Annotated in this window: 47 protein-coding genes and 1 tRNA gene (1 of these 48 running past the window's edge); 23 read left to right on the plus strand and 25 right to left on the minus strand. The window is 47.7% G+C overall.

Annotated features, from left to right (window positions below; all coding sequences use genetic code 11):
• Positions 1–124: 124 nt before the first annotated feature.
• The 3 genes from QZ327_RS14390 to QZ327_RS03415 all read right to left on the minus strand — a co-directional run bounded on the left by QZ327_RS14390 (position 125) and on the right by QZ327_RS03415 (position 6,789).
• Entirely contained in the window at positions 125–2,683 is a 2,559-nt protein-coding gene (locus QZ327_RS14390) for a DUF6250 domain-containing protein (RefSeq protein WP_366143337.1), read from the minus strand.
• A 58-nt stretch (positions 2,684–2,741) separates the two neighbouring features.
• Positions 2,742–5,372: a DUF4962 domain-containing protein gene (locus tag QZ327_RS03410; RefSeq protein ID WP_294617131.1), complete on the minus strand. Its 2,631-nt coding sequence runs from the start codon at positions 5,370–5,372 to the stop codon at positions 2,742–2,744.
• 70 nt (positions 5,373–5,442) lie between these two features.
• Positions 5,443–6,789, minus strand: coding sequence for a sulfatase-like hydrolase/transferase (locus tag QZ327_RS03415; protein WP_294617233.1), 1,347 nt, complete (start codon positions 6,787–6,789; stop codon positions 5,443–5,445).
• 393 nt (positions 6,790–7,182) lie between these two features.
• Here QZ327_RS03415 and QZ327_RS03420 point away from each other — a divergent pair, with 393 nt between their 5' ends.
• Complete coding sequence (locus QZ327_RS03420) at positions 7,183–9,393, plus strand: DNA topoisomerase 3 (RefSeq protein ID WP_294617133.1); 2,211 nt, start codon at positions 7,183–7,185, stop codon at positions 9,391–9,393.
• Between the two features lie 141 nt (positions 9,394–9,534).
• On the opposite strand, the gene QZ327_RS03425 is transcribed toward QZ327_RS03420, so the two are convergent.
• Together QZ327_RS03425 and aroC are read right to left on the minus strand one after the other, a co-directional pair.
• Positions 9,535–10,890 carry a dipeptidase gene (locus tag QZ327_RS03425; RefSeq protein WP_294617135.1) on the minus strand — a complete coding sequence of 452 codons (1,356 nt, stop codon included), beginning with the start codon at positions 10,888–10,890 and terminating at the stop codon, positions 9,535–9,537.
• A 33-nt stretch (positions 10,891–10,923) separates the two neighbouring features.
• Positions 10,924–12,000 (minus strand): chorismate synthase, encoded by a 1,077-nt coding sequence (aroC, locus tag QZ327_RS03430; protein ID WP_294617137.1) that lies wholly within the window; start codon positions 11,998–12,000, stop codon positions 10,924–10,926.
• A gap of 367 nt (positions 12,001–12,367) precedes the next feature.
• Here aroC and QZ327_RS03435 point away from each other — a divergent pair, with 367 nt between their 5' ends.
• The gene (locus tag QZ327_RS03435) at positions 12,368–13,894 is read left to right on the plus strand and encodes a PCMD domain-containing protein (protein ID WP_294617139.1); all 1,527 of its coding nucleotides are present in this window, start codon (positions 12,368–12,370) and stop codon (positions 13,892–13,894) included.
• Between the two features lie 127 nt (positions 13,895–14,021).
• Here QZ327_RS03435 and QZ327_RS03440 read toward each other — a convergent pair whose 3' ends face one another.
• From QZ327_RS03440 to QZ327_RS03455, 4 genes are all read right to left on the minus strand, one after another.
• Positions 14,022–14,210, minus strand: coding sequence for a hypothetical protein (locus QZ327_RS03440; RefSeq protein WP_294617140.1), 189 nt, complete (start codon positions 14,208–14,210; stop codon positions 14,022–14,024).
• 15 nt (positions 14,211–14,225) lie between these two features.
• Positions 14,226–14,393 (minus strand): hypothetical protein, encoded by a 168-nt coding sequence (locus QZ327_RS03445; RefSeq protein WP_294617141.1) that lies wholly within the window; start codon positions 14,391–14,393, stop codon positions 14,226–14,228.
• A gap of 231 nt (positions 14,394–14,624) precedes the next feature.
• Positions 14,625–15,410 (minus strand): porin family protein, encoded by a 786-nt coding sequence (locus QZ327_RS03450; RefSeq protein ID WP_294617142.1) that lies wholly within the window; start codon positions 15,408–15,410, stop codon positions 14,625–14,627.
• 9 nt (positions 15,411–15,419) lie between these two features.
• The gene (locus tag QZ327_RS03455) at positions 15,420–16,553 is read right to left on the minus strand and encodes a PCMD domain-containing protein (protein WP_294617144.1); all 1,134 of its coding nucleotides are present in this window, start codon (positions 16,551–16,553) and stop codon (positions 15,420–15,422) included.
• 170 nt (positions 16,554–16,723) lie between these two features.
• Here QZ327_RS03455 and QZ327_RS03460 point away from each other — a divergent pair, with 170 nt between their 5' ends.
• The gene (locus QZ327_RS03460; protein WP_294617145.1) at positions 16,724–18,004 is read left to right on the plus strand and encodes a serine dehydratase subunit alpha family protein; all 1,281 of its coding nucleotides are present in this window, start codon (positions 16,724–16,726) and stop codon (positions 18,002–18,004) included.
• A gap of 250 nt (positions 18,005–18,254) precedes the next feature.
• Positions 18,255–21,011, plus strand: a complete 2,757-nt coding sequence (locus QZ327_RS03465) for a TonB-dependent receptor (protein WP_294617147.1) — start codon at positions 18,255–18,257, stop codon at positions 21,009–21,011.
• 104 nt (positions 21,012–21,115) lie between these two features.
• On the opposite strand, the gene QZ327_RS03470 is transcribed toward QZ327_RS03465, so the two are convergent.
• Positions 21,116–21,691 (minus strand): FKBP-type peptidyl-prolyl cis-trans isomerase, encoded by a 576-nt coding sequence (locus tag QZ327_RS03470; protein ID WP_294617149.1) that lies wholly within the window; start codon positions 21,689–21,691, stop codon positions 21,116–21,118.
• Between the two features lie 442 nt (positions 21,692–22,133).
• On the opposite strand from QZ327_RS03470, the gene ilvD reads away from it, so the two are divergent.
• The 5 genes from ilvD (at position 22,134) to ilvC (ending at position 28,204) form a co-directional block, all read left to right on the plus strand.
• On the plus strand, positions 22,134–23,936 hold the full coding sequence (gene ilvD, locus QZ327_RS03475) for a dihydroxy-acid dehydratase (protein ID WP_294617151.1): 1,803 nt from the start codon (positions 22,134–22,136) through the stop codon (positions 23,934–23,936).
• Between the two features lie 47 nt (positions 23,937–23,983).
• Positions 23,984–25,678 carry a biosynthetic-type acetolactate synthase large subunit gene (ilvB, locus tag QZ327_RS03480; protein ID WP_294617153.1) on the plus strand — a complete coding sequence of 565 codons (1,695 nt, stop codon included), beginning with the start codon at positions 23,984–23,986 and terminating at the stop codon, positions 25,676–25,678.
• A 119-nt stretch (positions 25,679–25,797) separates the two neighbouring features.
• Positions 25,798–26,361 (plus strand): acetolactate synthase small subunit, encoded by a 564-nt coding sequence (gene ilvN / locus QZ327_RS03485; RefSeq protein WP_294617154.1) that lies wholly within the window; start codon positions 25,798–25,800, stop codon positions 26,359–26,361.
• The gene (locus QZ327_RS03490; RefSeq protein ID WP_294617155.1) at positions 26,361–27,110 is read left to right on the plus strand and encodes an acyl-ACP thioesterase domain-containing protein; all 750 of its coding nucleotides are present in this window, start codon (positions 26,361–26,363) and stop codon (positions 27,108–27,110) included. Before ilvN ends, QZ327_RS03490 begins: the two co-directional genes overlap by 1 nt.
• 50 nt (positions 27,111–27,160) lie before the next feature.
• Positions 27,161–28,204, plus strand: a complete 1,044-nt coding sequence (gene ilvC, locus QZ327_RS03495) for a ketol-acid reductoisomerase (RefSeq protein WP_294617157.1) — start codon at positions 27,161–27,163, stop codon at positions 28,202–28,204.
• 120 nt (positions 28,205–28,324) lie between these two features.
• On the opposite strand, the gene QZ327_RS03500 is transcribed toward ilvC, so the two are convergent.
• A complete protein-coding gene (locus QZ327_RS03500) occupies positions 28,325–30,223 on the minus strand; it encodes an AAA domain-containing protein (RefSeq protein WP_294617158.1) in 1,899 nt (632 codons plus the stop codon).
• A 196-nt stretch (positions 30,224–30,419) separates the two neighbouring features.
• On the opposite strand from QZ327_RS03500, the gene QZ327_RS03505 reads away from it, so the two are divergent.
• The 3 genes from QZ327_RS03505 to QZ327_RS03515 all read left to right on the plus strand — a co-directional run bounded on the left by QZ327_RS03505 (position 30,420) and on the right by QZ327_RS03515 (position 33,366).
• A complete protein-coding gene (locus QZ327_RS03505) occupies positions 30,420–31,190 on the plus strand; it encodes a DUF1295 domain-containing protein (protein WP_294617160.1) in 771 nt (256 codons plus the stop codon).
• 76 nt (positions 31,191–31,266) lie between these two features.
• Positions 31,267–32,517, plus strand: a complete 1,251-nt coding sequence (locus QZ327_RS03510) for an NADH:flavin oxidoreductase (protein WP_294617161.1) — start codon at positions 31,267–31,269, stop codon at positions 32,515–32,517.
• Positions 32,518–32,526: 9 nt separating this feature from the next.
• Positions 32,527–33,366, plus strand: a complete 840-nt coding sequence (locus QZ327_RS03515) for an SDR family oxidoreductase (protein WP_294617162.1) — start codon at positions 32,527–32,529, stop codon at positions 33,364–33,366.
• Between the two features lie 87 nt (positions 33,367–33,453).
• Here QZ327_RS03515 and pfkA read toward each other — a convergent pair whose 3' ends face one another.
• The 3 genes from pfkA to cmk all read right to left on the minus strand — a co-directional run bounded on the left by pfkA (position 33,454) and on the right by cmk (position 36,064).
• Positions 33,454–34,434, minus strand: coding sequence for a 6-phosphofructokinase (gene pfkA, locus QZ327_RS03520; protein WP_294617163.1), 981 nt, complete (start codon positions 34,432–34,434; stop codon positions 33,454–33,456).
• 66 nt (positions 34,435–34,500) lie between these two features.
• Positions 34,501–35,364, minus strand: a complete 864-nt coding sequence (locus tag QZ327_RS03525; RefSeq protein WP_294617164.1) for a 4-hydroxy-3-methylbut-2-enyl diphosphate reductase — start codon at positions 35,362–35,364, stop codon at positions 34,501–34,503.
• A 10-nt stretch (positions 35,365–35,374) separates the two neighbouring features.
• Complete coding sequence (cmk, locus tag QZ327_RS03530) at positions 35,375–36,064, minus strand: (d)CMP kinase (protein ID WP_294617166.1); 690 nt, start codon at positions 36,062–36,064, stop codon at positions 35,375–35,377.
• Between the two features lie 257 nt (positions 36,065–36,321).
• On the opposite strand from cmk, the gene QZ327_RS03535 reads away from it, so the two are divergent.
• The 9 genes from QZ327_RS03535 (at position 36,322) to QZ327_RS03575 (ending at position 42,290) form a co-directional block, all read left to right on the plus strand.
• Positions 36,322–37,008 carry an energy transducer TonB gene (locus QZ327_RS03535; RefSeq protein WP_294617167.1) on the plus strand — a complete coding sequence of 229 codons (687 nt, stop codon included), beginning with the start codon at positions 36,322–36,324 and terminating at the stop codon, positions 37,006–37,008.
• A gap of 83 nt (positions 37,009–37,091) precedes the next feature.
• A complete protein-coding gene (locus QZ327_RS03540) occupies positions 37,092–38,066 on the plus strand; it encodes a polyprenyl synthetase family protein (RefSeq protein ID WP_294617168.1) in 975 nt (324 codons plus the stop codon).
• Positions 38,067–38,083: 17 nt separating this feature from the next.
• Complete coding sequence (locus QZ327_RS03545; RefSeq protein WP_294617170.1) at positions 38,084–38,794, plus strand: hypothetical protein; 711 nt, start codon at positions 38,084–38,086, stop codon at positions 38,792–38,794.
• Positions 38,794–39,573 (plus strand): TatD family hydrolase, encoded by a 780-nt coding sequence (locus tag QZ327_RS03550; RefSeq protein ID WP_294617234.1) that lies wholly within the window; start codon positions 38,794–38,796, stop codon positions 39,571–39,573. Before QZ327_RS03545 ends, QZ327_RS03550 begins: the two co-directional genes overlap by 1 nt.
• Positions 39,574–39,735: 162 nt before the next feature.
• A tRNA-Ser gene (locus QZ327_RS03555) sits at positions 39,736–39,823 on the plus strand.
• A gap of 79 nt (positions 39,824–39,902) precedes the next feature.
• Positions 39,903–40,709, plus strand: coding sequence for a MotA/TolQ/ExbB proton channel family protein (locus tag QZ327_RS03560; RefSeq protein ID WP_294617172.1), 807 nt, complete (start codon positions 39,903–39,905; stop codon positions 40,707–40,709).
• 5 nt (positions 40,710–40,714) lie between these two features.
• Positions 40,715–41,188, plus strand: coding sequence for a hypothetical protein (locus QZ327_RS03565; RefSeq protein WP_294617173.1), 474 nt, complete (start codon positions 40,715–40,717; stop codon positions 41,186–41,188).
• A 47-nt stretch (positions 41,189–41,235) separates the two neighbouring features.
• Complete coding sequence (locus QZ327_RS03570; protein WP_294617175.1) at positions 41,236–41,826, plus strand: biopolymer transporter ExbD; 591 nt, start codon at positions 41,236–41,238, stop codon at positions 41,824–41,826.
• Positions 41,826–42,290 carry a biopolymer transporter ExbD gene (locus QZ327_RS03575; RefSeq protein WP_294617177.1) on the plus strand — a complete coding sequence of 155 codons (465 nt, stop codon included), beginning with the start codon at positions 41,826–41,828 and terminating at the stop codon, positions 42,288–42,290. The genes QZ327_RS03570 and QZ327_RS03575 overlap by 1 nt, the downstream gene beginning before the upstream one ends.
• Before the next feature lie 243 nt (positions 42,291–42,533).
• Here the strand turns inward: QZ327_RS03575 and QZ327_RS03580 are convergent, their stop codons facing one another.
• The gene (locus tag QZ327_RS03580; protein ID WP_294617179.1) at positions 42,534–43,067 is read right to left on the minus strand and encodes a GNAT family N-acetyltransferase; all 534 of its coding nucleotides are present in this window, start codon (positions 43,065–43,067) and stop codon (positions 42,534–42,536) included.
• Between the two features lie 28 nt (positions 43,068–43,095).
• Positions 43,096–44,373: an IgA Peptidase M64 gene (locus QZ327_RS03585; RefSeq protein ID WP_294617180.1), complete on the minus strand. Its 1,278-nt coding sequence runs from the start codon at positions 44,371–44,373 to the stop codon at positions 43,096–43,098.
• Between the two features lie 137 nt (positions 44,374–44,510).
• On the opposite strand from QZ327_RS03585, the gene QZ327_RS03590 reads away from it, so the two are divergent.
• Complete coding sequence (locus tag QZ327_RS03590) at positions 44,511–44,984, plus strand: Lrp/AsnC ligand binding domain-containing protein (RefSeq protein ID WP_294617182.1); 474 nt, start codon at positions 44,511–44,513, stop codon at positions 44,982–44,984.
• Between the two features lie 12 nt (positions 44,985–44,996).
• On the opposite strand, the gene QZ327_RS03595 is transcribed toward QZ327_RS03590, so the two are convergent.
• From QZ327_RS03595 to QZ327_RS03620, 6 genes are all read right to left on the minus strand, one after another.
• The gene (locus QZ327_RS03595; protein ID WP_294617184.1) at positions 44,997–45,485 is read right to left on the minus strand and encodes a dihydrofolate reductase; all 489 of its coding nucleotides are present in this window, start codon (positions 45,483–45,485) and stop codon (positions 44,997–44,999) included.
• Between the two features lie 51 nt (positions 45,486–45,536).
• Positions 45,537–46,331, minus strand: coding sequence for a thymidylate synthase (locus QZ327_RS03600; protein WP_294617186.1), 795 nt, complete (start codon positions 46,329–46,331; stop codon positions 45,537–45,539).
• Between the two features lie 156 nt (positions 46,332–46,487).
• Entirely contained in the window at positions 46,488–47,708 is a 1,221-nt protein-coding gene (cls, locus tag QZ327_RS03605) for a cardiolipin synthase (RefSeq protein WP_294617236.1), read from the minus strand.
• Between the two features lie 979 nt (positions 47,709–48,687).
• On the minus strand, positions 48,688–49,014 hold the full coding sequence (locus QZ327_RS03610; protein ID WP_294617187.1) for a DUF5056 domain-containing protein: 327 nt from the start codon (positions 49,012–49,014) through the stop codon (positions 48,688–48,690).
• Positions 48,998–49,546 (minus strand): sigma-70 family RNA polymerase sigma factor, encoded by a 549-nt coding sequence (locus QZ327_RS03615; protein WP_294617188.1) that lies wholly within the window; start codon positions 49,544–49,546, stop codon positions 48,998–49,000. Before QZ327_RS03615 ends, QZ327_RS03610 begins: the two co-directional genes overlap by 17 nt.
• A complete protein-coding gene (locus tag QZ327_RS03620; RefSeq protein WP_294617190.1) occupies positions 49,543–50,262 on the minus strand; it encodes a DUF6249 domain-containing protein in 720 nt (239 codons plus the stop codon). The genes QZ327_RS03615 and QZ327_RS03620 overlap by 4 nt, the downstream gene beginning before the upstream one ends.
• A gap of 152 nt (positions 50,263–50,414) precedes the next feature.
• Between QZ327_RS03620 and QZ327_RS03625 the strand changes: the two genes are divergently transcribed.
• On the plus strand, positions 50,415–51,893 hold the full coding sequence (locus tag QZ327_RS03625) for an rRNA cytosine-C5-methyltransferase (RefSeq protein WP_294617192.1): 1,479 nt from the start codon (positions 50,415–50,417) through the stop codon (positions 51,891–51,893).
• A gap of 6 nt (positions 51,894–51,899) precedes the next feature.
• Here the strand turns inward: QZ327_RS03625 and QZ327_RS03630 are convergent, their stop codons facing one another.
• The 3 genes from QZ327_RS03630 to QZ327_RS03640 all read right to left on the minus strand — a co-directional run.
• Positions 51,900–53,129: a TolC family protein gene (locus QZ327_RS03630; RefSeq protein ID WP_294617194.1), complete on the minus strand. Its 1,230-nt coding sequence runs from the start codon at positions 53,127–53,129 to the stop codon at positions 51,900–51,902.
• A gap of 60 nt (positions 53,130–53,189) precedes the next feature.
• Positions 53,190–56,342 carry an efflux RND transporter permease subunit gene (locus tag QZ327_RS03635; RefSeq protein ID WP_294617196.1) on the minus strand — a complete coding sequence of 1,051 codons (3,153 nt, stop codon included), beginning with the start codon at positions 56,340–56,342 and terminating at the stop codon, positions 53,190–53,192.
• A 73-nt stretch (positions 56,343–56,415) separates the two neighbouring features.
• A protein-coding gene (locus tag QZ327_RS03640) for an efflux RND transporter periplasmic adaptor subunit (RefSeq protein WP_294617198.1) crosses the window boundary here: on the minus strand, positions 56,416–57,671 show its 3' portion. Its footprint extends 49 nt past the window's final position; 1,256 of the gene's 1,305 nt are visible here — the last part of the coding sequence; its start codon lies beyond the right edge, outside the window; it ends in the stop codon at positions 56,416–56,418.

The raw sequence follows: 57,671 nt of genomic DNA on the forward strand, positions 1-57,671 counted from the left end.
TTAAGGTTAACAAAGGTTGGAGTACAGCGGTACTCCTTTTTTTATGCCCGTACGCCATGTAAGGGCAGAGCCGTCAGAGGGAAGAGAACGTAAAGACGCTCCCCCCTGAAACTCTGTTTTTTTCTTACCGTCTCTTTATCACCAATTTGCTTTCACCGGTAGCCTGCCGCGGCAGGATTGTAAAACGGATGCGCGTAAGCTTTCCCTGCTTCCACGAATGGATTAATTTTGGGTCGGTCAGTTCGATGATGTCTGTCTCGGGAGAGAGGAGTGCTTTATCGTATTCCAATCCGAATTTGCCGGCTTCGCCGGCAAGCGTGATGTTCTTGTTGCCGTCAATCTCTACCTCACAGCAGGTCATCAGATGCAGTTCGCTTGGTTTGTTGCAGGCGGACAACTCCCATTTGTCGGTGATTATGAACTCCTTTTTTCTGCGTAATGTATAGTTGCGGATCCAGCTTTTCACGTTTGCTTCCTGCGGATAGGCAGGGGCTATGTCCACCTGATAGGATACTGTGCGGGCTGTGGCGTTGTACTGCTGGTTGTGTGCGGCAAACTCCCTGCCGTGTTTCTGTGCCGTTCCGTTGATAAGCGGCAGGTTATGATAATCGGATTGCATGGTCCATATCGTGTACCGCTCCGGTCCGAAAGTCTGCCGGGTGTATGTGCCTACGCCTGCGTCTATGAGCACCGGCAGGGCATCGTAATAGAGGATGCACGAACCCGCATCATTGTGGTTGTGGCTCTCCTGATTGTGCCCGCCTTTGGCTGCGAAGAAGAATCCGGTGCTTTTGCCCGCTTCGTCGCGTGCCGTGCAAATCTGTGTATCCTTGAACCAATAACTGCCGGTCAGCGGTTCCGCAGGCGGGCAGTCGATAATCTCTTTGTACATGAAAAGCTCGTCCAATGCGGAAGCGAAATAACCGTTTGTCCCGTTCTTGAAACTGTTGTTCTGCCTTGCCATGAACGAGGCGAACCTCATCATGGCAGGGTCTCCTATCAGCTTGCCGTATTGGTAGAGGATGCCGGGGCTCGGGCTGACTTGGGGAGCCGAGTCGGCAAAGTTCACGAAGTAGTTGCCGCCGATGTGCACCCGGTAAATGTATTGCGCCATGTTGCGCAGGCGGGGAGAACCGAATATGTCCACCTTGTTTCCCGTCACCTTGGCAAGCAGGTCCAGAAACTTCAGGGCATAGCCGGACGCCCCGCTCCAGTAGGTAGGACCTTCGTCGCAAGCCCCGTCCTCGTGATACATGCTGAAAAAGTAGTCGGTAGACCGCATCAGCTTCCATACCCCCTGCCGCACGCGCTCCGGGTCTTTCTCTATCAGCATCAGGGCTTGCAGTACGTTATAGTTTATCCACGGGTTCCAGTTGTTCACCTGCTTGCCGCCAAATCCCATCCACCAGTAATCGTCCCGTGCAAAGTAGGGGTCGATAAGGTTCCTGTTGACTTCCTCTACAATCCGCTGGTTTATCAGCGGGCTTACCTTGTCGAACTCCTCTTTCAGGAAATAGTAGGTCCATGCCATCTGTGCGCCGATGTCTCCCACCACCAGTTCGATGGTCGGCTCGTTCCTGTCGGGCAGCCCGGAGCGGTCTTGCTGGAAACTGAGGTGAGCGGAGTGTATCCAAGAGGTTTCGCACAAGAACCATACGCCGTCTATGATGGCATCCATGAACCGCCCTTCACCCTCCGCCAGTTCGGCGATGGTCAGCGCCTGCAAGGCTTTGTGGTTGGCGCGTCCGGTGCGTATCTCGCCGGTGCGCTTGAAGGCAAGGTAGTCCGAAGCGAGGTCGGGTTTCCACACATGTTTCAGGGCACGTTCTCCGTTCCCGATGATAATCTTCCTCATTTCCGGGTCTATGTTGTTCTTCCAGGACTCCCGGTCGGCATAGGCGGGATAGTCCACCCAGCTTTGCCGATGGCGGATGGCGGCTCCCAACTCTTCGTACGAAACGGTTTGCTCGAGCAGGCGTCTTCCCGCCACGTGGGCGGCGGCGCTCTTCAGGTCCTTCACCCGGAAATCTGTAAATAAGGTATGGTTTTCCAGCAGGCGGAGCCCGAAGTGCCCGTCCCCTTCGCGCTCCCTGACGGGCAACCGGAAGAGTTCTTCACCGTTGATGCGATAAGTGGTGATGCCTTTTTCCACGCGAATCTGAATGTCATACCATGTATCGGGCAGTAATAAATGCGCCTTGTCCGTGTACTCCTTGATTACGGGGCGCGCCACGTCATCGCCCGTATCCGCCGTTTTGGCAAAGTACCGGCGGAAGCGTGTGGTGGAGTTATGGTTTCCGCCATATCCCACATAAAACAGGCTCAGGGTTTTGTAACGTTGGAAGATGCCGTTTCTCCAGCCACTGCGTGCGAAGAGGTTGCCGGGATGCTCCGGGTCGTTGGCTGCCCAAAAGCAGTTTAAGTCGCTAAGACGGTCGTATCTTCCGCCCTGCATCGGCATCTTCACGCGGTAACTGATTTCATAGTCGCCCGTAAGCCGCCGGTTGTACCATAAAGTAAGCCCTTGGGGGGCGGTAATCTCCAATGTGTCGCCTGCCACAAGGATTTCCGCCTTGCCGGAGTGGTCTTCTATGGTCCAGTTCTTCAAGGCGGTTTGCGCCTGCGCCATCAGGGGAAGCAACATGAATATGCTTCCTGAAATGAGTCTGTGAAGGATGTTCATAAACATTGTTTTATTGCTGTCGGTATATTGGTTGGATATGACTGATATAAACTATATCCTATATTTCCACTTCCGGCACTTCGTCTCTCAACTCCGTCTTTTTGCCGTTGTCGCGTATCACCGTTGCCCCGTAGTTCTTGTAACTTACACTTGCATCGTGTCCTTTGCGCGTGTTACGCACTTCGAAAGCGGGCTTTCCGCCGGTGGATATGTTGGCTTTGATATTCCAGTCGCCCACCTGTATGCTGCCGTCCTTCAGTGTGCGGGGAGCGTCCTGTCCGGAGCCGGTATCGCTCTCTTTGGCGTGTGTATGCACGATAGTGGCAAAGCGGTAGACCTTCTGCCTGTCCGATGTGGCGGTGAAGTGCCAATGGTTGGGATAGGGCTTGAAGTGCCCTTTCTCATCGGCACGCAGCCAGTTGACGGCAGGCACGAAGAACCGGTCGGTGGTGTCTGTCTTCAGCGTTCCGGCGGAGAAGAGGTAGGCGTCCGACACGCCGTCCTTGCTGGTGGCACGTATGTGTACGTATTCCTTGGCGTTGTCTACGTGCATCGGGTTGGTCACCGTATGCAGCAGGTAGCTCCAGGTTACGGGTTCGTCTGCTTCCAGCTCGTCGTATATGAAAGAGTAGCCGCTTTTGCCCAACGTCACGATGTGGCGGCGGTAGGTTTTCAGTCCCGTGTCATCCCAGCCGTTTTCGGGAGAGTACTCCAGCTTGCTCTGCTTGCCGCGCAGCAACCAAAGCGGGGAGATGACCTTGCCGTAGGCGTTGGATGCGTCTCCTGCCACATAGCTGATGTTGTCGCCAACGTAGTGGCGGGGCACCCAGCCGTAGCCTTCCGTGCCTATGCGTTGCCCCATGCCGTTGACGAGTATCGTGTTGTGCGCACGGGTGGCGCGGTGGCAGTACACGCTGTGCTTGTCGGTGAAGCTGACGTGATGCCCGCTGCTGTAGAAGAGCGGCTGTCCGTTCCAGAAAGTGTTGAAAGCGTTCTGGTTGGCTATGGCGTGCGAGGTGCTGCCGTACGGGCTGCTGCGGAAGCTGAGCATGGCGCTCGTGCGGGTGTCACCCAAGTTGGTGGAGAACGAAGCCAGTCCGCTCTGTGGGAACACATGCCCCATAGGCAGTTCCTTCAAGCCCGGGCCTTCGGGCAGGGGCTTGTCGCATTGAAGGCGGAACCAGGCGAGCCCGCCCGCTTTCGAGGTGCTTCCCTGTTCAAGGATGTCGGGCTGGCGGGCACTGATGCGCCGCACATAGTCTGCGGCATAGGTGTTGCCTGTCATGCGTGCCAGGGCATCGGCGTAGCCCACGCGCGTACCGCTCGGCGTAAGGATGTTCTGGTGCGAACTGCCGTTACCGCCCGATTTGGAGAATGGCGGTTGCTGGTAGATGACGTAGAGCGCGTTTCCCTGATACCACGGGTCGGAGAAGTAATCGTAGCCCGTAAGGCGGGTGTAGAAATAGGGCACCTCCACCAGCGTGCGGATGTTGACGTGGAAGTAGGAGTCGCCGTTGTGCCAGGCACCGTCCTTGTTCAGTCCGGGGAAGCGTGCCAGCCACAGGTTGTAGCAGTAGTCTGTCCACGCATCGGCCTCGGGCAGTTCGCCGTAGACGGTGAATGCCGCCATGGTAAGGATGCGGAACGTCATCTGCCACACGTGGTTGTCGGCAATGTGGTTTTCCAGCCGGTTGAGGTCGTGCATGTACATGCTGCTGCCAAAGGCTTTTATCTCGTCCAGCAGGAACTTGCGCGTGGTATCGTCCAGCACATCATACAGCGCGTCGTATGCCATGGAGCAGAGCGAGAGCAGGGTGGCTTCGTTGAAGTCGCCCACCACGTTCTTGTTGTCTCCCCAGGTCGCCATTTCCTTGACGCGCTTCACGGCTTCGTCCGCATAGCGGCGCTCTTTGGTGAGCAGGTAGGCGCGTATCAGCACGTCCGTGTTGGCTTCTTCGCTGTCGATGATGCGGCGGCTCTCGCGGGTGAGCATGGCGCTTCTTTGTACTTCGTTGGCGAGTCCTTTTGCCAGGTCCGAATTGATGTCGTTCACGGACTTCATCGGGGTGGCAAGCACTTTGTCGGCGCGTTTCAGGTAGGTCTGCCGTTCGGGCTTTCCTTTACTGCGCTTGATGAAGCCGTCCCAGTCGTCCTTGTCGAGCCACACGCGGGGGTGATGGGCGGGCAGGTTCTTAAGTACGGTCTTCAGAGCAGGCGGACAGAACTTGCGCGGATTGGCTTCTACCGTGAATTGCAGCGTATCGCTCCATTCGGTTTTGCCGTCCGCGACATAGCCGTATTGCCAGTACCACGTGCCCGGAGCCGGGTCTTGCACGGGGTTGAAGAAGGGGCGGCACGTCTCCACCTGCACAGTGTTTTCCTGTGCGAATGCCGGATTTTGCGAGTAACGCAGGAAGTAGCGCAGCTTGCTCTTGTCTATCTTCTGCGCGGGGGCATCTTCTGCCGCGCCGTCCAGTCCGCTCCGCAGGATGTTGAGATTTGCGGGCAACGGCCATTGGAACGACACGGCACGGTCGGCAATCGTGGCGCCGTCGCGTGGCGAGGGAGTGGCGCGCATCTCGTGCATAAGCATCGTGTCGGAGAGTTTTATGGTAGCTCCTCCGGCTGTTTGCGCCTGTGCGCAGAGTGCCGGCAGGAGGAGTATGAGGGCGGATATGATTTTGTTCATAATATGTAATAATGTGTCTGTTCACCTCCGTGGGGGGATGATTTTGTTTGTCTCTAAGCAGCGTGTCCCATTATTTATAGGCACTCTGGTAATTGGCGGTTTTGGGCAGTGTTTTTCCCGGTACGTCGTGCAGTTTGGGGCGTGTAGGCCTGATTTTATACGTGTTCATATACTTCTCAAGAATGTCGCGGTGTTGTTGCGCCACTTTCCCGTAAGCGTTTTCCATCATCAGGTTTCTTGTCTCGCCTCTGTCGTTCTGCATGTCAAAGAGCTGTTCGCGGTGCCTTCCTTTGTCGTACAGTACATATTTGTAGCGTTCGGTACGCACCATCCAGCCGCGCGTCTTGCTACCGTCGAAGCGTGTTTCGGTGATGACGTATTCCTGGTGGGGAGCTTGCGGATTGCCCTCCTCGGCTATTTTGCGGAACGATTTTCCGGCAGCGCCTTTGGGCAACTTGGTACCTGTCCAGTCACAGATGGTGGCAAAGAAGTCGACACCGTTGCTGACAAGTTGCGGCAGTTTTTCGCCCGCGTGCTTCTTGCCGGGCAGGGTCACGATGAACGGGATGTTCACCACTTCTTCATATAACGCCGACTTCTGGTTCCAGTGGTGCGCGCCTATTCCGTCACCGTGGTCGCTGGAGAAGATGACGACGGTGTTCTCCCACAGGTTGTTCTTGTCGATGGCATCGACTATCTTGCCTATCTCGCGGTCCACTTTCTCTACCAGCCGGTAGTAGGTGTAGCGATACATGCGCCAGTCTTCGGGGGTGAAGGTGGCGGTGGGATAGACGTTGAAGTTGTTGGCACGTTCGCTTTCGATGACATCGGCATCGTAGGGGCTTTTGGCAAAGTTGGGCGGAAGTCCCGGGCAGTTGCGCAGTTCGGGCGTGTCCAGATTGCCGTAAGGCAGGTTCTGGCTGCGCGCATATTCGCAGATGTTGTGCGGATTGTCGAACGAAGCCACCAGGAAGAAAGGTTTGGCGTGCTTCTTGGACAGGAACTGTACGCAAGCCTCGGCAAGCCCGTTGTCGCTGTGCTTGTACAGCAGGTCGAAGCCGTATTGCTTGTCGGGGACATCGAGTTCGGGCACGTGCCACTTGCCGCCGTACGCACATTCATATCCGGCGTTCTTGACGAGTGTTCCCAGTATCTGCGTCTTCAGGGAGTCGGGCAGCTGGGCGCCATTGACCGACAGTCCCACCGCATCGGGATAGTGGCCCGTGAACATGGCGCCGCGCGAAGGACCGCTGAGCGGTGCGGTGCAGTAGGCATTTTGGAACATGATGCCGGCAGCCGCCAGCCTGTCAAGGTTGGGGGTGTGCACATCCGGGTTTCCGGCGCAGCTCATGGCGGATGCCGTATGCTGGTCGGTGAAGATGTAAATGATGTTGGGACGTTCGGCGGCGTGTGCCATTGACGGAGTAAGCAGGGAGAGGCACGCTATGTGCTTCATTGAGATTTGTTTTACCATATTATTAGTTCTGTAAGTGAATGTTTGAAATTAGTTTGTCTTCGATTGCTAAATTACGCCTTTTTCCATGTACCTGCGCATCTTATTGTTTTTTTTGTGGTGCTGAATGTCTCATGGATTGTCAATTTTGTACAGTTCTCTTTTAAATTTGTGCTAAATGTCCTTACGGGGTGTTTTCGGCACGGCTTCTGCCAATGAAAGAGCCGTGCCGAAAACTCCCTTAAATGAAAAAGCCGTATGTTTGGGAAGGTGCGCCTTATTTGGCGGTACAGGATAATTTCATTTGTTTCTCCTCTCGGTTTGCATTATCTTTGTCCCGTCTAAAAAGAAAAGTGAATGATAGTTTGTATTGCCGAAAAGCCTTCTGTGGCGCGTGACATAGCCGATGTGCTCGGTGCGAAAGATAAGAAAGACGGATATATCGAGGGAAACGGATATCAGGTGACTTGGACGTTCGGCCACCTCTGTACCCTGAAAGAGCCGCACGAGTATACGCCCAACTGGAAGTCGTGGAGCTTGGGGAGCCTGCCTATGGTTCCGCCCCGTTTCGGCATCAAGCTTATCGGTAATCCCACCTATGAGCGCCAGTTCCACGTGATTGAACACCTTATGCAGCACGCCGACATGATTATAAACTGCGGTGATGCCGGGCAAGAGGGAGAACTCATCCAGCGTTGGGTGATGCAGAAAGCCGGTGCGCGCTGTCCGGTGAAACGCCTGTGGATTTCTTCGTTGACGGAAGAGGCCATCCGTGAGGGGTTTGCCAAGCTGAGGGATGCGTCCGACTTCCAGCCGTTGTATGAGGCAGGGCTTTCGCGCGCCATTGGCGACTGGCTGCTGGGCATGAACGCCACCCGCCTGTACACCATGAAGTACGGTCAGAACCGGCAGGTGCTTTCCATCGGACGCGTGCAGACGCCTACGCTTGCGCTTATCGTAAACCGCCAGCTCGAGATACAGAACTTCGTCCCCAAACAGTACTGGGAACTGAAGACGGTGTATCGCGATACTACTTTCTCCGCCATTCTCCGCAAGAGCGACGAAGAACTGGTTTTGGAAGCGGAAAAACAGAAGGAAGGAACTGCCGCCAAAGCCGTCAAACCCGAGGACAACCGGGGTATAGAGCCAATCACGGACCGCGAACGGGGAATGGCGCTGCTGGAACAGATAAAAGACTCGCCTTTCGCCATAACGAACGTCACCCGCAAGAACGGCAAAGAGGCGCCGCCCCGTCTGTTCGACCTGACTTCGTTGCAGGTGGAGTGCAACAGGAAGTTTGCCTTCTCTGCCGACGAGACGCTGAAGACCATCCAGTCCCTGTACGAAAAGAAAGTAACCACCTATCCGCGTGTGGACACCACTTTCCTAAGCGATGACATCTATCCCAAATGTCCCGGCATACTGAAAGGCTTGCGCGATTATCAGGCGTTGACCGCCCCGCTGGAAGGGGCTGCGTTGCCGAAGTCGAAGAAGGTGTTCGACAATTCGAAGGTGACAGACCACCACGCCATTATCCCTACAGGCCAGCCGCCGCAGAACCTGACGGATATGGAGCGTCGCGTGTTCGACCTGATTGCCCGCCGTTTCATTGCCGTGTTCTATCCCGATTGCCAGTTTGCAACGACCACCGTCATAGGAGAGGTGGAGCAGATAGAGTTCAAGGTGTCGGGCAAACAGATATTGGCACCCGGCTGGCGTGTGGTGTTCGGCACGCCCTCGGCGCAGGAGGAAAAAGAGGAGAAAGGCGGCGAGGAGGAGAACGTGCTCCCCGCATTTACGGTAGGAGAGAGTGGTCCGCACCTGCCTGATTTATACGAAAAGTGGACGCAACCGCCACGCCCTTACACCGAGGCCACCTTGCTGCGTGCGATGGAGACCGCCGGCAAGCTGGTGGACAATGACGAACTGCGCGATGCCTTGAAGGAAAACGGCATCGGGCGTCCATCTACGCGTGCCGCCATTATCGAGACGCTCTTCAAGCGCAACTATATCCGGAAAGAGAAGAAGAATCTGATAGCTACCCCTACCGGTGTGGAACTTATCCAGATTATCCATGAGGAACTGTTGAAGTCTGCCGAACTGACCGGTATCTGGGAGAAGAAGTTGCGCGAGATAGAGAAGCGTACCTACAATGCCGGGCAGTTTCTGGAAGAGTTGAAGCAGATGGTGTCGGAGATTGTGCTGAGTGTCCTTTCCGACAATAGCAACCGTCACATCACCATACAAGCCCCTGCTCCGGAAAAGGGCAAAGGAGAAAAGGCTTCCGCCCCATCGGGCTCTGCCGATAAACCGAAAAAAGAACCGAAGAAGAGAGCGCCGCGAAAGCCTGCGGCAAAGAAAGCGGAACAATCTGCTGATGCCGTAAAGCCCGCTTCGGACGCACAGCCCGTTTCCGGCGTGCAACCTGCTTCCGGCGTGCAGTCTGCCGATGCGTTGGTAGGACAGCCTTGCCCGCTCTGCGGAAAGGGAACGGTGATTAAAGGAAAAACGGCTTACGGCTGTTCGGAATGGAGAAACGGTTGTGCATTCCGCAAGCCGTTCGAGTAAAGAAAGGGTGCCGAAACACGGGTGTGTCGAAACTCTCTTATTAACCAAATCACCCCTGTCACAGATGTCTATGGCAGGGGTGATTGGTGTATTTGAGGTGTTTCGACACACTCTCGTTTCGGCATCCTTCCTTGGACGGTATCAGTAGTTCAGGTGGAACTCGACCACCGCCTCAATGCCTTTGCGCAGGATATCTAACGGGATGTTCTCGTTAGGCGAGTGAATGGCGTTGGATTCCAAGCCGAATCCCATCAGTACGGTCTTTATGCCCAGCACCTGTTCGAAGGTGGAGATGATGGGAATGCTTCCACCCCGGCGTACGGCGAGCGGTTTCTTTCCGAAAGCTTTCTCAAAACCTTTTTCCGCAGCTTGGTAGGCAGGGAGAGTGATGGGGCATACGTAACCTTGTCCGCCGTGCATGGGAGTCACTTTCACCTGCACGGTGTCGGGAGCGATGCTTTGAATATAATCGGCAAACAGTTGGGAAATCTTATGATGCTCCTGATGCGGCACCAACCGGCACGATACCTTGGCGTATGCTTTGGAAGGCAGCACGGTCTTGGAACCTTCGCCCGTGTATCCGCCCCAGATGCCACATACATCGAATGACGGACGGCAACTGTTGCGCTCCAGCGTACTGTATCCTTTTTCGCCGAAAAGGGCGTTTACGCCGATGGCTTTTTTGTATTTCTCCTCATCGAACGGGATGTGGGCTATCATTTCGCGTTCTGCCTGCGGCACCTCTTCCACATCGTCGTAGAAGCCGGGAACGGTGATGCGACCGTCGGCATCAGTCATCTGGCTTATCATGTTGCAAAGCACGTTGATGGGGTTGGCAACTGCGCCGCCGAAGTGTCCGGAGTGCAGGTCGCGGTTCGGTCCGGTCACCTCTATTTCCCAATAGGCAAGCCCGCGCAACCCGGTGGTCAGCGAGGGGAGGTCCGCACCCAGCATGCTGGTGTCGGAAACGAGGATAACGTCCGCTTTCAGCAACTCTTTATGTTCCCGGCAGAAGCCCTCGAGGCTGGGCGAACCGATTTCCTCTTCTCCTTCGAAAATGAATTTCACGTTGTGGGTCAGCAAGTTGTTCTTCACCAGGTATTCAAAGGCTTTTACCTGAATGAAAGATTGTCCTTTGTCATCGTCTGCACCGCGTGCCCAGATATGTCCGTCGCGCACTTCCGGTTCAAAGGGATTGCTTTTCCAAAGTTCCAGCGGTTCGGCAGGCATCACGTCGTAGTGCGCATATATCAATACGGTTTTGGCTTGCGGGTCTACAATCTTCTGCCCGAATACGATAGGATTGCCTGCAGAGGGCATCACCGATGCTTCGTCCGCACCGGCGGCAAGCAGCAGTTGCGCCCAGTGTTCCGCACATGCCGTCATGTCGCTGTGATGTTCGGGTTTGGCACTGATGCTGGGAATGCGGATGAGGCTGAACAAGTCTTCCAACATCTTGGGTTCGTTTTCTGTGATGTATTGTTTGAGGTCTTTCATATATGTATGTTTGTTTTAGGGTGACTCCTTTTTTTATAATTGCGTTGTCCGGTCAATCAAATAGAAATCAAGCAAAGTCATTGCCGCCATTGCCTCTACGATAGGCACGGCACGGGGAAGCACGCAAGGATCGTGGCGCCCGCGGGCTTTGAGCGTGGTGTCTACCCCGTCTATGTTTACGGTATGCTGCTCCATAAGCACGGTTGCCACCGGCTTGAAAGCTACGCGGAAATAGATATCCTGTCCGTTGCTGATGCCGCCCTGAATACCTCCGGAGTGGTTGGAGTGCGTTTCGATGCGCCCGTTATTGTTGAAGAACACATCGTTCTGCTCGGAACCTTTCATCTTCAAACCTTTGAAACCTTCGCCATATTCGAATGCTTTTGCGGCATTGATGCTGAGCATGCCCGCAGCAAGGGCAGACTGAAGCTTGCCGTAAATGGGTTGTCCCAGTCCGATGGGGCAGCCTTTGATGACACAGGTCACCACGCCGCCGATGGTATCGCCTTCACCTTTTATCTTGAAGATAAGTTCTTCCATCTCCTTTGCCTTCTCCGGGTCGGGGCAACGTACCGCATTGGTCTCAATCCGGTCGAGGTCGTAGGCGGTATAGTTTTCTTCCAGTTTGATAGGTCCTACCTGCGAGGTGTAGGCAGTGATACGGATGCCGAGCTGTTTTAATGCCAGCTTTGCCAATGCTCCCGCCACCACGCGCGAAATGGTTTCGCGTGCCGATGACCGTCCGCCGCCGCGATGGTCGCGTATTCCGTATTTTACGTTATATGTATAGTCCGCGTGCGAGGGACGGTAGACTTCTTTCAGGTTGTTATAATCGTCGGAGTGCTGGTTTTCGTTCCATACGATAAACCCGATGGGACAACCGGTGGACTTGCCCTCGAAGATGCCGGAAAGGAACTCCACCTTGTCCGCTTCCTTTCGCGGGGTGGTGATACGCGACTGGCCCGGACGGCGACGGTCGAGCTCCGATTGCACGAAATCCATGTCGATGACGATTCCTGCGGGAAATCCGTCTATTACGCCGCCTATGCCTTTGCCATGTGATTCTCCGAAACTTGTGAGGCGGAGAATGTTACCGAATGAGTTGAACATATCAATTGCTTTATATGGTTTATAATGAGAATAATGCGCCAATTTGTCTCGCAATAGGAGGTTTTGACTTTCTAAAGGTAGCGTTTTTTTTCATAAAACGTTTCAAAAGTTGCGATAAAAGATTTCTTCTGTTACTTGTCTGATAGATGGATGCTCCTTTTGTGTGTTTTGTTTTAAAACAACGCATCCGCAGTAGTGTGGTCTTGGGTGCTTGCAAATAGTACATATTTGAAAAAAAGAACATCTATTTTTTAGAAAAGACCTTGTTTACACTGTTTGAAAACAGTTATTTTGCACCTCGAAATATAAAAGAGAATATAAACTACTCCTTAACGATGTGGGAATTATTAACTAAACAAGTATTTGTATGAAGAAAAATTTGTTTTATTTGTTTGCATTGATTTGTTCAATGAGTTTGTTTACCGCTTGTAGCGATGATGATGCGCCGGATTACTCTAAGACCATTGAGGAAGAGATGGCGGGTGATTATAAAGGTACGTTGGACATCGAATTGGAAGGAACAACAATCGCTTCCAATATGCCGAAGAACATTGCTATATCCAAAGCCGGAACTTCTGCTATAAACCTGTTGCTGGCAGACTTTAATCTGATGAGCATGGAGTTGGGCGATATCGAATTGAAGAATTGCCAACTGAGTCGGAAAGATAACTCGTATTCTTTCACCGGAACTCAATCTTTGAATATAGAAAAGTATCAGCTTACTGCTGATGTGGTGGCTACGGGCACAATTGCAGAAGGCAAAATTACTGTTCTGTTGGATATCGCAGCCAAACTGAACGGCATGGCTCAAAAGGTGAAGGTGACTTATAACGGTACTCGTCTGACGGGGACGGAAAGCAGCGAAGCCAAGATTACGGCTTTCTTTTTCGATATGTCCAATGCAGCGAATGCGGTTGTCATCGAACAGCCGGTCATCAACGCCGACAATACGATTACTTTCAGAGTGGACGAGGCAGCAGTGGAGGCTGATGCGGATGTCTTGAAAGCTTTAGTTCCTACTTTCACTATTTCCGACAAGGCAACTGCTTCCGTAGAAAGTGGCAAAGCTATGGATTTTTCAAAGGATGTCGCTATCACTTTGGTTGCTGAGGACGGAACTGTGGCGGAATATGTGGTGAAGACTCCGGTAAAGAATGCTGTGATGAAGTTTTCTTTTGAAACATGGTATGTTACAAATGAAGGACAAGAAACCGAATATTGGAATCCGGAGCCTAAAGAGCAGCTGAGTACATCGAATGAAGGAGCTTCATTAATGAATAATTCTTTGTTAGGAACACCAATCGGTTTCCCTGTTATGCCTGAAGACAATGGATTTGAAGGTAAAGCTGCTAAACTGGTGACTTTGTATTCTAAAAGTCATCCTTTTGGTGGGATTGCTCCTATTACTTCGGGTTCTTTGTTTACAGGACAATTTAAAACAACCTTTCCTGCTTTAAAGTCTACGAAGTTCGGTATATCGTATTCAAAGAATCCGATACTTTTTAGAGGAGTTTATAAATATAAATCTGGTGATAATTATGTAGATGGTACTAAACAACCAGTAGAAGAGAATCTTGGCATAAAGGACGAATGTGCTATTCAGGCTGTACTTTATGAGGCGGTTGATGAGAATGGAGAGGAAGTCGTTCTGACAGGTGAAGATATTAATACTTCACAATACCGTGTTGCACTTGCTCAATTGGAAGATGGATCTGAAAAGGCTGAATGGACTAAGTTTAATATTCCATTCAAATATTTAGAAGGTAAGTCTTATGAAAAGGGGAAAGAGTACAAATTGGCTATTGTATGTTCTTCAAGTAAAGATGGTGACAAATTTAAAGGTGCTGTAAATAGTACGCTTATTGTGGATGAACTCGAAGTCATCGGTGAATAATAAGTATTATAAATAAATAGTAAAAAGAAGGTATCGGAAGCGAATACCTTCTTTTTTATTACCTTACCGTTCGCCTTATCGAAACCATACTATAACAAATAATATTTGTTGTCCTTTTGTCTTTTTGTCATTCCGCCCGTCTCTTCTGACAATTTGTATTTCCCGTTGCCGCAGAATCGGCTGTTTCCACCCATGTGTGCAGCCGGTAGGAAAAAACGGAACGGGAAACGCCCATCTTGCCGATAGCCAGCACGATAGCGAAATGTTTACAAACAAACTGGAGGGAAAGAACGCCGGAAATACCGCCTGCGGGCATTCCGCTTCATGGATATCAACGTCCGGGGCGAGGGGTATTAGTATCTGTCGCGATAGACACCAATGTCTGTCGCGATAGATGTTGATGTCTGTCGGCAGAAATACCTGCATCCAACATCGGCAACACTTGTGTCCAACGGCGGTAATACCTGCGTCCGGCAGCTGGCTTGCCTGGTTTCTGCATAAACGGCGCATGTTTATCGGAAATCGGAGCATATCTATCCGCACTTTATGCAGGATGTTCCTGTTCCGACAGAAAAAGGTAGGAGTGAGAGTAAGCAAAAAGGCGGTTCTGCCACCTTTTTGTCGTAAATCGGACGGATGGCGATTCACTTGTAAATTTCACGTTAAAGCCACAGGTTTTCCTCGGCAGAGGATGTCTGTGGCTTTGGCGTATGATATTGTCTATGTCCGCTTAGAACGCATATCCGAACCCTAAGTTCAGATAAATGGGATACATGTTGAACGTTATCGTATCGAAGTCTTTTTGGAAGATATCATTCAGTCCCCAAGTCACGTCTGCGTGCACGGTAAGGTGTTTGAACGCTTTCCACTCTCCGCCGAATTGCAAGCCCCATTGGAATTTTCTTAATTCGTTGGAAAAGTCGTATGTCGCGATACTCTCACCGGTAAATTCCACTTTCGAGCCGGTTTGGTCGGGAGTACGCAAGTGTCCTTCGTATACGTGTCCCGAGAAGTTGCCTTCCAATAAGTAGGAGAAGTAAGGACCTGCCGACACGGTCCACCGTTTGCTGATGCGGTAGTCGGCAAGGATGGGGATGGTGAGGTAGGAGTTATTCACTTTGGTCTTGACCCCACCTGTCCAAAGACCTGCCAGCTCTCCACCGTTGGTATTGATGATTTTCATGCCGTAGTTCTTCACGGTGGCTTCGGTGGTCATGTTCTTGTTCTCCAACCGCAGACCAAGCGTGAGTCCCCACTTTTTCTTTTCGTCAAACCACTTGCTGGCATTGCCTTCAATGGCAATGGCTATGCCCGGTGCGTAGTTGTCTATCTTGCGTATCTCTTTGGGCAGGGGGATGGGGGATGTACCTCCGATGTTGAATCCGGCTTTGATACCGTATTCCCACCCGCGCAGATAGGAGTTGATAATACTCTTGTTTCTCTCGTCTTGCGCCTGTATGTTGGCCGCCATTGCCAGCAATACGGCTATTGTGCAGATAAAATGATACTTTTTCATACTTTATAATCAGATTTCTTCGCTTATAAGTTCTAATTCGTCTACGTACAATGTACTGCCCACGGCTCCTTTGAAGTATGCGCCGTCAATGCTGGAAGAAAGGACAATGCTTAGTTTGTACTTTCCGTTCTGTAGTTTCGCCTTGTCAATCTTTTTATCATCCATTGTTTCGAAAGGCAAATCGAACTCTGTCCATTCTTCGGTCTCTACGGCATCTTTTTCGCTAATACGGGCAAGGGAGATGATATTGGGCGCATTAAGGCTGTTGCTACCATCCAGCATGAAGGAGTTTTCATTGGCTTCGTACAATACGGCATAGATGTCGAAGCGGTCTTTTTTGCCTTCCTGCACTTTGCCCTTATCGGTATAGACTTCTCCCGCCTTAAACTTGAAGTAACCTTTCAACGCTACCGGACGTTTGTAATACTGTATGCCGAACTTGGTGGCACGCAGGGGGGCTTTCAACGCATTCGCCAAGTCGAAAGAGCCGATAAACAGGTTACCGGCTGCAATATACATATTTACCACGGCTCCGAAGCTACCCGTATCGCAAGTAGTAAGTTTCACTCCTTTGCCGCGATAGCCATCGGTTATCTGCTGTGTGGGATAATCGGTGCGGTTGCCAGCCATGCCGGTGAGTTTGTAACCGGGGTTACCACTCGACCATTGCACAACGCTCGAAACATTGGTTGAGGTGCTGGGTTCGAACTCATAAAAGATGTCATATTCGGTACCGGCGGAAGGGAGCAGCTCTTCAAAATGGAAAGTTTCGGGGATTTCGGCAGGAATGACTTTTACAGTATAGGTAGAGGTCCATTCTTCGTCTTCGGAAGTTACGGTAAAGGTGCGCGTATGCGATTCGTTGCTGAAATCATAATTGTTCAGAATGTCGTTCGGGAAATGTTCGTTTGCACGAAGCGTTGCGCCAAAAGGCAGTGTAAACAACAGTTGCTGCTTGGATAAATCCGCTCCCTTATGTACATATATGTTTATTTCTTTCGAGTCACTGTTGATGTGAGCCAATTGTACGTCTATGCCTGTGCAGGCGTCAATCGCTGCTTCAGAGTTAAGCGCTTCGTCCTGTATGCAGGACGAAACGGCCAAGGCAAGCATGAGGGCAGTAGTCCACTTCTTAAAGTTCATATATTTCCTTTTTGAATGTTGATAATTTAATATGGTTTAGAGGGTTGCAAAAATACGTTATTATTTTGTAATAACAGGGACGGGAAGAAAAAAGTATGCCGAACTCTGCTATTTATTTACTATTCCATATATCTTTGCGATACGATTGAATAAAAAAACATATATGTGGTATGACTGAAGCCGAAAGAAAACAGATAATCGCTTTGGTGCAGCGCGAGGTGGTTCCCGCCATTGGATGTACGGAACCCATTGCCGTTGCTTTGTGTGTGGCAAAAGCAACCGAGACATTAGGTGTGCGGCCGGAAAAAATAGATGTTTTGTTGAGTGCCAACATCCTGAAAAACGCAATGGGAGTCGGCATTCCTGGTACGGATATGATAGGATTGCCCATTGCCGTTGCTTTAGGGGCATTGGTCGGTAGGTCGGAATATCAACTGGAAGTACTGAAAGACAGTACTCCTGTTGCCGTGGAAGAGGGAAAACGCTTTATCGGTGAGAAACGTATCAATATATCGCTGAAGAAGAACATTACGGAAAAACTTTATATCGAGGTATGCTGCGAGACTGCCGGAAACAAGGCGGTTGCCATTATTGCCGGCGGGCATACCACCTTTATATATGTGGCACGTAACGGTGAGGTCTTTTTAAACAAACAACATGCAAGTTGTGGGGAGACGGAAGAGCGGACCGTTGATTTGACCCTGCGCAAGGTGTACGACTTTGCCTTGACGGCTCCGCTGGATGAAATCCGTTTTATTCTTGAGACGGCACGTCTGAACAAAGCCGCCGCCGAACGCTCTTTCAGCGGGAACTACGGTCACGGGCTGGGTAAGATGCTGCGCGGAACCTATGAGCATAAGATTTTGGGCGACAGTGTGTTTTCGCATATCCTCTCTTATACGTCCGGTGCGTGCGATGCCCGTATGGCAGGTGCCATGATACCGGTAATGAGTAATTCCGGCAGCGGAAACCAGGGAATTTCCGCCACATTGCCCATGGTGGTTTATGCCGAGGAGAACGGCAAATCGGAAGAGGAACTGATTCGTGCCCTTATGCTCAGCCATCTGACGGTGATTTATATCAAGCAAAGTCTGGGGCGTTTGTCGGCATTGTGCGGTTGTGTGGTGGCTGCTACGGGCTCCAGTTGCGGCATTACCCGCTTGATGGGGGGAGGTTACGAACAGGTGACCTTTGCCGTTCAGAACATGATAGCCAATCTTACCGGAATGATTTGCGACGGTGCCAAGCCCAGTTGCGCTTTGAAAGTAACCACCGGCGTTTCTACTGCTGTTCTTTCCGCCATTATGGCGATGGAAAACCGTTGTGTCACTTCCGTTGAAGGAATTATCGATGAGGATGTAGACCAAAGTATCCGTAATCTGACGAAGATAGGTTCTAAAGGAATGGACGAGACGGATAAATTGGTGCTGGAGATAATGACAGGAAAATAGTGAGGTAAAATTGGGGATAAGATTAGGGAAGTTGTTTCGACACACTTCCCTTAATAATTTACCATAGTCTGACAGGCGATAAATCAACAGTCGTACAGCTTCTGGCGAGAAGCACCGGCTTTTCCTTCTTCTTTTGCGGGATGTGTTGAGATAGGAGCAAAATAAATATGTAAGACATTGATTAAACCTTTTGCTTGTATTGTTGTCATGTTATTATATTCTTCTACAGAAATACACAAACACTCATATTATGAAGAACATCATTGTCGGATTGCTGTTTTTTTTATTTGTGCCGGAAGCCGTTTGGGCTCAAAAAAATGTTGTCACGGTTTCGGGGCAAGTTGTAGAACAAGGCACCAAAGGATTTATAGAGGCGGCTACCGTGCAGCTGTTGGCGTTAGCGGATAGTTCGCAGGTTGCTGGTGTTGTAACCCGTGCGCAGGGGCGTTTTATCTTACCCCGTGTCAAGGCTGGTAATTATCTGTTGAAAGTATCATTTGTAGGATACACCACGCTATTCCGTCCTGTCGCTTTATCCGAGAGGAGAACATCGCAGAATCTCGGTGTGATAGAGTTGTCGGAAGACGGTATATTGCTGGATGAAGCGGTTATCACAGCCGAGGCTCCTCCGGTAGTTATCAATGAGGATACCACAGAATACAATGCGTCTGCTTATAGAGTGGCGGCAGGGTCGATGATTGATGAATTGATTAAACAGTTGCCCGGTGCCGAAATAGATGAAGACGGGAAAATAACGTTGAATGGCGAGGAAATCAAGAAAATAATGGTGAATGGCAAGGAATTCTTTGGCAATGACACGGATATGTCATTGAAAAACTTGCCGGCGGACGCTGTGCGGAAGTTGAAGGCTTATAAGGAAAAGAGTGATAACGAACGGTTGACGGGTATTAAAGATGGCAATGAAACCCCGGTACTGGACCTTACTTTAAAGAAGAACAGTGGGTGGATGGGAAATTTGAGTGCCGGATATGGTACGGAAAATCGTTATGAGGGGAATGTAAATGTAAATCATTTTACGGATGATACCAATCTTTCGTTTGTAGGTGCGGCTAATAATACCAATCGTCAAAGTAGTGGTCAACGTACTCATCAGAGTGCGGGTATTACTTATGCCCGTAAGAGTGAGAAATTGGATGTAAGAAGTAATGTACGTTACCGCCACAATGTGAATGATGTGATTACGGAAACTTCTTCCGAAACTTTTATAGGTGATGAGTCTACTTTTTCCAACAGGTATTCCATAAGGCAAAACGATAACTATGGCCTGGGTGGAAATGCACGGGTGGAATGGAAAATAGACAGTTTGAACACGTTGAATACGCGTATAAATTTTGACTATAGCAAAGGTAATTCGTGGAACGAAAGCAGGAACAAACGACTTGATAATGAGAAGGAAGATATCAATGAGACTACTTCTGCCGGTAGGGGAGAGACGGATAAGCACGGAGTGGAGGGCACGATATCCTATTATCATAGATTTCGGAAACCCAGGCGCAATTTCCACGTTTCGCTCAATTTTGATTACGATAAAAATCTCCGGGACAATTTCAGCAAATCTTATTCCCGTTTTTTTGCACAAGACAGCGTTTCGGACATTGAACGGAATACGAAAGGCGACGGGCATAATTTGAATTGGAGTATCTCCGCCAGATATATCGAACCTCTTTCCAAACATTATAGGATCAGTGTCGGTTATACTTTGTCCAGCCGATATGGAGTGTCACAGTCATTGGTATATGATAGCATCAATTATGCAGACCGCATGAACTATGGATATAATGATAATCTGAGTTCTCGTGTTGAAAATCATTATACCAATCAGCAGTTTAATGTATCTTTACAGGGTGACCATACGCAGTGGCAGGGTGAGCGTAAGGGATTGAACTACAATATAGGAATTGCTTTAAATCCGCGCTTTACTGAAAGTGTGACTACTATCGGACCCAATGCGAATAAAGATTTGCCTCGGCAAAAAAACATAAACTGGTCTCCTACCATATCGTTGGATTACTATTTCTCGCGTCGCGAACGTTTTACTTTTCGATATAGCGGACGAAGTTCCGCACCTGAGATGGAGGATCTTCAGGAAGTTATAGATGTTACCGATCCGATGAATTTACGTTACGGGAACCCTAATTTGAAGTCTTCGTTCTCGAATACGGTTAGTGCTAATTACAATCGCTATTCGGTTGCCACTATGAGAAGTTTTCGTGTAGGGGCAGGCTTTAATAATACTATGAACTCAGTGGGAAACCGCATGGCTTATGATGCCGGAACCGGCGCACGTACTTATCACAAAGTCAATATCAATGGTAATTGGAGCTCGCATTTGAACCTGTCTTTTGATACGCCGTTCAAGAATAAGAAATTTACGATGAGTGCGGGAGCCAATGCCCGATATAGTGATCAGGTCAGTTATACGTCTGTGAATAAAAAAAGTACGGATGCGGAACTGAGCACTACCCACAACTTTTCTACCACCGCCCGTCTGCGGGGAGCATACCGTAATAAAAAATCGGATGTAGCTTTAAGTGCTTCATTCCGTTACAATAGTGTACAGAATAGCAAGAAAAAAAACAGCAATCGTGAAACATTTGATTATACTTTGGGAGGAAATACGAATATCCGCCTGCCATGGGATACGGAATTCACTACGGATATGCGTTGGCGGATACGTGAAGGGTATAGTGGGAATGCGAACCGGGATGAGTTCTTATGGAATATGCAACTTTCAAAACGTTTTATGAAGCGTAAACAAGCTATGGTACGCGTCAAGGTATATGATATTTTACGCCAGCAGAACAATCAAACCCGTTCTGTAAGTGCTACAAGTATCACCGATACAACTACCAATATGCTTACCAGTTATTGTATCGTCCATTTCAGTTACCGTTTCAATACATTAGCCGGCAGTCGGGGCGGCAGTAGGAATAATGGTGGCAGGGGAGATGCCGGGAGAAGAATACGTACTATCGAAGAGTATTAAGGCAACTCTACTATATACAATCTTGCAATAAGGGGGCAAAACTAAAATCGGTTATTGTTTTGCCCCCTTGTACTATACGTTGTTATTGTCCAATTCTTGATTTATCAGTGGCAGCATTCGTCTCCGCATCCGCTACCGCAGTCTCCGCAGTCGCATCCGCCACCACATCCGCCATTGCATCCGCCGCCACTCATCATGCGTGCCATGTCTGCCAGTTCGTCATTAGTGGCCGGACGGTTTTCGGTGATTTCACCTACGAAGTTCAGGTCGCAACCTGCCAACGGGTGGTTCATGTCCATTACTACTACATCGTCTTTTACTTCTACTACGCTTCCGTTGATGCGTTGGCCTTCCGAGGTCATCAAGGGGATTACGGCGCCTTCTACTACACGTTCGTTGTCGAACTTGCCTTCTATCTCGAAAATATTCTTCGGAAGGTCGATAACGTGATCATCGTCATACTCGCCGTAAGCTTCTTCGGCTTTGATTGTGAAGTCGAACTTGTCGCCTTTCTGCAAGTCTTTCACTTGGTTTTCGAAAGCTTCCAATGTCAGACCCAGTCCGGAGATAAACTGGAACGGATGCTCTGCAGGAGCTTCTTCTGTGAATTCTTTTTCTCCGTTTTCGATGGTGTACAACTTATATGCTAAGGTGATGTACTTGTTTTCTACTGTTTCCATTAATTCTGTTATTTCTATTAGTGAATACTGTTTCTGCTTTGGCAGTGTGCAAAGATACGAATATTTTTATTTGAAACGATTAAGTGATAAAATAAGATTTTAAGGCGTAGTTTCCTTACGATTATTCGTGTTTATATCTTTTTTCTCGTCAATTTGTTTGGAAATTATAAAAAAGCACTTACCTTTGCAAGGTATTTATATGAAATAACGAATTAAGGGAACAATAAAGATACTTTGGTTATGAATTTACATACATCCGTTAACTTGGCACTCCTGCACATTATTCGCGTCGTGGTCGTGGCATCAAGAGCGTGAGAAAGGTTGTGTATGTATTCGTACGATAGAAGATATTTATAAAAAGCCTTTCTCATTACGGTGAGAAAGGCTTTTTGGTTTTTAAGAACTTAAAAAAAAGAGCAAGAGCTCAAAAACTTACAATAAGATGAAGCATCAGTTACGCAGTTCGTTCAGCACGCAAGGCCGCCGTATGGCAGGTGCCCGTGCATTGTGGGTGGCAAACGGCATGAAGAAAGAGCAGATGGGCAAGCCCATTATCGCTATAGTCAACTCTTTTACCCAGTTTGTGCCGGGACATGTGCATCTGCACGAAATAGGTCAGTTTGTAAAGGAAGAGATAGAGAAGCAGGGTTGCTTTGCTGCCGAATTCAACACGATTGCTATTGATGACGGTATTGCAATGGGACACGATGGTATGTTGTATTCGTTGCCTTCACGCGATATCATAGCCGACAGCGTGGAATATATGGTGAATGCGCATAAGGCGGATGCCATGGTATGTATCAGCAATTGTGACAAGATTACTCCGGGCATGCTTATGGCTGCGATGAGGCTGAATATCCCCACAGTATTTGTTTCCGGCGGTCCTATGGAAGCAGGGGAGTGGAACGGACAGCAACTCGACTTGATTGATGCCATGATAAAGTCGGCTGACGACAACGTAAGCGATGCGGATGTTGCTAAAATAGAACAGCACGCTTGTCCTACTTGCGGATGCTGTTCGGGTATGTTTACTGCTAACTCCATGAACTGTCTGAACGAGGCTATCGGATTGGCTCTTCCCGGTAATGGTACGATTGTGGCTACCCACGAGAACCGGAAGCAACTCTTTAAGGATGCCGCCAAGCTGATTGTCGAAAACGCTTATAAGTATTATGAGGAAGGAGACGACAGTGTGCTTCCTCGTAGTATTGCTACCCGCGAAGCTTTTCTGAATGCAATGACGTTGGACATTGCGATGGGTGGCTCCACCAATACGGTACTTCATCTGTTGGCTGTAGCACATGAGGCGGGGGCTGATTTCACTATGGATGATATTGATATGCTGTCGCGCAAGACACCTTGTTTGTGCAAGGTAGCTCCCAATACTCGAAAATACCATGTGCAGGACGTAAACCGTGCCGGCGGCATCGTTGCCATTATGGGCGAGCTTGCCAAAGGCGGACTGGTAGATACGGCTGCGCGCCGTGTAGACGGGATGACGCTGGGAGAAGAGATAGACCGATATTGCATTACCAGCCCGAATGTCTGCGAGGAGGCAATCAGGAAATATACCAGTGCCGCTGCCGGAAAGTTCAATCTGGTACTCGGCTCGCAGACGGCTTATTATAAGGAATTGGATACGGATCGTGCCGAAGGCTGTATTCGTGACTTACAGCATGCTTATAGCAAGGATGGCGGATTGGCTGTGCTGAAGGGGAATATTGCACAAGACGGATGTGTGGTAAAGACTGCCGGAGTGGACGAAAGCATTTGGAAGTTTACCGGTCCTGCCAAAGTGTTCGATTCGCAGGAAGCTGCGTGTGATGGCATTTTAGGTGGAAAGATTGTCAGCGGCGATGTGGTGGTCATTACCCATGAAGGTCCGAAAGGCGGTCCGGGCATGCAGGAGATGCTTTATCCTACTTCCTATATCAAGTCTCGTCATTTAGGTAAGGAGTGTGCGCTGATAACCGATGGACGCTTCAGTGGGGGAACTTCCGGGTTGAGCATCGGACACATTTCTCCCGAAGCCGCTGCGGGTGGAAATATCGGGAAGCTTAGGGATGGTGACATCATTGAAATAGATATACCGAACCGTTCTATCAATGTGAGACTGACGGATGAAGAATTGGCTGTCCGTCCCATGACACCGATGACACGCGACCGCCAGGTATCGAAAGCATTGAAAGCGTATGCCGGCATGGTAAGTTCGGCGGATAAAGGAGCTGTAAGGTTAGTAGATTAATAAGTAAATAATGTAGTTGAGGAGTTAATTCCTAAAAAATATACTTGATGGAAAACTTGATAACAGGTGCGGAAGCATTGATGCGCTCTTTGGAGTATCAGGGAGTAAAGACCGTTTTCGGTTACCCGGGTGGTAGTATCATGCCGGTATTCGATGCTCTATACGACCATCGGAAGAACTTAAATCATATCTTAGTCCGTCATGAACAGGGTGCTACCCATGCCGCACAAGGCTTTGCACGTGTGTCGGGCGAGGTAGGCGTATGCCTGGTAACCAGCGGACCGGGCGCCACAAATACCATTACAGGTATTGCGGATGCCATGATTGACAGTACTCCGATAGTTGTTATTGCCGGACAGGTGGCTACGGGGTTTCTTGGAACGGACGCCTTTCAGGAAGTGGACTTAGTGGGTATTACACAGCCTATCACGAAGTGGAGCTATCAGATACGTCGTGCGGAAGATGTGGCATGGGCGGTAGCACGCGCTTTCTATATAGCGCAGAGCGGACGTCCCGGTCCGGTTGTATTGGATTTTGCCAAGAATGCACAGGTGGATAAGACGGAGTATGTCCCTACTAAAGTGGATTATGTGCGTAGTTATTTGCCTGTGCCTGAAATGGAACCGGAAGCCATACGGCGAGCTGCCGATTTGATTAATGCGGCTGAACGGCCGTTGGTATTGGTGGGGCAGGGGGTAGAACTTGGTAATGCACAGAATGAATTGCGTGCTTTCATTGAAAAGGCGGGTATGCCTGCGGGATGTACTTTGCTGGGACTCTCTGCATTGCCTACGGCTCATCCTTTGAACAAGGGCATGTTGGGCATGCACGGCAATCTGGGGCCCAATATCAACACCAATAAGTGCGATGTGCTGATTGCGGTGGGCATGCGTTTTGATGACCGTGTCACGGGTAAGTTGTCCACTTATGCAACGCAGGCAAAAGTAATCCATTTCGATATCGATCCGGCAGAGATAGACAAGAATGTAAGGACGGATGTTGCCGTATTGGGCAATTGTAAAGAGACTTTGGCGGCAGTGACCGAACTGCTGGAACCTGCCGAACATAAAGAGTGGCTTGACAGTTTCCTGCCCTACGAACAGATAGAGGAGGAGAAAGTTATCCGTGCCGAACTGTATCCGGCAGGTGATATGTTGAGTATGGGCGAGGTGGTGCGTGCCGTCAGTGAGGCAACGAAAAACGAGGCTGTATTGGTGACGGATGTAGGTCAGAACCAGATGATGTCGGCACGCTATTTTAAATATAGCAAGGAACGTAGTATCGTTACCTCCGGTGGTTTGGGTACAATGGGCTTCGGACTTCCTGCCGCTATTGGTGCCACTTTCGGACGTCCTGACCGTACGATATGCGTTTTTATGGGCGATGGCGGTTTGCAGATGAACTTGCAGGAATTGGGTACGGTAATGGAGCAGAAAGCACCGGTCAAGATGATTTTACTGAATAATAACTATTTGGGTAACGTCCGCCAATGGCAGGCTATGTTCTTTAACCGTCGTTATTCGTTTACTCCGATGATAAACCCGGATTATATGAAGATTGCTTCCGCTTATGAAATTCCGGCGCGGCGGGTATCTACCCGAGAGGAACTGGCAGAAGCCATTGATGAGATGATTGCAACAGACGGTCCGTTCTTGCTGGAAGCTTGTGTGGAGGAAGAGGGAAACGTAATGCCGATGACACCGCCGGGCGGTTCTGTGAACCAGATGTTGCTGGAATGCTAATAGAATTATGAATTTTGAATTATGAATTATGAATGGGCGCGTGATTATCTTAACAACTCGTCGTTCTCGATTCATCGTTCTCAATTCAAAATTCATAATTCATAATTCATAATTAGTTTATGACTGACAAAACCTTATATACAATTATCGTTCATTCGGAAAACTTTGCAGGTTTGCTGAATCAGGTAACGGCTGTATTTACCCGTCGGCAAATCAATATTGAGAGTCTGAATGTTTCGGCATCCTCTATCAAGGGGGTACATAAATATACCATTACCGCCTGGACGGATAAGGATACTATTGAGAAAGTGACGAAACAAATCACAAAAAAGATAGATGTGCTACAGGCACATTATTTTACGGACGATGAAATCTACCAGCACGAGATTGCGTTGTATAAGATAACGACCCCCGTATTGGAGGAGAAGCCGGAAATATCCAAGATTATCCGTAGGTACAATGCGCGCATCGTAGAGGTGAACTCCGTATTTTCCATTGTAGAGAAGAACGGAATGAGCGAGGAGATAACCAGTCTTTACGAGGAACTGAGTGTTTTTGGGTGCGTGCTCCAGTTTGTACGTTCGGGCAGAGTGGCAATCACAACAAGTTGCTTCGAACGTGTCAACGAATATCTGGCAGACCGGGAAACAAAATATCGTGAGTATAAAGAACAAGAAGGATAATGAGCGAGAATAACAGAATAGGAACTTATAAGTTTGTAGCCGAACCGTTTCACGTAGACTTTACCGGTCGTCTTACAATGGGGGTGCTCGGGAACCATCTGCTGAACTGTGCCGGCTTTCATGCAACGGAACGCGGTTTCGGCATTGCAACTTTGAACGAGGATAATTATACGTGGGTGCTTTCACGGTTGGCAATCGAGTTGGACGAGATGCCATATCAATATGAAGATTTCTCCGTTCAAACTTGGGTGGAGAATGTGTACCGACTCTTTACCGACCGTAATTTTGCTATTATTGATAAGGACGGAAAGAAAATAGGATATGCCCGTTCCGTATGGGCGATGATTAGCCTTAATACCCGTAAGCCTGCCGATTTGTTGGCTTTGCATGGCGGCAGTATCGTGGACTATGTGTGTGACGAACCTTGCCCTATCGAAAAACCCTCGCGTATCAAAGTGGCTTCTGCGGAATCTGCCGCTTCTCTGACTGCCAGATATAGCGATATCGACATTAACGGGCATGTAAACAGTATCCGTTACATTGAGCATATCCTTGACTTATTTCCAATAGAGCAATATAAGGAAAATCGCATCCGCCGTTTTGAAATGGCGTATGTGGCGGAGAGTTATTATGGTGATGAGCTTACTTTCTATAAAGACTGTATAGGCGATGGCACGTATGACATAGAAGTAAAAAAGAATGGCGGTGAAGTGGTTTGCCGTTCGAAAGTAATATTTGTAAGAAAATAATTTATTAATCAATCAGTTGGCATAAGCCACAAATAAAAACGAAAATAAAAATGGCACAATTGAATTTTGGCGGTGTTATTGAAAATGTAATGACCCGCGAAGAATTTCCTTTGGAAAAAGCACGTGAGATTTTAAAGGATGAAACAATCGCTGTTATCGGTTATGGCGTACAAGGTCCCGGTCAGGCATGCAACTTGCGTGACAATGGTTTCAATGTAATCGTAGGCCAGCGTCAGGGTAAGACTTATGAGAAAGCTGTGGCGGACGGTTGGGTTCCGGGTGAAACGCTGTTCGGCATTGAAGATGCTTGCCAAAAAGGTTCTATCATCATGTGTCTGCTGTCCGATGCGGCTGTAATGTCTGTATGGCCTACTCTTAAACCGTATCTGACTCCCGGAAAGGCTCTTTACTTCTCTCACGGTTTTGCTATTACTTGGAGTGACCGCACGGGTGTGGTTCCATCTACGGATATCGATGTTATCATGGTTGCTCCTAAAGGGTCGGGTACGTCATTGCGTACGATGTTCCTCGAAGGGCGTGGCTTGAATTCTTCTTATGCTATCTATCAGGATGCTACCGGCAAGGCTTTGGACAGAACGCTGGCATTGGGTATCGGTATCGGTTCAGGTTATTTGTTTGAAACGACTTTTATCCGTGAGGCTACTTCTGACCTGACGGGTGAACGCGGTTCCTTGATGGGTGCTATTCAAGGATTGCTGTTGGCACAATACGAGGTGTTGCGCGAAAACGGTCATACTCCGTCGGAAGCATTCAATGAGACTGTTGAGGAGCTGACTCAGTCATTGATGCCGTTGTTTGCCAAGAACGGTATGGACTGGATGTATGCCAACTGCTCCACTACTGCCCAACGTGGTGCTTTGGATTGGATGACTCCGTTCCACGATGCCATCAAGCCGGTAGTACAGAAATTGTACCAAAGTGTTAAGTCCGGTAACGAGGCCCAGATTTCTATTGACAGCAATTCTAAACCCGACTATCGTGAGAAATTGAATGAAGAACTGAAAGCATTGCGTGAGAGCGAAATGTGGCAGACTGCCGTAACGGTTCGTAAACTTCGTCCGGAAAACAATTGATTTTTGAGATAAATCAAGGAAAATGATAGAAGAAGGATGCATTGCAAGGGTGCATCCTTCTGTCATTATGGACGAAGAAAAGAATATTCTTTCTATAATTTCAACATGTTCACTTTTTCATTACTTGTCATTGATTTTCTTTATATATTCCAGCAGTTTTTTATAGAAAGCATGATGACTCAATGTATTTGCTTCTCCCAATATAACCAGTTTCATGCGTGCTCTTGTTATCGCTACGTTCATTCTGCGTAAATCGTTCAGGAAACCGATTTGACCTTCTTCATTGGCACGTACTAAACTGATAAAGATGACATCGCGCTCTTGTCCTTGAAATCCATCAACGGTGTTGACCGTTATTTGGTTACGGTAAGGACGCAGAACAGTACTGCCTTTTATTTTTTCCCGTAGGTATTGCACTTGTGCTTTGTAGGGTGATATCAACCCGAAGTCGATACGCTCTTCAAGAATACGGTTGCCGCCTATGCGCTGGATGTACGCTTCCAACTCTTTTAGTAATAAATGGGCTTCCTCTTTGTTGATGCGTCCGAATGTCTCCCCAACAAATTGTTCCTTGAAATCCATATCGGAAGTATCAACCCATGTGACTGGAGTATCCCAGTCCAGTATTCCCCGGTGGCGTATTTCCGGAGCCGCTTCCAGTGCTCCGTCATAAAACCAGTCCGAGGAGAAGCGCATAATATCTTCGTGCATGCGATATTGCACTTTCAACAGGGATACGGCGAACGGTTTGTTGGTTACGACCTTTTCCATTAATGTATGTTCTAATCCGCCGCGTGCGGCTTCGTGACATTTGATGGTGGGCGGCAGTTGGCAGTGGTCTCCTGCCAATATCACCCGGTCTGCTTTACGGATAGCTATCCAACAGGCTGCCTCTAAGGCTTGGGCTGCTTCATCAATGAACAACGTGCCGAAACGGCGACCGTTCAGGAGACGGTGATTGCTGCTTACGAGAGTGGAGGCTATGACGTGGGCGCTGTCGAACAGATCGGAGTTGATTTGTATTTCCAGTGCCGTGGCACGGTCGCGCAGGCGGCTTATGCGACTACGTATTCCTTCGCGTTCGTCATAACTGCCACGGCGGGTTTTACCGCTCAATTGCCGCAGTTCTTTACGTATGCTCCATAGTTCGGGGTAATGCGGATGATTCTCGAAACGGCGTTCGTAGGTGAAAGATAACATTTTGTCGTTGACGCGTGTGGGGTTTCCGATGCGTAGTACATTTACCCCTCTATCCACCAACTTTTCGGAAATCCAATCGACCGCCATATTGCTTTGGGCGCAAACCAATACTTGTGGTTCACGGTGCAGGGTTTCGTAGATGGCTTCTACGAGGGTAGTGGTTTTACCTGTTCCAGGCGGACCATGTACGACAGCTACATCCTTGGTACATAATACTTTGTTGACAGCTGTCTCTTGTGTCGGGTTCAGCCAAGGAAAACGTACCGGATACAGTTCTCGAAAACCGGCTTTAATTGTACCCAATAGTGTATCCCGCAATTGTGCAAGCCGATTGCTTTTGGCGCGCAGGGTATCTTCCAAAGCTTCAAACATCGTGCGATAAGAAGTCTCATCGAAATAAAGTTGTACACCGAGGTTGTCTGCAGACTGTACATCCAGAATGGCTTCTGTGCCGGGCATGACCACTACCATGCGCGTTTCGTCCGCATAGCTGACAGTGGCTGTGAAATTAAAGTAGGTGATTTTACCATCTGCAGACTGATGGAAAAAACAGACAGGACGTCCGAACTCGAAATTATGTTCTATATCGGTGTTTTCGGTACGAGTGATTTCTATAACCAGTTGGTTCAACGAGTTATAATAACTCCGTCCCGCTACGGAAGGATACCAGCACAGTCCTCGTTTGACTTTGCGGATAATACCCATGTTCTCCGTTTGCCGCTTGAACTCCTCTTTTTCGTATTCATACTCCATGCGCAATAGAAGTTGCTGCCGTTGAAGGTGTATGATGGGCGATTGTATATCGTTGTTTCTATTCATGCTTATTATTGTAAAATTCTGCGGCACACTGTGCTTTCTGGGGTAATTACTTTTCCGCAAAGGTAATAAATCCTTGCTTTTAAGGGAAGAAATGTCCTGTTTTGTTAAATTTTTCTTTCTTTAAGTCACAACGCTTAAGAACTCCGACTGATTATTGCGAGTTTTCCCTATATTTGTGATACTTAAATAAAAGAGTATGAGTGAGGAAGGGTTTCATATATTCTTGGGGGTGATGTGTGCGGTTGCTCTTTTTGTGTTTATCGCACTTTATTTTATTAAAGCCGGATACGGTATGTTCCGTTCCGCATCGTGGGGATATGCCATTGATAACAAGTTGGCATGGGTATTGATGGAAGCTCCGGTTTTCATTGTCATGTTCTGGCTATGGGGTAAGAGCGGGGTCGGTTTTGCCATGCCGGTATATTTGTTCTTTCTGTTGTTTCAATTGCATTATTTTCAAAGGTCATTTGTTTTTCCTTTTTTGCTGAATGGAAAGAGTCGAATGCCGATAACTATTATGGTTATGGGGATTGTGTTCAATGTCCTGAATGGAATAATGCAGGCAGGCGGACTGTTTTACTTTGCTCCTGAAGAGTTGTATACCGGCAGTTTGGAATATCTGTTACGACCTCATGCGCTGACAGGAATCCTGTTGTTTCTGGCAGGTATGTTTGTAAATCTTCATTCTGATTATGTGATTCGTCATTTGCGTAAACCGGGCGATACAAGACATTATCTTCCATCAAAGGGATTCTATCGCTATGTCACTTCTGCCAATTATTTCGGTGAACTGATAGAATGGACAGGTTTTGCCATACTTACCGCTTCGCCTGCCGCATGGGTGTTTGTATGGTGGACTTTTGCAAACCTTGTGCCTCGTGCTGATGCCATTTATCGTCATTACCGAAAGGAATTCGGTGATGAGGCGGTAGGGAAGCGTAAACGTATCATTCCCTATATCTATTGAAGAATTAATATTGATAAGTTGATTATTCGTACTTATTTAAATTTGGAACCATAAATCTAAAAACATAAATTTTTTCATGAAATCACAATTATTTACTCCGGTTACTTTCGGACCACTGACTCTTCGTAACCGTACCATCCGTTCGGCTGCTTTTGAGAGCATGTGCCCGAATAATGCTCCTTCGGACATGTTGCTTGATTATCATCGCTCAGTTGCGGCAGGTGGCGTTGGTATGACTACTGTAGCCTATGCGGCCGTTACTCAAAGCGGGCTTTCTTTCGATCGCCAGTTGTGGATGCGTCCCGAAATAGTTCCGGGACTTCGTAGGCTGACCGATGCGGTACATGCCGAAGGTGCTGCCGTAGGGATTCAGTTGGGACATTGCGGCAATATGTCTCACAAGAGCATTTGCGGGTGCACACCTGTCGGGGCAAGTAGCGGATTTAATCTGTATTCACCTACTTTCGTGCGCGGATTGCGTGCCGATGAATTGCCGGACATGGCTCGTGCCTATGGGCGGGCGGTGAATCTTGCCCGTGAGGCGGGTTTTGATGCTGTGGAAATCCATGCAGGACATGGTTACCTTATAAGTCAGTTCCTTTCGCCTTCTACCAACCATCGCAAGGATGAATTCGGTGGCTCTTTGCAGAACCGTATGCGTTTTATGGATATGGTGATGGAAGAGGTAATGAAGGCTGCCGGTCGCGATATGGCAGTGTTTGTGAAAATGAATATGCGCGATGGATTTCGGGGAGGCATGGAGATAGAAGAGGCGTTGCAAGTGGGTAAACGCCTTGAATGGTCGGGGGTACACGGGCTGGTGTTGAGTGGCGGGTTTGTAAGTAAAGCGCCTATGTACGTGATGCGTGGAGAGATGCCTATTCGTAGTATGACGCACTACATGACGTGCTGGTGGTTGAGGTATGGAGTACGCATGGCAGGTAAATGGATGATATCGGCCGAACCGTTTAAAGAAGCCTATTTCTTGGAAGATGCTTTGAAATTCCGTACGGAACTGAAAATACCCTTGATATATGTGGGTGGATTGGTGTCACGTTCCAAAATAGATGAGGTGCTGGACAATGGCTTTGATGCCGTACAAATGGCGCGTGCCTTGCTCAACGAACCTGGGTTTGTAAACCGTATGCGCGCAGAGGAGAATGCCCGCTGCAATTGTAAACATAGTAATTACTGTATAGCCCGGATGTATTCTATTGAAATGGCTTGTCATCAACATTTAACGGAAGAACTTCCCCGTTATCTGAAAAAGGAGATAGAAAAAATCGAGACCAAAGAGGTGTTACGCCTTGAAACCGATAACTTATAATTAACAACTGTGAAACTTGCTATCATAACCGGTGCCGATGGCGGTATGGGAACGGAGATAACGCGTGCTGTGGCTAAAGCCGGATATAAAATCATTATGGCCTGTTACCACCCGGAAAAGGGGGAAAGGGTAAGGGAAATGCTGGCGCGTGATACTGATAATCCTTACATTGAGGTAATGGGGGTTGATTTGTCTTCGTTTGCATCTGTGGCGTTCTTTGCCGAAAAAGTATTGAAACGTGGCGATACGGTCAACTTGCTGATGAACAATGCCGGGACAATGGAAACGGAGTGTTACATCACGGAAGACGGCCTGGAGCGAACAGTGAGTATCAATTATGCTGCTCCCTATCTGTTGACGCGTAAACTTCTTCCTTTGATGGGAAAGGGAAGCCGTATCGTGAATATGGTCTCTTGCACGTATGCTATCGGGCATCTCGATTTTCCGGATTTTTTTCTTCGGGGAAGGAAAGGAAGCTTCTGGCGTATACCTGTTTATAGTAATACGAAATTAGCATTGACCTTGTTTACAATTGAGCTTGCCAATCGTGTAAAGGAAAAAGGAATTGTGGTGAATGCTGCTGATCCGGGTATTGTTTCCACCAATATCATAACAATGCACATGTGGTTCGACTCATTGACAGATATATTCTTCCGCCCTTTTATCCGTACTCCTAAGCAAGGAGCGGCAACGGCTGTTCATCTGTTACTGGATGAGGATACAGGGAAGCGTACAGGTACTTTGAATGTAAACTGCCACCTCAAACCGCTTTCTGCGAAATATGTCAATCATGTGCAGATGCAGGAGTTGTGGGATAGGACGGAACGGATAGTAGAGAAGTGGCTATAAAACAAGAAAAAAGCGTATTGAAATAAAGATGAGAACATAAAAAAATATTTCAATACACTTTATTCCTTTTATTTTATTGCATTTCAATTAGATAGAAAGCGCTCTCAATACATTTACCAAATCTTTCTTGATAGGCTTGTCGTTTTTGATAGCTTTTGTGAAAGGCACATAAACCACTTCGTCATGGTCTATACCAATCATTACGTTACGCTGTCCTTCCATGATAGCATCGATTGCAGCTGCGCCTAAACGGCTGGCAAGAATACGATCGTGTGCCGTGGGACTGCCGCCGCGTTGCAGGTGTCCGAGGATGGTAACACGTACATCATATTGGGGATATTCGTTTTTTACACGTTCCGCATAGTGCATCGCTCCACCGGTCAGTTCGCTTTCGGCAACAAGTACGATGCTGCTGTTCTTGGATTTGCGAAAACCGTTCTTGATGAATTCTTCCAATTGGTCAACTTCCGTACTGAATTCCGGAATAATAGCAGCTTCTGCTCCGGATGCGATAGCACCGTTTAAGGCAAGGAATCCGGCATCACGTCCCATAACTTCAACGAAGAAAAGACGTTCGTGAGAAGTAGCGGTATCACGAATCTTGTCTACGGCATCCAAAATTGTATTTAAAGCGGTGTCATAACCGATAGTAGTGTCTGTTCCGTAAAGGTCGTTGTCAATAGTTCCCGGCAAACCGATACAAGGTACATCAAATTCCTGCGCAAAGATACGTGCACCTGTCAGAGAACCGTCTCCGCCAATAATGACCAAGGCATCAATACCTTCCTTTTTCATGTTATCGTATGCGATTTGACGTCCTTCGGGAGTCGTAAACTCTTTACAGCGCGCTGTTTTCAAGATAGTACCGCCCAGTTGGATGATGTTACTTACATTTTGGCTTTTGAATTCTTTAATTTCACCGGTCACTAATCCTTTATAACCTCTATATATACCTTTTACTTGAAGTCCATTGTAAATAGCTGTACGTGTCACCGCACGAATTGCTGCATTCATTCCCGGAGCGTCACCGCCCGATGTTAAAATACCGATACACTTAATTGTTCCCATAACAATCTCCTTATTTAGTATTAATAATTGCCTTAAAAAACTGTTGGCAAAGATAACAAAAGCTTTTTAAATCCGTGATTTTATAGCTTTGGATATTTCTTCCATTAACCATTTGGGGGTGGAAGTCGCTCCACATACGCCAATGGACTCTGCATCAATGAGTAATTGACTGTCTATTTCCTCTGCACTGTCAATAAAATGTGAGTTGGGATTTACCTTTTTACATTCGTTGAACAGAATTTTTCCATTGGAACTTTTCTTGCCACTGACAAAAAATACCAAATCGTGTGACGCCGCGAATTTTCGGATATTTGGAATACGGTTGGCCACTTGCCGGCATATTGTGTCATAATATTCGAAAGTGACATCCGAAGATATATGCTCTTTTATATATTCCACAATCTTTTGGAACTCATCCAACGATTTGGTAGTTTGGGAATAGAGACGTATACTTTTGCTGAAATCCAATGACTTGGCTTCTTCCGGGTTCTCTATAACGATTGCTTCTCCTGTGGTTTGTCCTACCAGTCCTAAAACTTCGGCGTGCCCGTTCTTTCCGTAGATGACGATTTGTTTCTCTTCATCATCTTCTTGGGTATATTCCTGTTTTATTTTTTTTTGTAAGCGGAGAACTACCGGACAGGTGGCATCAATGATTTCGATGTTGTTACGTCTGGCTGTTACATAGGTTTCTGGCGGTTCGCCATGTGCCCGTAATAATACTTTAACATTGTGCAAATGGTTGAATTCCTCATGGTTGATAGTAATGAGTCCCATTGCTTTCAAACGTTCCACTTCACGACTATTGTGCACAATGTCTCCCAAGCAGTATAATGTTCCACCTTTGGATAACTCTTCTTCTGCTTTATTGATTGCGGTAACTACTCCGAAGCAGAAACCGGAACCTTCATCTATTTCCACTTTTGTCATATTGTTAGGGCTATGCTTTGCAAACCTTGTCAAACTGTTCCGCCAGCCATGCTTTTTGTTGGGAAATAGTCATGTCGCTGTTATCCAATAGCAACGCATCATCAGCTTTGCGGAGTGGACTGACTTCTCTGTTTTGGTCTATATAATCCCGTTGTTTTACATTTTTCAGGATTTCATCGAATCCGGCTTCCTCTCCTTTGGCTTTTAATTCATCGTATCTGCGCTGTGCGCGTATTTCGGGAGAAGCTGTTACAAAAATCTTGAGTTCGGCATCCGGAAATACTGTCGTGCCGATATCTCGGCCATCCATTACAATACCTTTGGCTTTTCCCATTGCCTGTTGTTGGGCTACCATTGCTTCACGTACGAAGTCTAAGGCGGCAATGGGGCTGACATGAGAAGACACTTCCATAGTGCGGATTTTCTTTTCTACATTAATGCCGTTCAAGTAGGTTTCAGGGCATCCGGTTTCCGGGTTCAACTGGAAGGATACATGAATATCCTTGATTTGCTGTTTTAATTTTTCCGTATTGATGTTGTTTCCTGTGAATATGCCGTTCTCCATACTATATAAGGTGACGGCACGATACATGGCTCCACTATCTATGTAAATATAGCCTATTTCGCGGGCAAGGTCTTTGGCCATAGTGCTTTTTCCACATGAGGAAAAACCATCGATTGCGATTGTTATCTTTTTCATTTGAAATGATTTTATATAGCATAATTCTTCCTGACAGGAAAAAATAGATGTCTCATTTAAAATTCTTGCCAAAGATACGGTATTTTTAAAATATCTCGTTACATTTGTGGCACAAATGCTGATGAAGGTATTTGAAGGATTAAAAAAACGAAAATGTACTGCTTATTGTGTGAAAAAACACAGTTAAGCAAGAACAATCATGGGAAAAGTACTATATTTGCCCCAAGTGAGAAACACTAATAATTATAGTATAAATTATGGAAATTAAAAAGACACCTAAGGCAGACTTGGAGAACAAAAAGTCGACTTGGCTGCTTGTCGGTTACGTGATTGTGCTCGCGTTTATGTTCGTTGCATTCGAATGGACAAAGCGTGATATCAAGATTGATACGAGCCAAGCTATTACCGACCTTGTATTTGAAGAAGAAATTATTCCGATTACGGAACAACCCGAACAAGTAGCTCCACCGCCTCCTGAAGCTCCTTCTATCGCAGAAACATTGACTATTGTAGATGATGATGCCGATGTGGAAGAAACAACGATTGCTACATCCGAGGAGACTAATCAGGCAGTAGAAATTAAGTATGTTCCTGTAGTCGTTGAAGAAGAAGAACCGGAAGAACAGGAAATCTTCGAGGTAGTGGAACAGATGCCGGAGTTCCCGAATGGTGGTATGGCAGGTTTGATGCAGTATCTTGGTAAAAACATTAAATATCCTACTATCGCTCAGGAAAACGGAACTCAAGGACGTGTAACGGTGCAGTTCGTTGTTAACAAAGACGGTAGTATTGTAGATGCTAAGGTGCTTAGAGGTGTTGATCCGTATTTGGATAAAGAAGCTATCCGCGTGATTAGTTCAATGCCGAAATGGAAACCGGGTATGCAGCGTGGTAAGGCAGTGCGTGTTAAATATACGGTGCCTGTAATGTTCCGATTGCAGTAATAAAATTATTTATAGCGTAAGGAGGCTGCTTTTAGGCAGCCTCCTTTTTTATTTTTTTTGCGACTTCTAATATTAAAATATTTATGTTTACAGCTTCCGAACTTCTCAAAAAAATAAATTCTCATATTGCGGATTTACAGTTTGTTCGTAATCCGAAAGGTTTGTATGATCCTGTTACTTACGTTTTGTCCATGGGTGGAAAAAGACTTCGTCCTGTACTGATGATGATGGCTTATAATCTTTATAAAGAAAATGTTGAGTCTGTGTTTTCACCGGCAACAGGTATTGAAGTGTATCATAATTATACATTGTTGCACGACGACTTAATGGATCGTGCGGATAAACGTCGTGGAAAGGCGACCGTACATAAAGTGTGGAATGACAATACGGCTATCCTTTCGGGTGATGCAATGTTGGTGCTGGCTTATCAGTTTATGGCGCAGTGTCCGGTGGAGCATTTGAAAGAGGTAATGGCGTTGTTTAGCCTGACTGCACTCGAGATTTGTGAGGGGCAGCAAATGGATATGGAGTTTGAGCAACGAAATGATGTGAAAGAGGAGGAATATTTGGAGATGATTCGTTTAAAAACATCTGTGTTGTTGGCGGCAAGTCTGAAGATTGGAGCACTGTTGGGAGGGGCTTCTGCAGATGATGCGGAGTGTTTGTATGATTTTGGAATGAATATGGGAGTCGCTTTTCAACTGAAGGATGATTTGTTGGATGTATATGGCGATGCTGTTGTCTTTGGAAAAAATATCGGGGGAGATATTCTGTGCAATAAGAAAACTTATATGTTGATTAAGGCCTTAGAACATGCAGACAAGGAGCAGTTAAGTCGATTGGAACATTGGATAAACGTGGTGGATTTCAATCCGGCTGAGAAGGTTATGGCTGTAACTGATTTGTATAATCAAATAGGGGTTAAAAAACTTTGTGAGAACAAAATAATGGAGTATAGCGATAAAGCGATGGATAGTCTAAGGGCTGTGAATGTAACAAATGAAAAGAAAAGAGAATTTGATAAGCTTATAAAAGAATTAATGTACCGGGAAGTATAATTTTTATCCAATTAGAAATGCCTTATAGGAGATTGCCAAATACAGACCAAGCAAGAATACGAGCGTTGAAAGCCGTTGTTGTGAAAGGTGATATATATGATGTTTATGATTTAGCGGTGTCTTTAAAGACACTTACGGATGCCCGGAATTTTTTGGTGAAATTTGAAGCTGCTCAGGCGTATTATGCAGAGTGTTTCGGGCGTCAGGCGAAAGCAGGGCGTAAACATCAGTCAAATGTAAAGATTGCCCGTCTTTACATATCGCATTTTATTCAAGTCTTGAATTTGGCTGTAATCCGTTCGGAAGTACGTACCGCTCATAAGGAGTATTACGGTTTGGATATGAAAAATAATAATGTACCGGATTTATCTACAGAGGTTGCTCTTGCGGAGTGGGGACGTAAAATTATCGATGGCGAGAATAAACGTATTTCTCAAGGCGGAATACCTATTTATAACCCTACCATTGCTAAAGTTAGGGTTCATTATGACATTTTCATGGAGAGTTATGAGAAGCAAAAGAATTTCCAGGTTTTAACAGCCCGTAGTTTGGAGGTTCTTGCTTCGATGCGTGCTGAAGCTGACGGTTTGATTCTGGACATTTGGAATCAGGTAGAGCAAAAGTATGTAGGAATTATGCCGAATGAGAAACGTTTGGATTTGTGTCGGGATTATGGTTTGGTTTATTATTACCGTGCCGGTGAAAAGGAAAAAAAAGAGATAGCATGATGAAATTAGTTGACTCACATTCCCATCTTTTCCTGGAAGATTTTCAGGTTGATTTGCCGCAGGTGATGATGCGCGCCCAAATGGCGGGGGTTACCCATATTTTTATGCCTAATATTGATAGTACTACCATAGAGCCTATGCTTCGTGTTTGTTCGCAATATAAAGGTTATTGTTTTCCTATGATAGGGTTGCATCCGACTTCCGTAAATGCCGGTTTTAAGGAGGAATTGGCAATTGTGTCCGAACATTTGGCAAAACCGAATGATTATGTGGCGATTGGTGAAATAGGGATGGACCTTTATTGGGATAAGACTTTCTTGAAAGAACAACAGTTGGTTTTTCAACGACAGATAGAATGGGCACTGGAGTATGAATTACCTATAGTGATTCATTGCCGGGAGGCATTTGATTACATATACGATATATTAAAGCAGTATAAGGCATCTTCTTTAAAGGGAATTTTCCATAGCTTTACAGGAACGTTGGATGAAGCTCTTCATGTATTGGAGTTTTCTAATTTCTCTATTGGCATTAACGGTGTGGTTACATTTAAAAAGTCGAATTTGCCGGAAGTTTTGCAAGTTGTTCCTTTGGAACGGATTGTTCTTGAGACAGATTCGCCCTATCTTACCCCTGTGCCAAATAGAGGGAAGAGAAACGAGAGTGCCAATATAAAGGATACTCTGTTAAAAGTGGCCGAAATATATGGAAAAACGCCCGAAGAAGTAGGGTGTATGACTTCTGAAAATGCCTTAAAAGTGTTTGGAATACTCAAATAACATTCCAGAGATTTTAAAGTTTATTAATTTTGAGATTTTATTGAGGATAAAACTTTGAGAATGCTGTGGAAGAACAAAAAAAAGAATACATTTGTAGCTGAAAACGCTTGTGGTTCGCATTTTTTTTGTAATTTGCACCCCGATTTCAAGTAGGTGTTGATTGGAGAGATGCTCGAGTGGTTGAAGAGGCACGCCTGGAAAGCGTGTATACTCCTAAAGGGTATCCGGGGTTCGAATCCCCGTCTCTCCGCAAGTCTTAATATAAGAGAAAAACAATAAATAAACATAATAAGTAATTTAATTAATTAATCTTAAAAATTAGACACACAATGAAAAAGTTATTTGCAATTGTTGCTGTGATGGGAGCCTTGACATTTGGCTCAACTCAACTTGCTCAGGCTCAAGATGCTCCTGCAGCTGAACAAACAGAACAAGCTGCTCCTGCAGCACAAGAAGCTCCTGCTGAGGCTGCTCCTGCTGTTGTAGCTGAAGAAGGTGGTATTCACAAAGAATTGAAAACAAAGTTTATTGAAGGTACTGCATCTTTCATGAGTTTGGTAGCTATCGCATTGGTTATCGGTCTCGCATTCTGTATCGAACGTATCATCTATTTGAGTTTAGCTGAAATCAACACTAAGAAGTTCATGGCTGCTATTGAAGCTGCTTTGGAAAAAGGTGATGTTGAAGCTGCTAAAGACATCGCACGTAACACAAGAGGACCTATTGCTTCTATCTATTATCAAGGCTTGATGAGAATTGATCAAGGTATTGATGTAGTAGAAAAATCAGTAGTTTCTTACGGTGGTGTACAAGCTGGTTACTTGGAAAAAGGTTGTTCTTGGATTACACTGTTCATCGCAATGTCTCCGTCTTTGGGATTTATGGGTACTGTAATCGGTATGGTGCAGGCATTCGATAAGATTCAGCAGGTAGGTGATATCTCTCCGACAGTTGTAGCAGGTGGTATGAAGGTTGCCTTGATTACTACTATCTTCGGTTTGATTGCTGCTTTGGTTCTGCAGGTGTTCTACAACTATATCCTTTCTAAGATTGAAGCTTTGACCAGCGAAATGGAAGATTCTTCTATCTCATTGTTGGATATGGTTATCAAATATGACTTGAAATACAAAAAATAATCAAAATGGCTAAGTTATCTTATAAAATATCATACTATGTACTGTATGCCTTATTTGCTGCTATTATAGTAGTATTGGGTCTCTTCTTCTTTGGTGGAGATGCTCAGGGTGATGCAGTATTGATGGGGGTTGACCCGGAAATGTGGCAGCCTGCTTATACTGATGCCTTGCTTTATTTGAACTATGCTTTCTTTGCAATTGTTTCAGTTGCTGCGGTTGTCAGTTTCTTCCATTTCTTGGTTAGTAATCCGAAAGCTTCCATGGGTTCTCTGTATGTGTTGGCTGGTTCAATTATCATACTTGCTATCACATGGTTCATGGGTAGCCCTGAAAAGTTGGAGATTATCAGTTATGAAGGTTCAGACAATGTAGGTTTCTGGGCACAGGCTACTGATATGTTCCTTTATTCTCTTTATACACTCTTCGTTGTTGCCGTTGTGTGCATGCTGTTGGGTGGTATCAAGAAAAAATTGTCATAATAACGTAAAGGTTTGTCTGTACAACCTTTAAATAAAAGAAAAGAAAAATGGCAAAAGGAAAAAGAAAATGCCCTGAAGTTAACTCAAGTTCTACAGCGGATATCGCATTTTTGTTGTTGATCTTCTTCTTGATTACGACATCTATGGATACTGACCGTGGTTTGGCAAGACGTTTGCCGCCGCCACCGGAACAGAATCAACAGAATGATGATATCAAGTTGAAAGAGCGCAATGTGTTGCAGGTCTTCCTGAACATGCACGACCAGTTGATGTGCGGAAATGACTATATCACTACTGAACAGTTACGTGCTAAAGCAAAAGAATTTATTGCCAATCCGTATAATGATGAAAACAAACCGGAGAAATATGCGAAAGATATTACTTTCTTTGGTAACATGATGATTACGGAAAAGCATGTTATTTCTTTGCGTTGCGACCGTGGCTCTTCATACAAAGCATATCTTGCTGTACAAAATGAGTTGGTTGCAGCTTACAATGAACTGCGTGATGAATTGGCTCAAGAAAAATGGCAAAAGAATTATGCTGATTTGAATAGTGAGCAACAAAAAGCAATTCGTGATATTTATCCTCAGAAGATTTCTGAGGCAGAACCTAAAAAATACGGAGATAAGAAGTAATGGGAAAATTTAATAAGACTGGTAAAAAAGAGATGCCGGCGTTGAACACTTCTTCTCTGCCTGACCTTATCTTCACCTTGTTGTTCTTCTTTATGATTGTAACAACTATGCGTGAGGTAACATTAAAGGTTGAGTTTAAGGTTCCGCAAGCAACAGAGTTGGAAAAACTTGAAAAGAAGTCTTTGGTTACGTTTATCTATGTAGGAAAACCTACTGCTGAATTCCGTAAGAAATTAGGTAATGAAAGCCGTATCCAGTTGAACGACAGTTATGCTGAAGTTGCTGCAATCCAAGACTATATTATTGGTGAACGTGCCAGTATGAAGGAAGAGGATCAGCCGCAAATGACAGTATCTTTGAAAGTTGACCAAGATACCAAAATGGGTATTGTAACAGATATCAAAGAGGCTCTTCGTAAAGCTTATGCATTGAAAATTAACTACTCTGCGCAATCACGTCAGTAAAAGTTAGTTAGACTATATAATAAAGGTCGCTTGTTTGTAAAACAGGCGACCTTTATTGTTCTATAAGGATTATTGTTAGGGGATATTCCTGAAATAATATTTAATAAAAATGAGAGAAGACTTGATTGAGACTTTGCACAAAAAAACAAGGGAAAAGCTTACGGAAAGTAAAACTTTTCTCTTGATTTATGAGAGAGATACATTTATGAAATATCCCTTGTTAGGAGAGCGTCCTTGTGTTGTTTATTTGGTATTATATACTTCTCGGTAGATGCATTCTTTTACCTGTTCAAAATCTTTCTCGCATTCCAAGTTTCCATAAGCCATTAATCGCATGGGAAGATAGTTGTCTCCTGCCTTATAAGGCGGTTGCATATATGGTTTTTCCCATAAGTTGAAACCATTCCGTTTGTAGAAATTGATGCGGCGTATTGCTATCTCCTCTTCGGGTATTTCAACTTCTAAGACAATGGGCTTATTTATCTGCCGGCATAGGTGGTATAAGACATTTTTGCCATGACCGCCGTTGCGCTGGGATGGGGCGATGGCAAAATGTTCCACATAATAAAAATGCCCGAAGTCCCAATATGTGATAAGACCGATTGGGTTCTTTTGCTGAAGAATGATATTACAATGAAAATGCGGTTTGTTGTCCGTATAATTGCGTAATTCTTCCAATGAACGGTATTCTTCAGCGGGAAAGGAATCAGTCATTAACTGTTCCATATAGTTGTAGAGGGCTGTATCCTTAGTTGTGATACGTTGGAATTTAATCATAAGTTGTTTTTTTAAGATTTGGCTTTTATTATTCAGTATAAAACTCTATAATTCTATGGAGAGCACGTTGGCATACCGGGCAGAAAGTCGGATACTCATTCGTCCGCATACGGCAATTGTCTGCCGGGCGGAAAATACCTTTTGCCGAATAACCGCCTCCCTCATATACTCCCGTTGGATATTTCTCACTGGCACCTGTCGGAGTAGGAATAGGAGTGTTCGGGGCAAGCATATCTTTCCATTTGGATGCGAAGTCCACTTGCGTACTGATGTTCTGTTCCCACGGCTCTACATTCAGTGGATAAGTATCTGTCATCACATCATTGTCGTAGAAATACTCATCGGCAAGTCCGCCGAAACTATGTCCGAATTCATGTGCCACTACCGGTTGGAACATCGGGTGATGGGCTGTAGTGAGGGTATATGCGTTGTAGATGCCCCCGCCGCCATATTCTTCCGTATTGGCTAATATGATAATATGTTCATAAGGTATACCTGCTAAGGCATCATGAACCGCTTTTACGCGCGATGTGGTTAAGTAGCGGTCGGAATAGAACGTGCTGAAATGCGAACTGAAAGCGGTATGTTTCCACTCGTTCAATCTTGGTACGCTGACTCCGCTGTCTATGGAAGGGCTGGCTACGGCCACGATGTTAAACCGCTTCTTCATGGATTTGAAAGGTTCGTATGAAAATATGCTTTCACAGGCAATGGCGGCATCTTCATAAAACGTCTGCATCTCCTGAAGCGTATATCCTTCTGCGAGAATAGCAACATCAATACACTTTTCCGAATCTCCGTTTTGCAGCAGGTACTTGTGCGGAGTGATGTGCGATATTCCTTTTTGTGCTATTAACACATCATCCGGATGTACGATGTGCTTCATTGATGTACGGACATTACGCCGTGGGTCGAACAGCATTATTTCTATCTCAACCGGTTGTAGCGGGTAGGGAAGAAGAAATGTGTTTTCAAATCCTTTGGTCACATTTTGAGCCTCGTCCGTTTCCAGCCATTCCTGGAAAAGAGAGGAAAAAGATGTGGTATAAACAATTCTTCCGCTGCTTTTGTCGCGCATTACAATCCGGCCGTTGCCTTGCAATGGAAGTTCCGGCAGGTGATGCTTTCTTCCTGCCCATCCGGGAAGAGAAGATAATCCGTCCAGGCAGATAGCCTGTTTGGATGCATTGCCGTTAAAGATGTAATCAACCCGAAGAGTTTTATCTGCAAAATAATCGGCGAAAACCTGTGCGTAAACGGGTGAGATAACTATCAAACAGAGTAAGAATAAGATATGCTTTTTCATGTCCATTATAATTTAATCATTTTACAAATATACGACTTTTGGCTGTATTATCCGGTATAAAAAATAGCTAACTTTGCACATTGCCGTAGCGATATACGGTGAAATAATTCATTTAATTAATTATTGAGAGATTAGAAATGGGACATCATCAATTGGATACTTTAGACGAGCAGATATTGCAGTTGATTGCCGATAATGCGCGTATTCCTTTCCTTGAAGTAGCCAGAGCCTGCAATGTATCCGGGGCTGCTATCCATCAGCGTATTCAGAAACTGACCAATTTAGGAATATTGAAAGGGTCGGAATATGTCATAGATCCGGAAAAGATAGGGTATGAGACTTGTGCGTATATCGGGATTTATTTGAAAGACCCTGCAACTTTCGATGCCGTGACAAAAGCCTTGGAGGCTATTCCTGAGATTGTGGAATGCCACTTCACTACCGGCAAATACGATATGTTTATCAAGCTGTATGCACGGAACAATCATCACTTGCTGAGCATTATTCACGATAAGTTGCAGCCGTTGGGGTTGTCGCGCACGGAAACGCTGATTTCATTCCACGAAGCCATTAAGCGTCAGATGCCGATAGTGTTGGACGATGAAGAATAACAATTCTACCGGCTATCGGCGGATATAATCGACAAAAGCATAAGGGCAGGGATGCTTCTCGTCTATCGGATGGGAATCCCTGCTTTTTTCCTGCCATATATCCAGGTCCACTTCCGGAAAGTAGGCATCAACTTGAGGAGCTTCGGCATCTATTTCCGTAAGGCAGAGCGCGTCTGCCAGAGGCAATGCTTGGCGATAGACACTGGCTCCGCCTATGATATAGACCTGTTCGTCCTCTGTACAGTTTTCCAACGCTTTCTCCAGAGAGGGAAAAACTTCCGCTCCCGGACATCGGGTGTCACGTTGGGTAGACAAGACAATGTTGCGCCGGTTCGGCAAAGCCCCTTTGGGGAGCGATTCGAATGTCTTTCGTCCCATGACGATGGTATTTCCGGTGGTAAGCATTTTGAAGCGCTTCAGGTCGTTGGGAAGCCAAAACAATAATTTGTTCTCATAACCGATGCCCATGTGGCGGTCTACTGCGGCGATAATGCTAATCATATCTGTTCTATATCCGGGTTCTGTTGATGTTCGTTGACAAAAAGAAACTCTTTATACCGAAACTTTTCCGGCAATATGCGGATGCGGGTCATAACCGGTCAATTCGAAGTCCTCATACTTGAAGTCGAAAATGCTTTTTACATCCGGATTTATCTTCATCTGCGGCAATGCCCGCGGTTCGCGGCCCAGTTGGAGCTTCACTTGCTCCAGATGGTTCAGATAGATATGCGCATCCCCCAGCGTGTGTACAAAATCTCCCGCTTTCAGCCCCGTAACCTGTGCCGCCATTTGCAGAAGCAGTGCGTACGATGCGATGTTGAAAGGCACTCCCAGGAAGATATCCGCACTTCGCTGATAAAGTTGCAGGCTGAGCAGTCCGTCGGCGACATAGAACTGAAAGAAAGCGTGGCAGGGAGGCAGGTTCATGCTCTCCAAATCACCCACGTTCCAGGCGCTGACTATGATACGGCGCGAATCGGGGTTATGCTTGATGGTCTCTATCGCTTCACTTATCTGGTCGATGCTTCCGCCTTTGTAATCCGGCCACGAGCGCCATTGGTAGCCGTAGATATGTCCAAGGTCTCCATGTTCATCGGCCCATTCGTTCCAAATGCGTACTCCGTTTTCTTGCAGGTACTTTACATTCGTATCGCCTTTCAGGAACCATAGCAGTTCGTGGATAATGGATTTTAAATGAAGTTTCTTGGTTGTCAGGCAGGGGAAACCCTCGTCCATATTGAAACGCATCTGATGTCCGAACAGGCTGATGGTTCCGGTTCCGGTGCGGTCACTTTTTTCTATGCCTTCAGTCAACACACGGTTGAGCAAGTCTAAATATTGTTTCATGTATTACTTGTTAAAAGCTTTGCCAATTAAAAGCCTTGCCAAAGGTAGGCAAAGTTTTCAGAATATTAAGAGCCTGTTTTCAATATTCCTCTGAAAATGCAAAGCAAAATTTAAACAGGTTCCGTTGATTAAAATGAAAAAACGGCGTGAACAGCCCTACAGGAAGGGAGTCAGCAAGTTTCCAACCCAACCGACAAACTTCTTCCAGCCGGAACGTTGCTTCCATATTTCGGGAGTGAGCAAGGTGCTGTTCTGCTTGTCCCTCTCGAACATGCCGTTCAGTTGGTTCGTTGTCGACGGATCGAAGATGAACGCATTGGTTTCATAATCGTAGCGCAGGCTTCGGCTGTTGAGATTTGCCGTGCCTACCGTACAGAAGGTACTGTCCACCATCATTACTTTTGAATGGTGGAATCCGCCTTTGAACAAGTATATTTTGGCTCCCCGTTTCATCAGTTTGTGCACGATGTGGAATGAGGCTTCGGGAGTAAAAGGGATATCCGACACTTCCGGTATCATTATCTCCACTTTCGTCCCCTTCTTCAATGCTTTCTTGATGGCTTTGCGAATGGATTTCGTCGGTACGAAATAGGGATTTACTATCTGGATGTTTTTTTGGGCGGCTTCTATTGAAGCGGCGTAGGCATGGCTGATGGAGCGGGGCGTTTCCTTCGGGGTACGGTCCACTATGGCAATCTCTTCGCTCACGCTGTCCGGATATTGGGGCAGTTTGGGGAAGTATGCCGGTCCGCCTATGTGTTGTCCCGTTTCCCGGTTCCACATTGTCAGGAAGATGCCTTGCAGATAGCGCACTGCGTCTCCCTCTATGCGCATGTGTATGTCGTGCCATTTGCCGATTTTGGGCAGCCCGTTGATGTAATAGTCGGCAATGTTCATGCCGCCCGTATAGCCGGTTTTCCCGTCGATGACAACGATTTTGCGGTGGTCGCGGTGCATGGCGTGGTTGATATAAGGAAAGGTGAACGGGTCGAATTTCACTATTTCGATGCCGCGCTCCTTTATCGCTTGCAAGTGGCGTTTCTTTAACGGTTGGTTATTGGACCAGTTGCCGAACGCATCGAACATGGCACGCACTTCCACGCCCTCTTTTGCTTTTTCCGCCAGCAAGTCGAAAAGGGTATTGGCGATGGAGTCGTTGCGGAAGTTGAAATATTCCAGATGGATGTGGTGCCGGGCATGCCGGATAGCCTCGAACAGATTGATAAACTTCTCGCGGCCGGTCATCAGCAGCTCGATTTTATTGTTGTAGGTCAGCGGTATTCCCATCTCCTGCATGTAACTCATTACAAGCGAGTCGCTGCCGCTTTGCGCCCGGACGCTTCCAATAAAAGATGTAAATAGTATGATGAATAAAATCCGTCTCAAAACTTTGCGGGTTTATTAGGTTTTTATTTGGTCCGCAAATATACGATATATCATTGAGATATACTCATCGGTTTATAAAAAAATAGGGGATATTGCCCCTCCGGCTTCCTTTAAATGCACAAGCCATGTATCAGAATGACAATTTGTATTTTCCAACTCCGCAGAATCGCCTGTTTCCGTCCCGATGTGCTGTCGGTCGGGAAAAACGAAACGGAAAACGCTTATCTTGTACATACTCAATCCGATAGCGAAATTCTTACAAACCAACCGGCGCGGAAAAACGCCGGAAATGCCCTGCGCGGGTATCCCGTTTCACGGATGCAGGCGTCTGAGACGAGAAACATTAGTGTCTGTCACGAGAAACATTAATGTCTATTGCGAGAAACACTACTGTCTATCGCGACAGACATTAACATCTATCGACAGAAATGCCCGCATCCGACAACGGAAAAGCCTGAAATCTGCATAAACAGCGCATTTTTATCGGAAGAAGTGGCATATCTATCCGCACTTTATACAAGCCGCCGTTATTCCGGCAGAAAGAGGGAAGAAGGGGAGTAAGCGAAAAGGCGCTTCCGCCGTCTTTTTGTCATGAAAAACGGCAAAAACGGAACAGGGAAAGTTACGGCAGAATGAATGCCTTATAAATGAAAGAACCGTAGGATATTGCACGCTTCTTTCGTTTCAAGATTGTCCGTCTGAGGGGGGATATAGATGCCTGGTGACAGATATGTAGATGCCTGGCGATGGATATGCAGAAGCCTGGTGACGGATATATCTATCCCTCGTGACAGAACTATATGCCCCCGCGACGAAGAGGGTGTGTCGAAACTCTTTTATTAACCAAATTACTCCTGTCACAGATATCTATGGCAGGGGTAATTTGTGTATTTGAGGTGTTTCGGCACACTCTCCCGTCAAGGCAGTGAAAATGCCGGAGAAAGTATCGCACGGGACGTGCAGGCAAGCGTTAAGCCAACGAACATATCTTGCGATAGAGCAGGAAGAGCAATACGATGCCTGCCGTCAGCAAGGATTTGGGGTCGAGTTCCGCCACTCCGCTTTGGGCGGCAGCGGTAAACGTTTCACGAAGCGTGCCCAGCACCAGCTGCAATCCGTTGAAGACAACGAACAGCACCAGCGCCAATGTGAAGCAAAACGCAACCCATATTTGTGAAATCCATAGGGTGCGGTCGGGCAGGTGGCGCATCACGCGGCGGGTGAAGCCGTTGTCAGGTATTTCCTGCCGGTGTCCGGCAAAGAAATCGACCAAGAGTTTATCATCGTTTTCCATCATAACCATTTTGTTTTAAGTAGGTAGCCATTTTTTCTTTAGCCCGCGACAAGTGGCTTTTTACAGTCCCTGTGGGGCAACCGGTGATGCCTGCAATCTTCTCTATGCTCTGGTCTTCCATGTAGAAGAGCGTGATGCAGGTTCGTTCCGGCTCTTTCAGCATGCCCAGCGCACGGTAAATGTCCATGTGCCGCCCGATGTCGTTTTGCTGTGTGCTGCATTGGGCGTCCACTTGGCACGCTTCCAGGCTGTCCGTCTCTTTGCGGCTACGAAGGTAATCATAAAATACATTATAAGCAATGCGATAGAGCCAAGTGGAGAAGCTGGACAGGTTTTTGAAAGATGCCAGGCTGGTGTATGCTTTAATGAAAGTATCTTGTGCCAGGTCGTCGCTCAATTCGTTGTCGCCGCAGGTCAGGTGCAGAAAAAAGCGCCGTATGGGCGACTGGTATTTTCTTACCAGTTGGTCGAAGGCCCCGGTGTTGCGAAACACCACGACCTGTGCGACCAACGATATGTCATTGAGCCGGCTCATTTTTCTTCATCCTTCTGCTTGCGGTCGGCGATTTCTATGCTGCCTATCTTCACGCTCCGTTTCCTGTTTTCCTTGTCATTCTCTATGCGGATGAAAGGGTTTCCGTCCTTGCTTTGCTGCATGTAGTAGATGATAATCTGTCCGAATCCGGTGAACATGATAAGCAGTCCGATGCAGCCGACGCCGAAATGCCCGGTTATTGCCCACAAGAAGATGAACAACCCGATGCCGGTAAATACGTTTTTGACTCCTTTGCTGCGGGTATCCGTCAGGTCGGTTTCTTTAAACAGGTTTTCCGGCAGCGGCTGTCCGCTTGCCAATGCCTGTTCCATCAGGCGGTATTTGGCTTTCCGGTTCTTATAGCGGAAGAAGAACACGATGAATATGACCACCAGCGGCAGGCCGAAGACGGAAACGATGGCTGTAACGGCAATAAGCATTTCGCGGGTGTAATGCCCTGTGTTCCAGTTGAAATCATAGGCATTGCTGTGATACTCGCCGTCATTGCCGCTTTCAGCGTCGTGGATTGTTCCTCTTTCGTAAGTAGTGACGCTGAGTGTGTCCGTAGCGGCTTTTCCGTCAATCGTGGTGTCTCTCAGTTCTATAACCCTTTTGACGTTTCCCAGGCTGTCGTTTTCCGTAACGGTTCTGTTCTTTCCCTGTGCCAATGCGCATAGCATAATGGCGGCTGTCAATGCAAAGATAATGCATTTCATAATAGTGCTATTTTTGTTTTTATTAGTTTCTTTGTGTGTTAGACGTAACCGGTTGTCCGGAAAGTTGCAAAGAGACGATATTTTTTTTAGAATAGCTACTGTCCGCCGCAAAATATTTGCATTATCTTTGCCGGCATAAAACAGTACGACGCATGGAATTACCCGCTTCTTTCATTGACCACACCCGCGCCCTTTTGGGAGAAGGGGATTATGGGAAATTGCTGACCTCTTTGAACTCGGAGCAGCCTGTCAGCATCCGGCTGAACCCGATGAAACCTTTCGCTTTCCGCTTCGGGGAGCGTGCGGTTCCGTGGTGCGGTTCCGGTTTTTACCTGCAAGGCCGCCCTACATTTACGTTCGATCCGCTGTTCCATGCAGGTTGTTATTACGTGCAGGAAGCCTCGTCCATGTTTGTGGAGCAGGCCTTGAGGCGATATGTGGGCAAGGAGCCGGTAGTGATGCTCGACCTTTGTGCCGCTCCGGGCGGAAAGTCGACGCATCTGCGGAGCCTTCTTCCCGAGGACAGTTTGCTGGTGGCTAATGAAGTCATCCGCAACCGCTCCCAGATACTTGCCGAGAACCTGACGAAGTGGGGGCATCCCGATGTGGTGGTTTCCAATAGCGACCCGTCGGACTTTGCACGGCTGGAAGAGTTCTTCGATGTGATATTGACGGATGTGCCCTGCTCTGGCGAGGGCATGTTCCGTAAAGACCCTGTTGCCGTAAGCGAGTGGAGCCCGGAGAATGTGGAAATCTGTTGGCAACGGCAGCGCAGAATCATTTCGGACATCTGGCCTTGCCTGAAACCGGGCGGCATACTGATATACAGCACCTGTACGTATAATACGAAGGAAAATGAGGAGAACATCCGTTGGATAAGGGATGAATACGGTGCTGCGGTCCTTCCGCTTGATGTTGCGGAAGACTGGCACATAACGGGCAACTTGTTGCCGGGAGAGTGCTTTCCCGTCTACCGTTTCCTGCCCTATAAGACCAGGGGAGAGGGGTTCTTCCTGGCTGTTCTTCAAAAGCCGGGGATGAGTGTCCGCGGCTCCGGAGACAGACCGCTCTTTCTTCAGGGCAAAGCTTCCGCCTTCCCCGTGTTCGGCGGAGAAAACTCCGGTGGAAAGGGAAAGAAAGCTCGGGGGAAAGGAGGGCAACCCTCGGGGCTTGCCAAAGAGCAGCTTGCGGCATTGCGGCAATGGGTGTCGGATGCGGACAAGTATGAGTTTATTCAGAAAGATGGCAGCGTCAGCGTTTTTCCAAAGTGTTATCTGGCCGAACTGTCGGCATTGCAACCGTCATTGCGCATTGTGCAGGCAGGGGTGGAGATTGCCGGGCAGAAGGGCAAGGACTGGGTGCCCGGCCACGCCCTGGCAGTGAGCCGGGTGCTGGCGCCGGAAGCCTTTCCACGCGTGGAAATATCTTACGAACAGGCGATTGCCTATTTACGGAAAGAGGCTGTCATCCTTTCGGATGCAGCCCCTCGTGGAGTCGTTCTGCTCACGTATAAGAATATTCCGCTCGGCTTTGTCAAGAATATCGGCAACCGTGCCAACAATCTTTATCCGCAGGAGTGGCGTATCCGCAGCGGCTATTTGCCGGAGACGGTGGTGATGGTTGGCGGCTGATTGCAATCAAAGCTCGTTCTTATAAATCCGCGCCATTGCTTTCTGGTACCGGTTCTCCAGTTGCAGAAGATTTGTTTGGCTTTGGTAGACCACCGAGACTTCCACAAAATACTCTATCATGCTGATTTGTCCGCCCACAAGCGCCTGCTTCAGCAAGGTCAGGTCCTGTTGGTTCTGAAAAGCCTGTCTGTATTCCTGCATGGAGGCATCCAGGTTGCAGGCTTCTTCGTAGAGTTGCCACAACTCGGCGCTTGCTTTTACCCTTGCATCGTCTTTTTGGAAATCGACGTTCATGGCTTGCGCTTTGGCCATCTTCACTTTTCCCTTATTGGCAAATAGCGGGAATGAGAACCCTACGACCATCCCGTTCAACGGATGTCCCGACTCTGTATTGCGGCGATAGCCTAACTCCAGTTTGGGCAGCCAACCCTGCCTGCTTGCCGAAATGAGTTTGCGGGCAGCGGCGCTCTCATTGTCGAGCGACTGCAGGGAAGGGTCGGCGGCAAGCTGCTCGCTGCACACCCGGCTGAAATCGGCAGGTAACGGAACCGACGGATAGTCCGTCAGCCCCAGGGCTTTGGCGGTAGGCGTTGCCGGTCCTTCGGGAGAGGGGCGTCCGGCAGTCAGAGGTTGGTTGCCGTTAAGTACCAGTAACTCTTTAATCTTGTTGGTTAGTGCCGCACGGTTCATGCGCGCTTCGGTGCGTACGTTCAGCAGCTCCAGGTTGATTTTGTTTGTTTCCAGCACGCCGGCGTCTCCCGTTGCCAGCCTTTTGGTGTATAGGGCGCCCAGCTCCTCTGCATTCTTCAGCCGTGTGTCGAGCAATGCTTGTTGTTGGTGCAGCATGATGATGTCCAGGCATACCTCTTTGGCTTGCAGCAATATCTGCCGCCGTGTGGCGGCTGCCTGTGCATCCAAAGCTCCGGTGCGGAGACGGTTCATTTTTCCCCTTGTCACGTACAGGGTGGGGAAATCGAAACTTTGTGAAACCACCATTTCCCCTACGGTTTCATCGCTGTTTTTAGAGTCCCAAAGGTGGGCGTACGAGAGTGTAGGGTCCGGCAGGTTGTTCTCTGCCTTGTTCTCTAATTTCTGTGAAGAGATAAGTTGGGCGTTTGCTTGCAACTCCTTGTTGTTCGTCTCTATCAGGCGAAGCACGGAGCCGATACTTGATTCTTGTGCCTTCATCCCCATACAGGCGAGGAGAGCGGCGGTGCATATAAATAGATGTTTCATATATAGGCTGTTGTTAAGTTATTGGTTTACCGTCATGGCGGAGGATGTCCGCCCGGGTGGTTACGGGCGGGTTTCCTCCCTCTTTCCGTGCATCATCAGATAAACGATCGGAATAATGAAACCGTTCAGGAACGTGGAAGTCAGCAATCCCCCCAGAATGACTTTTGCCATAGGGCTTTGTATCTCATTGCCGGGCAGGTCGCCGCTGAGTGCCAGCGGAATCAATGCCAGCGCGCTGGAAAGCGCCGTCATCAGGATGGGGTTCAGGCGGTCCAACGAGCCGCGTATCACGCTGTCATACACTCCGCAACCTTCTTCCTGCTGCAAATGGTTGTAGTGGCTGATAAGCAGCATGCCGTTGCGGGTGGCGATGCCGAAGAGCGAGATAAAGCCGATAATGGCGGGAATGCTGATTTCGCCCGTTGTGACGAGCAGGGCGAATACGCCGCCAATCAACGCCAAAGGCAGGTTGATGAGGATTATCGCACTCTCCTTTACGCTACGGAACTCATGATACAGCAGCAGGAATATCACGACAATGGACATGAATGAGGTCAATGCCAGCGTGCGGCTGGCAGCCTGTTCGCTTTCAAACTGTCCGCCGTATTCGATGTGGTAACCTTCGGGCAACGGCACAGAAGCGTCTATGCGTGCCTGTATGTCGTTCACCACGCTGCGCAGGTCGCGGTCGGCAACGTTGGCGGAGATTACGATTTTCCGTTTCACGTTCTCGCGGCTGATGGTGTTCGGTCCCATTGCCGAACGTACTTCCGCTACGTAGTTCAGCGGTATCTTACGTCCGTTGCCGGTGTCAATCATCAGGTCTCGTATCTTTTCCGCTTCGTCTCGCGAACCATCCTGTACGCGGACCGTAAGGTCGAAGCTTTTCCCTTTCTCGTATACCTGGGACACCGACTCGCCGGCAAGGCACACGTTGACAAATTCCGAGAACTCCGGCAGCGAAATGCCGTATTTCGCCAGCACCTCCCGTTTGGGCGAGATAATGAGCTGCGGACGTTCTATCTGCTGCTCCACATTCAGGTCGGCAATGCCGGGAATGTCCTGAATGGTATTCTTTATTTCGTTGCCCAACGAGAACATGCGGTTCAGGTCGTCGCCGAACAGCTTGATGGCTATGTTGGCTTTCGTTCCGGACAGCATGGCGTCGATGCGGTGGCTGATAGGCTGGCCTATTTCCACGTTGGCTCCTACAATCGTACCCAGTTTTTCGCGTACGTCTGCCACCAACTCGCTGCGCGAACGTCCTTTCAGTTCGAACGGAGCTTCTATTTCCGATACGTTCACGCCTAAGGCGTGCTCATCCAGTTCGGCGCGTCCCGTCTTGCGCGCCACGGTTTGTATCTCGGGGATGGAGAGCAGCAACTCTTCGGCACGATGCCCCATTTTGTCGCTCTCTTCCAGTGAAATGCCCGGCAGGGAGGATATGTTGATGGTGAACGAGCCTTCGTTGAAGGGCGGCAGGAAGGAGCGCCCCAGTGTGAAGAAGCAGACAAGCGCCACCGCAAACAGGCCGACGGTGCCGCCCAGTACACTCTTCTTATGCCCCAGCACAAAGGTCAGCGCTGTGCCGTACCATGCTTTCATCTTGCGCGCTACGGGCGAGTCTCCGGTGGCACGCTTTTCATCTTTAATCTTTTCTTTTCCCAGCAGATAGGAGCATAATACGGGTGTCACCGTCAGTGCCACGACCGTAGAGGCTGCCAATGCCACGATGAAGGCGATGCCCAGCGGCACAAGCATCCTGCCTTCCATGCCGCTCAGGAAGAATAACGGAATGAAGCTCACCACGATAATCAGTGTGGAGTTCAGGATAGGCATGCGCACCTCTTTGGATGCGTTGAACACGACTTCCAGTATCGGCAGGCGTTCGGCTTCCGGCTTTGTCCGGTTCTCGCGCAGGCGTTTGTATACGTTTTCCACATCGACGATGGCATCGTCTACTAAGGAACCGATGGCAATCGCCATGCCGCCAAGGCTCATTGTGTTGATGGTAAATCCCATGTAGTGCAGGGTGAGCAGCGACGCTATCAATGACAACGGAAGCGTAACCAGCGAGATGACGGTGGTCCGCACGTTGGCAAGAAACAGGAACAGGACGATGACGACAAAAATGCCCCCTTCGAACAGTGATTTCTGTACGTTGCCGATAGAGCTTTCTATGAAGCGGCTTTGCCTGAAGATGTCGGTGCTGACCTTCACATCGGGCGGCAGGTTTTTCTGCAGGTCTTTCAGGGATGCTTCCAACTTGCCGGTCAGTTCGAGGGTGCTTGTGGCGGGCTGTTTGGTTATGGTCAGCAGCACGGCGGGTTTGCCACGTTCGGAAGCGGTGCCCAATTTCGGCAGTTTGGCACCGATGCGCACGTCTGCGATGTCTTCAAGCAGCACGGGAGCACGGAATGCCGGAAGCGTAGGGGAAGAAGCGGAAGTTTGAACGCTGCCGTCTTGCAACTTCACTACTGCCTTTGCCAACTGGTCTATGCGGTCGGTAGAGATTACGCCGCGCACAATGTATTCATTGCCGTACTCGTAAAGCACTCCGCCGTTGGCATTCAGGTTCATGGTACGTGTAGCGCTCATAACTTCGGTAAGGGTCACACCGTAATGGCGCATCCGTTCTGGGTCGAGCTGTATCTGATACTCTTTGATGTCGCCGCCCAGCACTGCCACTTGCGCCACGCCGCCGGTAGAGAGAAGGCGCGGGCGGATGGTCCAGTCGGCTATGGTGCGCAGGTCGAGCATGGAAGTGGAGTCGGCGGTCAGCCCTACAATCAGCATCTCGCCCAAGATGGACGATTGCGGTCCGAGTGTCGGCTTGCCCACATTGGCGGGAAGCGACTCGCTTACGACTGCCAGCTTCTCGCTTACAATCTGCCGTGCCAGGTAAACGTCCGTTTCCCAGTCGAATTCCACCCATACGACGGAAAATCCGTTGGTGGAAGAAGAGCGTACGCGGCGTACTCCCGTGGCGCCGTTTACGGCTGTCTCAACAGGAAATGTAACCAGCTGTTCCACTTCCTCGGCTGCCATGCCGTTGGCTTCGGTCATGATAACTACGGTCGGCGCATTCAGGTCGGGGAATACATCCACTTCCGTGTGCATGGCGGTGTACGTACCGCCTATCAGCAGCAGTACCGATGCCACCAGCACCAGTATGCGGTTCTGAAGAGAGAAATGTATGATTTTATTAAGCATGGTATGTCTTTTTCTTTTAAGGGAGTTAATGGTATGTCTCTTTTTTGATAACTCCTTTTTAACTCTCTGTAAATTAATGTTCGTGGCTGTGCGCCGGTATTGCGTTTGTAGCTCCTGCCAGTTTCACCTGGTAAGCGCCTTGTGTCACTACTTTGTCGCCTGCCTTGATGCCCGAAAGGATTTGCACCCGTTCGCCGTTATCGGCTCCGAGCGTGACAAGCTGTTTTTTATACCCCTCTTCGTCTACTTGCAGGTATACGAAGAAACTGCCTTGCTCCTCGGTCAAAGCCGTATGGGGGAGCGAAATGACATTCTCCATAGGAGAGGAGAGCAGGAATATCTCGACAAAAGAGCCGGGGATGATGTCGCCTTTGTTGTCGAACTCGAAAGTGACAGGCACATAGTAACCGTTTTCGTCCGATGCCTTTCCGTAAGAGAGCAGGCGGCCGTTCAGCTCCTTCAACGCATATACCCGATTGTTGTAGGGGGTACGGAAGTTGGCGGAACCGATTGTGCGGAGGTATGAGTAATATTTCTCCGAAACATCGGCACGCAGGAATAATCTGCGGTTTTGGGTGATGCTTACAAGCGGTTGCCCCACCGTGACATAGTCGCCTTCCTTTACCAACAGGCTTTTTACGTACCCGCCGATGGGAGAGGGTACGGTCTGTCCTTGGGCGGAATGGTTTTTGGCAACAGCTTCATAACTGATGCGGGCATCTTCATAAGCCTGTTCGGCTTGGGCAAAGTCTTTCTCCGAAACTATCTTGCCGGGAAGCAGTTCTTTCATCCGTTCGTACTCCTTCTTGGCTGTTTCATAGGCGATACGTGCTCTCTGCACGGGGTCTCCCTCCGCCATGTTCTTGGACGAAAGCACTACGAGGGGAGTGCCTTTGCCCACGCTCATGCCTTCTATAACCTTTCCGCGGAATGAAACGACACCCGCCACAGGGGCTACGGCAACACTCTCATCGCCTTGTGCCGCCATTACCTGTCCGCTGGTTTTTATGACTTGGTTGAATGTGCCCGGTTCGATGATGCTTGCCGTTACTCCGGCTGCTTGTGCTTTGGCGGGAGGCAATATGATTTCATCGCTATGTGTTGCGGCGGCGGGTTCTTCGTCGTGATGGTGCCCATCGTCGTGCTTGTGGTCGGAAGCCTCGTGGGCATGGTCGTGGCTTTCTTGGCTGTGACCTTCGTGGTTATGCCCTTCATGGTTGTGGCTTTCATGATTGTGCTCCTCATGCCCATGCCCTTCGTGGTTGTGTCCCGCATGGGTATGTTCTTCCGTTTCGTGATTATGCCCTTCGCCGGACTTGCTGTTGCAGG

Source organism: uncultured Bacteroides sp., from assembly GCF_910578895.1.
Taxonomy (GTDB): Bacteria; Bacteroidota; Bacteroidia; order Bacteroidales; family Bacteroidaceae; genus Bacteroides.

Excerpts from the sequence above, each read along its gene's own strand:
- QZ327_RS03535 (WP_294617167.1), top strand. The coding sequence starts at position 36,322 with ATGGAAATTAAAAAGACACCTAAGGCAGACTTGGAGAACAAAAAGTCG.
- QZ327_RS03500 (WP_294617158.1), bottom strand. The coding sequence starts at position 30,223 with ATGAATAGAAACAACGATATACAATCGCCCATCATACACCTTCAACGG.
- QZ327_RS03600 (WP_294617186.1), bottom strand. The coding sequence starts at position 46,331 with ATGAAACAATATTTAGACTTGCTCAACCGTGTGTTGACTGAAGGCATA.
- QZ327_RS03450 (WP_294617142.1), bottom strand. The coding sequence starts at position 15,410 with ATGAAAAAGTATCATTTTATCTGCACAATAGCCGTATTGCTGGCAATG.
- QZ327_RS03465 (WP_294617147.1), top strand. The coding sequence starts at position 18,255 with ATGAAGAACATCATTGTCGGATTGCTGTTTTTTTTATTTGTGCCGGAA.
- QZ327_RS03565 (WP_294617173.1), top strand. The coding sequence starts at position 40,715 with ATGGCTAAGTTATCTTATAAAATATCATACTATGTACTGTATGCCTTA.
- QZ327_RS03460 (WP_294617145.1), top strand. The coding sequence starts at position 16,724 with ATGACTGAAGCCGAAAGAAAACAGATAATCGCTTTGGTGCAGCGCGAG.
- QZ327_RS03525 (WP_294617164.1), bottom strand. The coding sequence starts at position 35,364 with ATGACAAAAGTGGAAATAGATGAAGGTTCCGGTTTCTGCTTCGGAGTA.
- QZ327_RS03585 (WP_294617180.1), bottom strand. The coding sequence starts at position 44,373 with ATGAAAAAGCATATCTTATTCTTACTCTGTTTGATAGTTATCTCACCC.
- QZ327_RS03620 (WP_294617190.1), bottom strand. The coding sequence starts at position 50,262 with ATGAAATGCATTATCTTTGCATTGACAGCCGCCATTATGCTATGCGCA.
- QZ327_RS03615 (WP_294617188.1), bottom strand. The coding sequence starts at position 49,546 with ATGAGCCGGCTCAATGACATATCGTTGGTCGCACAGGTCGTGGTGTTT.
- aroC (WP_294617137.1), bottom strand. The coding sequence starts at position 12,000 with ATGTTCAACTCATTCGGTAACATTCTCCGCCTCACAAGTTTCGGAGAA.
- QZ327_RS03420 (WP_294617133.1), top strand. The coding sequence starts at position 7,183 with ATGATAGTTTGTATTGCCGAAAAGCCTTCTGTGGCGCGTGACATAGCC.
- QZ327_RS03540 (WP_294617168.1), top strand. The coding sequence starts at position 37,092 with ATGTTTACAGCTTCCGAACTTCTCAAAAAAATAAATTCTCATATTGCG.
- QZ327_RS03630 (WP_294617194.1), bottom strand. The coding sequence starts at position 53,129 with ATGAAACATCTATTTATATGCACCGCCGCTCTCCTCGCCTGTATGGGG.
- QZ327_RS03490 (WP_294617155.1), top strand. The coding sequence starts at position 26,361 with ATGAGCGAGAATAACAGAATAGGAACTTATAAGTTTGTAGCCGAACCG.
- QZ327_RS03470 (WP_294617149.1), bottom strand. The coding sequence starts at position 21,691 with ATGGAAACAGTAGAAAACAAGTACATCACCTTAGCATATAAGTTGTAC.
- QZ327_RS03505 (WP_294617160.1), top strand. The coding sequence starts at position 30,420 with ATGAGTGAGGAAGGGTTTCATATATTCTTGGGGGTGATGTGTGCGGTT.
- QZ327_RS03635 (WP_294617196.1), bottom strand. The coding sequence starts at position 56,342 with ATGCTTAATAAAATCATACATTTCTCTCTTCAGAACCGCATACTGGTG.
- QZ327_RS03590 (WP_294617182.1), top strand. The coding sequence starts at position 44,511 with ATGGGACATCATCAATTGGATACTTTAGACGAGCAGATATTGCAGTTG.
- QZ327_RS03415 (WP_294617233.1), bottom strand. The coding sequence starts at position 6,789 with ATGGCACACGCCGCCGAACGTCCCAACATCATTTACATCTTCACCGAC.
- ilvN (WP_294617154.1), top strand. The coding sequence starts at position 25,798 with ATGACTGACAAAACCTTATATACAATTATCGTTCATTCGGAAAACTTT.
- cmk (WP_294617166.1), bottom strand. The coding sequence starts at position 36,064 with ATGAAAAAGATAACAATCGCAATCGATGGTTTTTCCTCATGTGGAAAA.
- QZ327_RS14390 (WP_366143337.1), bottom strand. The coding sequence starts at position 2,683 with ATGAACATCCTTCACAGACTCATTTCAGGAAGCATATTCATGTTGCTT.
- QZ327_RS03545 (WP_294617170.1), top strand. The coding sequence starts at position 38,084 with ATGCCTTATAGGAGATTGCCAAATACAGACCAAGCAAGAATACGAGCG.
- QZ327_RS03610 (WP_294617187.1), bottom strand. The coding sequence starts at position 49,014 with ATGATGGAAAACGATGATAAACTCTTGGTCGATTTCTTTGCCGGACAC.
- QZ327_RS03425 (WP_294617135.1), bottom strand. The coding sequence starts at position 10,890 with ATGAAAGACCTCAAACAATACATCACAGAAAACGAACCCAAGATGTTG.
- QZ327_RS03455 (WP_294617144.1), bottom strand. The coding sequence starts at position 16,553 with ATGAACTTTAAGAAGTGGACTACTGCCCTCATGCTTGCCTTGGCCGTT.
- QZ327_RS03445 (WP_294617141.1), bottom strand. The coding sequence starts at position 14,393 with ATGCAGAAACCAGGCAAGCCAGCTGCCGGACGCAGGTATTACCGCCGT.
- QZ327_RS03560 (WP_294617172.1), top strand. The coding sequence starts at position 39,903 with ATGAAAAAGTTATTTGCAATTGTTGCTGTGATGGGAGCCTTGACATTT.
- QZ327_RS03625 (WP_294617192.1), top strand. The coding sequence starts at position 50,415 with ATGGAATTACCCGCTTCTTTCATTGACCACACCCGCGCCCTTTTGGGA.
- QZ327_RS03580 (WP_294617179.1), bottom strand. The coding sequence starts at position 43,067 with ATGATTAAATTCCAACGTATCACAACTAAGGATACAGCCCTCTACAAC.
- QZ327_RS03440 (WP_294617140.1), bottom strand. The coding sequence starts at position 14,210 with ATGCCCGCAGGCGGTATTTCCGGCGTTCTTTCCCTCCAGTTTGTTTGT.
- ilvB (WP_294617153.1), top strand. The coding sequence starts at position 23,984 with ATGGAAAACTTGATAACAGGTGCGGAAGCATTGATGCGCTCTTTGGAG.
- pfkA (WP_294617163.1), bottom strand. The coding sequence starts at position 34,434 with ATGGGAACAATTAAGTGTATCGGTATTTTAACATCGGGCGGTGACGCT.
- QZ327_RS03435 (WP_294617139.1), top strand. The coding sequence starts at position 12,368 with ATGAAGAAAAATTTGTTTTATTTGTTTGCATTGATTTGTTCAATGAGT.
- ilvD (WP_294617151.1), top strand. The coding sequence starts at position 22,134 with ATGAAGCATCAGTTACGCAGTTCGTTCAGCACGCAAGGCCGCCGTATG.
- QZ327_RS03595 (WP_294617184.1), bottom strand. The coding sequence starts at position 45,485 with ATGATTAGCATTATCGCCGCAGTAGACCGCCACATGGGCATCGGTTAT.
- QZ327_RS03410 (WP_294617131.1), bottom strand. The coding sequence starts at position 5,372 with ATGAACAAAATCATATCCGCCCTCATACTCCTCCTGCCGGCACTCTGC.
- ilvC (WP_294617157.1), top strand. The coding sequence starts at position 27,161 with ATGGCACAATTGAATTTTGGCGGTGTTATTGAAAATGTAATGACCCGC.
- QZ327_RS03575 (WP_294617177.1), top strand. The coding sequence starts at position 41,826 with ATGGGAAAATTTAATAAGACTGGTAAAAAAGAGATGCCGGCGTTGAAC.
- QZ327_RS03570 (WP_294617175.1), top strand. The coding sequence starts at position 41,236 with ATGGCAAAAGGAAAAAGAAAATGCCCTGAAGTTAACTCAAGTTCTACA.
- QZ327_RS03510 (WP_294617161.1), top strand. The coding sequence starts at position 31,267 with ATGAAATCACAATTATTTACTCCGGTTACTTTCGGACCACTGACTCTT.
- QZ327_RS03550 (WP_294617234.1), top strand. The coding sequence starts at position 38,794 with ATGAAATTAGTTGACTCACATTCCCATCTTTTCCTGGAAGATTTTCAG.